Origin of the sequence: Saccharothrix coeruleofusca (assembly GCF_014648515.1) — a bacterium.
Classification (GTDB): Bacteria; Actinomycetota; Actinomycetes; order Mycobacteriales; family Pseudonocardiaceae; genus Actinosynnema; species Actinosynnema coeruleofuscum.
Genome location: NZ_BMRG01000025.1, coordinates 36,370 through 78,324, shown reverse-complemented (window position 1 = coordinate 78,324; position 41,955 = coordinate 36,370). Strand labels below are relative to the sequence as shown.

Sequence of the window (41,955 nt, the reverse complement as noted above, 5' to 3'; positions counted from 1 at the left end):
CACTACCACGGCCGCGCCGACCACCAAGTCAAAATCCGCGGCTTCCGCATCGAACCCGGCGAAATCGAAGCCGTGCTCAAGGCCCACGCCGAGGTGCGGCAGGTGGCGGTCGTCGTCCGCGAGGACGAGCCGGAGGTCAAGCGGCTCGTCGCCTACGTCGTGGGCTCGGCGACCTCAGCGCAGCTGCGGGAGCACGCGAGCCGGTCGCTGCCCGACTACATGGTGCCCACCGCGTTCGTCACGTTGGAAGCGCTGCCGCTGAACAACAACGGCAAGCTCGACCGCGCCGCCCTCCCCGCGCCCGAGCGCGACGCCTCCGACGAGTACGTGGAGCCGCGCACCCCCGCCGAAGAGGTGGTGGCGCGGGTGTGGGCGGACGTGCTGGGCCTGGACCGCGTCGGCGCGCGGGACAACTTCTTCACCCTGGGCGGCGACTCCATCCTGAGCATCCGCGTGGTGTCGCGGCTGCGCGAGGAGTTCGGCGGCGACCTGTCGCCCCGTGCGCTGTTCGACCACCCGACGGTGGGCGCGCTGGCCACCGCCCTGTCGGGAACCGGTCCCGCCGAGGTCATCCCGAGGGTCGATGGCGACGGCCCGTTCGAGCTGTCGTTCGCCCAGCAGCGCCTGTGGTTCCTGGACCAGTTCTCCCCCGGTGGCACCGAGTACGCGACGCCGCTGGCGGTGCGGCTGCGCGGCGAGCTGGACGTGCCGAGGCTGGAGCGGGCGCTGACCGCGCTGGTGGCGCGGCACGAGTCGCTGCGCACGGTGTTCCCGGCGGTGGACGGGCTGCCGGTGCAGGTGGTCCGCCCGCCGCACGAGGTGCGGTTGCCGGTGCTGGACTCGCTGCCCCCGGTGGAGCCGTTCGACCTGACCGAGGGCCCGCTGTTCCGCCCGGCGCTGGTGCGGGTCGCCCCGGACGAGCACGTGCTCGCGCTGACGATGCACCACATCATCACCGACGGCTGGTCCGGCGGGGTGCTCATCGGCGACCTGGCCGAGCTCTACGCCGGGAACGCGCTGCCCGAGCCGCCCGTCCGGTACGTCGACTTCGCGGCGTGGCAGCGCGGGCAGCCGCTGGAGCGGCAGCTGGCGTACTGGCGCGAGCAGCTGGCCGACGTGCCCGCGCTGGAGCTGCCGACCGACCGCCCGCGACCGCCGGTGCAGACCTCGGCGGGCGCGCAGGTGGAGTTCGCGGTGCCCGCCGAGGTCGCCGACGCGCTGCGCGAGCTGGCCCGCGGTCGGGACGGCACGCTGTTCACCGCGCTGGTCGCGGCCTGCCAGGTGCTGTTCCACCGCTGGTCGGGCCAGGAGGACTTCGCGCTGGGCACGGTGGCCTCCGGGCGCGAGCGGCCCGAGGTGCAGGGCCTGGTCGGGTTCTTCGTCAACACGCTCGCCCTGCGCGCGAGGATCGACCCGCAGGCCCGCTTCCCGGAGTTGCTGGACCGGGTGCGCGCGACGGTGCTGGACGCCTTCGCCCACCAGGACGTGCCGTTCGAGCGCGTGGTGGACGCGGTGCAGCCGGATCGCGACACCAGCCGCACGCCGCTGTTCCAGGCGGTGGTGGCGCTGCAGAACGCGCCGCAGGCGGCCGGGTTCGCCGGGCTGGACGCCGAGGACGTGGCCCAGCCGGTGGTCTCCACGGCCTTCGACGTCACCGTGGAGTTCACCGAGGAGCCCGACGGCGGCCTGGCCGGGTCGATCGAGTACAACACCGACCTGTTCGACTCCTCGACCGTCGTGCGCCTGGCCGAGCACCTGTCGGTGCTGCTGCGCGGCATCGCCACCGACGCCGACCGTCCACTGTGGATGTTGCCGGTGCTGCCGGAGTCCGAGTCGGCGCTGCTGGCGTCGTGGAACGACACCGGTCGGGGGCTGCCCGCCACGCCGTTGGCCGAGCTGGTGCGGGCCCAGGTGGCCCGCACGCCCGACGCGCCCGCCCTGGTGGGTCAGCAGGAGCTCTCCTACGCGGAGCTGAACGCGCGGGCCAACCGGCTGGCGCACTGGCTGCTGGCGCGGGGCGCGGGGCCGGAGCGGATCGTGGCGCTGCGGCTGCCCCGCTCGGTGGAGCTGCTGGTGGCGGAGCTGGCCGTGCTCAAGGCGGGTGCCGCGTTCCTGCCGGTGGACCCGTCCTACCCGGCCGAGCGGATCGCGTTCATGCTCGACGACGCCAAGCCGCTGCTGGTGCTGGACGGCCCGGTGGACACCGCGTCCTGCCCGGACACCGACCCCGAGGTCGTGGTCGGAGCCGACCACCCGGCCTACGTCATCTACACCTCCGGCTCCACCGGCAGGCCCAAGGGCGTCGTGGTCACCCACCGGGGCATCGCCACCTTCGCCGCGGCCGAGGTGGCGCACCTGGACGTGCGGCCGGGCGACCGGGTGCTGGAGTTCTCCTCGCCCAGCTTCGACGCCTCGGTGCTGGAGCTGTGCATGGCGCTGCCCGCCGGCGCGGCGCTGGTCGTGCCGCCACCGGGTCCGCTGCTGGGCGACCAGCTCGCCGACGTGCTGGAGGAGTACCGGGTCACGCACGCGCTGATCCCCCCGGTGGCGCTGGCGACGCTGCCCGACGTGGCGCTGCCGCACTTCCGCTCGCTGGTGGTGGGCGGCGACGCCTGCTCGGCGGACCTGGTGGAGCGCTGGGCGCCGGGCCGCAGGATGGTCAACGCCTACGGGCCGACCGAGTCCACCGTGGTCGCCACGTGGAGCGGCGCGCTGGAACCGGGCGGCATCCCGCCGATCGGCCGCCCCATCCCCGGCACCAGGGCGCACGTGCTGGACGCCGAGCTGCAACCGGTGCCGGTGGGGGTGCCCGGCGAGCTGTACGTCTCCGGGGTCGGCCTGGCCCGCGGCTACCTCGACCGCCCCGGCCTGACCGCCTCCCGGTTCGTGGCCAACCCCTTCGGGGAGCCGGGCGAGCGCATGTACCGCACGGGCGACGTGGTGCGCTGGACCAAGGGTGGCGAGCTGGAGTTCGTCGGCCGGGCGGACGAGCAGGTCAAGATCCGCGGCTTCCGCATCGAGCTGGGCGAGGTCGAGACGGCGCTGCTGCGCCACCCGGACGTCCGCGAGGCGGTGGCGGTGGCCCGCGCCGACGCGAGGGGGCACAAGCGGCTGGTGGCCTACGTGGTGGGCGAGACGGCCAAGCTGCGGGAGTTCCTGGGCGAGACGCTGCCGGACTACCTGGTGCCGTCGGTGTTCGTGGCGCTGGACGCGCTGCCGATGAGCCCCAACGGCAAGGTGGACCGCAAGGCGCTGCCCGAGCCCGACTTCACCGCCGCGCTGACCGCGAGCCACGTCCCGCCGCGCGACCCGGTGGAAGCGGCGCTGGCCGCGGTGTGGGCCGACGTGCTGGGCCTGCCGGAGGTGGGCGTGGCGGACAGCTTCTTCGCGCTGGGCGGCGACTCCATCCTGTCCATGCAGGTGGTGGCGCGGGCCAGGCAGGCGGGCTACCGGTTCAGCACCAAGGACCTGTTCGTGCACCAGAGCATCGCCGAGCTGGCCCCGCACGTGCGGGTGGAGGCCGAGCGGACCGACGCGGACGCGCCGGTGGTCGGGCCGGTGCCGCTGACCCCCATCCAGCGCTGGTTCTTCGGCTCCCAGCGCCGCAGCCCGCACCACTTCAACCAGTCGCACCTGGTCGAGCTCGACCCGGCGGTGGACGTCGAGGCGCTGCGGCGGGCGTTGGCCGCGCTGACGGCCCACCACGACGCGCTGCGGATGCGGTTCGAGCGGGTGGACGGGCAGTGGCGGCAGCACAACGCCGACGTGGAGCCGGTCGAGGTGCTGGAGGTGCGCCGGGTGGCCGACGAGGCGGAGATGGAGGCGGTCGCGGACGAGGTCCACGCGAGCTTCGACCTGGCCACGGGGCCGCTGCTGCGGGCGGTGCTGTTCGAGCTGCCCGACCGGGGGCCGCTGCTGCTGCTGGTGGGCCACCACCTGGTGGTGGACGGTGTGTCCTGGCGCATCCTGCTCGACGACCTGGAGACCGCCTACCGGGGCGGTTCCCTGGGCGCGAAGACCACGTCGTTCCAGGAGTGGGCGCGCAGGCTGGAGGAGCACGTGAGCTCCGGCGGCCTGGACGAGGAGATCGGGCACTGGACCCGCGCCCTGGACGCCGCCGAGGTCCCCGGCGCGGCCACCCCGTCCGGGCCGACCGGTTCCGTCGCCGTGCAGCTGTCCGCCGAGGACACCGACGCGCTGCTGCGGGGCGCCCCGGCCGCGTACCGCACGCGGATCAACGACGTGCTGCTGGCCGCGCTGGCCTGGGCGCTGTCCCGCTGGACCGGCGGCGACCGGGTGGCGGTGGACCTGGAGGGGCACGGCCGCGAGGACGTGTTCGACGGGGTGGACCTGTCGCGCACCGTCGGCTGGTTCACCACGGTCTACCCGGTGGCGCTGGAGGTGCCGGAGGGCGGTTGGCGCGACCTGGTCAAGGCGGTGCGCAGGCAGCTGCGGGCGGTGCCCGGCAACGGCTTCGGCTACAGCGCGCTGCGCGAGCACGGCCGCTTGGGCGAGGTCGGCCCCTCCCCCGCCGTCTCGTTCAACTACCTGGGCCAGTTCGACTCCGGCGGCTCCGGGGGCGAGGGCCTCTACCGCGCGGTGCACCCCTCGATCGGCCAGGACCACGACCCGGCCGACGCGGGCCACCACCTGATCGACGTGGTGGGCGAAGCGGGCGGCGGACGGCTCGGGTTCCTCTGGTACTTCCACCCCGAGGTGCACGAGGAGGCCGTGATCCGGCGGGTCGCCGACGACTTCGCCGACGCGCTGCGCGCCATCGCCGAGGACTGCCGGGGCGCGCTGTGACCACTCCCCTGGCGCGCAACCGGAACTACACCCTGCTGTGGAGCGGCCAGGCGCTGGCCGAGGTCGGGTTCAGCGCCACCATGATCGCGTTCCCGCTGCTGGTGCTGGCGGTCACCGGTTCGCCGGTGGCCGCGGGCCTGGTGCTCTCCGCCGACGCCACCGCGCAGCTGCTGGCCGGGCTGCCCGCGGGGGCGCTGGTGGACCGCTGGGACCGCAGGAGGATCATGCTGGCCTGCGAGGCGGCGCAGGTGCTGGCCCTGGGCGGGCTGGTGGTGGCGATCTGGCTGGACACCGCCACCGTCGCGCACATGGTGGCGGTGGCGGCGGTGCTGGGGGTGTGCCGGGCGCTGTTCGAGCCCGCCGAGGACGCCTGCCTGCCCAAGCTGGTGCCCGACGAGCAGCTGGCCACGGCGGTGGCGATGAACTCGGCGCGCTCGTCGCTGGGCCAGATGGCGGGCACCGCGCTGGGCGGCGCGCTGTTCGCGGTCACCCGCTGGCTGCCGTTCCTGGTCGACCTGCTCACCCACTGCGCGGCGTTCCTGGCCCTGCTGTTCCTGCGGGTGCCGCCCTCGCCGCGCGGCCCGAGCGCCGAGCGCCACTTCCTCCGGGAGATCGGCGAGGGGCTGCGCTGGGTGTGGCGGCACCGGGAGGTCCGCGCCACGGCCGCGTGCGCGGTCGTGCTGAACCTGTTCTTCACGGCGTTCTACGTCGTGGTGATCGTGCTGGCCGAGCAGCGCGGCGTGGCCAAGGCCGAGATCGGCGTCATGGCCGCGATGCTGGGCGTGGGCGGTGTGCTGGGCGCGCTGGCCGCGCCCCGGCTGCACCGGGTGCTCGGCCCGCACAAGTCCATCGCGGCGGTGTTCTGGGCGGTCACCCTGCTCACCCCGCTGGCGGCCCCGGTCCACGACGGCTACCTGCTGGGCGCCCTGTTCGCGGGGATGGCGTTCCTGGCCCCCACCGCGAACACCACCATCAGCACCCACCAGCTCCTGCTCACCCCCGATCAGCTGCGCGGCAGGCTCAGCGGCGTGCTGGCCGTGGTGGTCGGCACGGCCGGGGCCGCGGGCCCGCTGGTCGGGGGCGCGCTCACCCAACTCCTGCCCGCGCACCAGGCGGTCCTGGTGTGCGCCGCGGGCATCGCACTCGTCACGGCGTTCGTCACGGTCAGCCCGACCTTGCGCCGGTACGCGGAGAGGAAGGAAGAGACGGCATGAGGGACGACATCACCTACCAGGTGCTGGTCAACGACGAGGGGCAGTACTCGCTGTGGCCCGCGCACCACGAGGTCCCGGCGGGCTGGCGGGCGGACGGCACGACCGGCACCCGCGAGGAGTGCGCCGCGCACGTGGACGAGGTGTGGACCGACATGCGCCCGCGCTCGCTGCGCGAGGCCATGTCCTGAGCCGGTGGGCGGCGGGCCGGTCGGCGGTCCGCCGCCCGCTCACCCCGACGAAGAAGCCCCCTCCGTCGGGGGCGGAGGGGGCCACGCGCCCAGTGTATCGATCAAGCCGGTGGTGCGGCTGAGCTGAACGGGTCATCCGAGGTGGAGCCGCAGGAGGCACCCCACCCGTCCGGGCTCCGCGTGGTGTTCCCGGCCACCTGATCACCCCCTCGCCGCGCGCGTCCGCGTCGATCAGCGAAACTTGACCCATGACCGACGCGCCCGACGACCGGACCAGCTTCGCCGACCTGGGGCTGCGCCCCGAACTGCTGCGGGCGCTGTCCGGACTCGGCTACGAAGAACCCACCCCCATCCAGCGCGAGGCCATCGCGCCGCTGTCGCAGGGCCGCGACCTGCTCGGCCAGGCCGCGACCGGCACCGGCAAGACCGCCGCGTTCGCGCTTCCCGTGCTGCAGCGCATGGGCTCGCGGACCGACCGCGAGCCGTACGCGCTGGTCCTGGTGCCCACCCGCGAGCTGGCCGTGCAGGTGTCCGAGGCGGTGCACCGGTACGGGCGCGAGCTGGGCGCGCGGGTGCTGCCGATCTACGGCGGCCAGCCCATCGGGCGGCAGCTGCGGGTGCTGGAGCACGGCGTGGACGTCGTGGTGGCCACCCCCGGCCGCGCCGTGGACCACCTCAACCGCGGCACGCTGAAGCTGGAGTCGCTCCAGGTCGTGGTGCTCGACGAGGCCGACGAGATGCTCGACATGGGCTTCGCCGAGGACCTGGACACCATCCTGGCCGAGACCCCGAGCCAGCGGCAGACCGTGCTGTTCTCGGCCACCATGCCGCCGCGCATCGACCGGCTGGCCCGCCAGCACCTGACCGACCCGGTGCGCATCACCATCGGCCGCGAGCGGACCGAGCCCGGCGAGGCGCCGCGGGTGCGCCAGAGCGCCTACGTGGTGCCCAGGGCGCACAAGCCCGCCGCGCTGGGGCGGGTGCTGGACGTGGAGGCGCCCACCGCCGCGATCGTGTTCTGCCGCACCCGCGACGAGGTCGACCAGCTCACCGAGACCCTCAACGGGCGCGGCTACCGGGCGGAGTCGCTGCACGGCGGCATCAGCCAGGAGCAGCGCGACCGGGTGATGGCCCGGTTGCGCAACGGCACCGCCGACCTGCTGGTGGCCACCGACGTGGCCGCGCGCGGCCTGGACGTCGAGCAGCTGACCCACGTGGTCAACTACAACGTGCCCTCCGCGCCGGAGTCGTACGTGCACCGCATCGGCCGAGTGGGCCGCGCGGGCCGCGAGGGCGTGGCGATCACGCTGGCCGAGCCGCGCGAGCACGGGATGCTCAAGACCATCGAGCGGGTCACCAAGCAGCGCATCGCCGTGGAGAAGGTGCCCACGATCGCGGACCTGCGGGCGCGCAGGCTGGAGCTGACCCGCGCGGCGCTGCACGAGAGCCTGCTGGAGGACGACCTGGAGGGCTTCCGGGTCGTGGTGGAGACGCTGGCCGACGAGTTCGACGTGATGGAGGTGGCGCTCGCGGCGGTGAAGCTGGCCCACGAGGCCACCGGCGCGGCGGCGGACGAGGAGGAGATCCCCGACGTCACCCACCGGGTGGAGCGGCGCGAGCAGCAGGGTCCGCGCCGGGAGCGCAGGCCGCGTCCGCCGTCGGCGGGGATGACCCGGCTGTTCGTGGGCGCGGGCCGCAGCGCGGGCATCCGGCCGCAGGACCTGGTCGGCGCCATCGCGGGCGAGGCGCGGCTGCCCGGCCGCGACATCGGCGCGATCGAGATCGCCGACCGGTTCTCGCTGGTGGAGGTGCCCGAGTCGGCGGCGCAGCAGGTGATCTCGGCGTTGCGCGGGGCGAGCATCAAGGGGCGCAAGGTCACCGTGCGGCGGGAGCGCGACGACCCCCGCTGACCGCGGCGGCGCGGGTCAGGGGGCCTGGACCGGCCAGTCGATCGGCCGGTCCAGGTCCACGCCGCGCCACAGCTCGCGGGTGTCCGGCACCACCGGACCCCAGTGGCGCACCCCGGTCCACCCCGGATCGCCGGTCGCGGCGAAGTCCGCCCAGGCCCGGCGCATCCGCCGGGACAGGGCGTGCTCGGCCCGCCCCGCCGGGCCGCCGATGAGGAAGTCCGCGCCGTCGAGGTTGCCGAAGGCGAACGGGACGTCCGCGGTGTGCCAGGCGGGCGGCCTGCCGAACCTGGCCAGGTGGGCGCGGCCGTGCGCGTCGGCCAGGCGGGCGGTCGGCTCGGCGAAGACGAAGTCGCCGCACAGGGCGATGTGCGCCCCGGAGGCGGTGGCGTGCCGGGCGCGGTAGCCGTCGACGACGTGCGGCGGGATGCCCATCTCACGGGCGAACCCGGCCAGGTCGGCGTCGGTGCGGGCGAAGGGGATCGTGCCCAGGCGGTCGAACAGCCGGTGCTCCTCGGTGGTGTGGCACAGCAGCAGGTCCACCGCGGGCACCGGCAGCCGGTCCAGCACCGGTCCGAACAGGACGGGGTCGTGCCGCAGCGGACCGGTGCGCTGGGCCTTGGCCAGGGCGTCCGCCGACAGCACGGCCGTTTCCGGCGTGGTGGGATCGATGTGCTCGGCGACCCGGCGGGCGAAGTCCGCGGTGTAGAAGCGGTTGGGCACGCTGTGGGCGATGACCCGGCGCACCGGGCGCGCGGCGGCCAGCAGCAGCGCGCAGGCCGCGCCCGCGGACTGGCCCGCGACGGTGATGTTGTCCGGGTCGCCGCCGAACGCGGCGATCTCCTCGCGCACCCAGTCGAACGCGGCGGCCTGGTCGAGCAGGCCGCGGTTGTCCGGGTGGCCCGGCACGTGGCCGAAGCCCTCGAACCCCAGGCGGTAGTTGCACGTGACGACGACCAGCCCGGCACGGGCCAGCGCGGTGCCGTCGTAGTCGGGTTGGGCCGAGGAGCCGAACGTGTAGGCGCCGCCGTGCAGGTAGAGCAGCACGGGCAGCGGGCCGTCCGGTGCGGACGGCGTCCACACGTTCAGGCTCAGCACGTCCTCCTGCCCCGGTGTCCACACCGGAGCGCCGGGCAGCCGCGCCGACTGCGGCGCGATCGGGCCGAAGCGCAGGCAGTCGCCGGACTCGCGCACCGGCTCCGGCGGGCCGAAGCGCCGAGGACCGAACGGCGGCGCCGCGTACCGGATGCCCAGGAACGCCAGCACGCCGTCCCCCTCCACGCCCCGGAAGCGCCCACGCCCGGTCATCGTGGAGCTCCTGTCGCCCCCCGCGCTGCCCGAGCGGGCCGCGGATCGTCACCGCTGGCCGCGCGGGCCCGCCGGGCGTAGGGCGTGGAGACGAAGTCGACCAGGCCCAGCACCCCGGAGGTCTGCCGGTCCAGCTGCTTGGCGAACGCGGTCATGTTCGCGTCGACCCGGTCCATCAGCCACGCCAGCAGCAGCACCACCACGTCGGCAAGCAAGCCCACCTGCACGGGCATCTCCTCGCGCTTGCCCGCGGTGACCGCGCTGGCGAAGTCGGTCATGCCGCGCTGGGTCAGCCGAGGGGGCCCGATCTCGATGGCCCGCTTCATCGAGTCGACCACCAGCGGCACGATCGCGGCCCACACGTCGCGCTCGGCGACCTCGCAGATCAGACCGCCGCACAGGGCCGTGGTCCACAGCGCCTCCGGGTCGTCCGCGCGCACCGCGCCCACAGCCAGGTGCGGCAGCAGCTCCGCGCCGCGGGCCAGCTCGCCCACGGCCACCGCGGTCTCCACCGCGTGCCGGTAGTGCTCCAGCGCCTCGGCGTGCTTGCCCGCGCGGGTCAGCACGTCGCCGATGAAGTCCTCGAACCGGGCCGTCTCCACCGGCAGGTCCAGCCGCGCGGCCAGCGCCAACCCCACCGTGGCGTAGTGCTGGGCGGTGTCCAGGTCGCCGCGGTCGCGGTGGCACTGGCCGAGCCTGCCGATCACCGCCAGCTCGCCGTGCTCGTCGCGGCGCTCCCGGCACAGCTCCAGCGCCTCGGTGCCCACCCGGATCGCGCCGTCGAGGTCGCCCGTGCTCTGGCGCAGGGCGAACTCGTCGAGCTTGAAGGCGATCCGCTCGTCCTCGTGTTCCAGTTCGACAGCCAACCGGTAGCCCTCCACCGCGTACCGCAGCGCGGTCTCCTGGTCGCCTGCGCGCTGCCCCACCTCGTCCAGCACCCGGCAGGCCGCCAGCATTCCCGCCCGGTCGTCACGATCGGACAGCCCTTGGTGGGCCTGCTCGGCCAGGCTCAGCGCCCGCGCCGGGTCGGGCTCCAGCTCGGCCAGGCGCAGCAGCACCTGGGGCCGGTCGCGGCGGGGGTCGCCGTAGGAGGCGCAGCGGGTGTAGTCGGCCAAGGCCGCGTCCGCGTCACCGCGCCGATCGTGCAGCGCGGCGGTCAGCTCGAACCGGGCCGCCCACCGCCGGTCGGCTTCCCCGGCGGGCAGGTCCAGCTCCGGCAGGGCGCGGTCGATCCGCTCCGCCTGCTCCCGCGCCCGGTCGGGATCGCCTGCCAGCGCCAGCTCCTCGAGCAGCACGTCGACGTAGGCCGCGGTGCGGTCCAGGCCGTGCTCCTCCGCGACGCGGCGCAGCGCCGCGATCTCCCGGCGCAGCACGCGCCGCAGCGCCTGGTCCTCCTCGACGCGCGCCACGCCCGCGAGCAGCTCGCACGCGGCCAGCGCCGTCGCGCCCTCGGTCGCGGCGCGGTCACGCCACCGGTCCAGGCACCCGTTGACGGTGCCCACGTACAGGTAGGACCGCTCGATGCCGCTGGGCAGCCCGGTGTCCACCACCGACCGCGCGGCGGGGGCCTCGTGGACGGTCAGCCGCCGCGCGAGCACGCGGGCGTAGTCGGCCGCCAGCGCCTCGGGGATGCGCCACAGCGCGCCGACGTAGCCGCGCGCGCCGACCCGCAGCAGCTCCCGGCCCACCTCGGTCCAGGGCAGGCTGGAGTTGTCCAGCACGATCGGGCCGTGGGCCAGCCGCAGCCGCTGGGCGATCAGCCGGGTCGGCAGCGGCTGCTCGCCGACCAGGATCGTCCCGTCCTGGGCGTGGGAGTTGAGGAAGACCAGCTCCACCGGCAGCCGCGAGGTCAGCGCGGTGAACGCGGGCAGCGAGGCGTCCGGCCCGGACAGGGTGATCTGGTGGGTCAGGTGCGCGGCGCCTGCAGCGGGCTCGGGAGCGGGCCCGGTGCCCACGACCAGGCTGAACGCCGCGGGCGGGCGGGCCGTGGCGGCCCGGTGCAGCTCGGTGAGCACCACCAGCGCCGGGTCGGCGACGACGTGCCCGATCGGCTTGCGCGCCCAGTTGGCCCGCCCGGTGTGCACGAACGGGTAGGGCAGCCCGGTGGTGAACGCGGTCAGCGCCCGGTCCCCCACCCGCTCGACCACCTCCGCGGGCACCTGGGCGCTCACCGCGGCCTCCACCGCCGGGAACGGGTCGTGGCCACCGGTGGACAGGTACCGCCACAGCGCCTCGCCGACCGCGATGCCCTTGACCGCGTCGCCGATGGCCCGCGCCGACTCGGTGACCCGCTCCTGCTCCTGGGTGATCACCCGGCAGACCTCGGTCAGGTCCGGTCGGGGCGTGACGACCAGACGCGCGCCGCGGTGGTGGGCGTAGACGGCGGCCACCAGCGCGTCGGCCTCGCCGGTGTCCTCCACCAGCACGGCCTCGTCGCCGTCCGGGTCGACCTCGGCGAACCGCGCGGCGACCGGCTCGGCGTGCTCGGCCACGCGCAGCGCGGACCCGGTGCGCAGCGCGGTGAACAGCGCCGCGACCAGGTCGTCGTCCGGGCGCACCGACAGCGTCCGCTCCGGGCCGCCGTCACCCCGCAGCAGCCGCCAAGCCGCGTCGGTCAGGTCCTCGCCCTCGGGCAGGCGCAGGTGCTCCAGGTCGGCGAACACCCCTTCGGGCACCACGTCGACCACGGACCCGTCCAGCACCACCGCGCGCCGCACCCCGGTGCGCGTCAACAGCTCCGACAGCCGCTCGACGCGGTTGCGCCACGACCGGCGCGCGGCCAGGGCGGCGGGCGGGGCGTCGTGCTCCGGCTCGGGCGGCGGCGCGGTCAGCGCGACCACCGGGGTGAACCGGTCCCCTGGCAGGCACGACACCACGACCGCGGCCTCGCGCACCTGCTCCGGGCGGCACAGCACCACCGTGTCACCGACCGCGAAGACCGGTTCGCTGGTCACCGCCACGACCAGCTCGGCGGGCCCGGCGGGCAGCAGCACCCGCGCGCCGTCGTCGGTCGGCTCGGTGGGCGCGGTGGAGGCCACCCGCAGCGCCACGCCGTCGGGCAGGTCGAACTCCACCGCGCCACCGCGATCACGCCCGGCGACCCCCACCCGCAGGCTCCACTCGACCGGCCTGGCCAGCTCGTAGCGCTGCCGCAGCTCGACGCGCAGCGCGCCCTCCGGCGCGTCACCGGTGTCGGTGACCACCAGGTCGCGCTCGCCGACCTCGGCGGACAGCGCTTCGGCGAGCCTGAGCGGGGGTTTGCCGTGCGCGTCGAGCAGGACCGCGCACAGCAGTCCCGTCTCGAACCGGAAGCGGATTCCGTGCGAGGCACCCAGGTCCACGGCTCACAACCCTTGCGACGACGGAGGTCGGGGATCCCCCCGACGAGTGATGGCGGGGCAGAACGTACCGCCATCGGGGGCCCGTGCGAACCACAAGGAGGGCAAAGCCGCGCCCGTGGTGTCAGGCCATGCGCCCCAGCGCGGCCAGCACGCCGTCCACCACCTCGGCGGGCGCCTTCTCCACCGCGCCCGCGTCGTGGGGAGGCTGCGGGTCGTACTCGATGAACAGCTGGGTCGCCTGCGCCCGCCGCTCCCCCCAGATCAGCTCGACCAGGGTGAGCGCCATGTCGATCCCGGCCGACACGCCCGCCGCGGTGATCACCTTCCCGTCGCGGACCACCCGGTCGGTGCTGATCACCGCCCCCCGCTGGGCGAGCGCGTCGCGGAAGGCCCAGTGCGTGGTGGCCGGGCGGCCCGCCAGCAGACCCGCGTCGGCCAGCAGGATCGAACCGGTGCACACCGAGGTGGTCCACGTCGCGGTCGGGTGGACCTCGCGCAGCCACGCCGACACCTGTCCCCCGGCCAGCGCCTGCCTCACGTCCCCGCCGGGCACCACGACCACGTCGGCCCGCGCCAGCTCGTCGAAGGTCGTGCTCGGCGTGACGGTCAGGCCCACGTCGGAGCGCACCGGCTCGCGCGTGGCGGCGACGAAGTGCACCCGCACCTCCTCCTGCCCCACCAGCCCCTGGTGCCCCAGCACGTCCAACGGCCCGACCAGGTCCAACGCGGTGAACTCCGGGTACAGCACGAACGCCAAGTCCATGTCTCTTCCCCTCCTCATGCCGCACCGGTGGTGCGGAACCTGTGACGGTAACCGCCCGGCGTCACGCCGAGCACCCGCGAGAACGCCCGGCGCAGGGTCTCCGCCGTGCCGAAGCCGCAGTTCCGCGCCACCACGTCGAGCCCGTCGTCACCGGACTCCAGCGCGGTGGCCGCCGCCTCGACCCGCACCCGCTCCACGTACCGGGCGGGCGACAGGCCGACCCGGCGCGGGAAGACCCTGGCGAAGTGGCGGGTGCTCATCGCCGCGCGGCGGGCCATCCGCTCCACCGTCCACGGCCCGGTCGGGTCCTCCACCACGGCGTCGAGCACCGCCCGCAACCCGGCCTCGCGCACCGGCGGAACCCGCGAGCGCACGCTGAACTGCGACTGGCCGCCGGGGCGCTGCAGGAACACCACCAGCCAGCGGGCCAGCAGCCTGGCCAGCGCGGCCCCGTGGTCCTGCTCCACCAGCGCCAGGGCCAGGTCGATGCCCGCGCTGACACCCGCCGAGGTGGCCGTGCGGCCGTCCTGGACGAAGATCGCGTCGGGCACCACCTCGACACCGGGGTGAGCGGCCAACTCCGCGCAGTAGGCCCAGTGCGTGGTGGCCCGGCAACCCTCCAGCAGCCCTGCGGCGGCCAGCACCAGCGCCCCGGTGCACACGCTGGCGACCCGCCGCGCGGTGGCCGCCAACCGGGTCAGGTGCGCCAGCAGCTCGGCGTCGGCCGCGGCACGGGTGAACCCCTGGCCGCCCACCACGACCAGGGTGTCCACCGGTCCGGTCACCTCGCGCAGGTCCTCGGCCCGCATCCGCAGGCCCGCGGTGACCGCGAACCCGCCGCCGAGCCCGGCCAGCCGCACCCGGTAGCCGCCGCAGACCTGCCCCGCCCCGTCGAACACGTCCACCGGCCCGGCGACGTCCAGCAGCGTCGCCCCGTCGTAGCCGACGATCAGCACCTCGCGTTCCACGTGTTCCACCCTGTTCCCCGCCCGACGCGGCGGCAACGACCCACAACCCTCGATTCCCGCCACGCTACGGTTCCCGGTCGTGCTGAGGATCGAGATCGACGGCGGCCCCGCCACACCCGAGCAGGTGGCGAGCGGCCTGCTGGCCAACTACGGCCACTTCACCGCCATGCAGGTGCGCGACCGGCGGGTGCGCGGCCTGGAACTGCACCTGCGCAGGCTGGACTCGGCGCACCGGGAGCTGTACGGGCAGGGCTTGACCGGGGTGGCCGACCTGGTCTCGCACGCACTGGCCGACGACGTCCGCGACGCCTCCGTGCGGGTCACGGTGTTCGGCCTGGACGAGCCGACGACCATGGTGACCGTGCGCCCGCCCCACCAGGGCTCGTCACACCCGCACAGCCTGCTGCCGGTGCGCTACACCCGCCCGCTGCCGCACGTGAAGCACATCGGCGGCTTCGGTCAGCTGCTGCACGGCCGACGCGCGGTGGCGGCCGGGTTCGACGACGCGCTGCTGACCACGCCGGACGACGTGGTGGTCGAGAGCGCGATCGCCAACATCGGGTTCGTGCGCGACGGCCGGGTGGTGTGGCCGCAGGCGGACTGGCTGCACGGGATCACCATGCGGCTGCTGGAGCGGGAGGTGCCGTCGCACCGGGAGGTCGTGCGGCTGGCCGACCTGCGCTCGTTCCAGGCGGCGTTCCTGAGCAACTCCAACGGGGTGGTCCCGGTGTCCCGCGTCGGCGAGGTCGACTTCGACGTCACCGAGCCCACCCTGACCCACCTGCGAACCGCCTACGACGCCATCCCCCAGGACCCCTTCGACTGACCACCGCCCGCGGTGACCACCGCCCCTCGGTGGTCACCGCGCGAGGCCGCGCCGGAGGCGCGGCGATCCTATACAGCCGGGGGCCGGTCCTCGTACGGCGTGGACAGCACGACCGTGGTCCGGGTGGACACGTGCGCCGCCTCGCGGATCTGCCGCAGCAGCTCCTCCAGGGCGGTCGGCGAGGCCACCCGGACGCGCAGGACGTAGGAGGCGTCCCCCGCGACCGAGTAGCACGCCTCGATCTGCGGCAGGTGCTCGACCCGCCTGGGGTAGTCGTCCGGAGCCGCCGGGTCGATCGGGGTCAGCGAGATGAACGCGGTCAGCGGCAGGCCGATCTCGTCACCGTCCAGCCGCGCCGCGTACCCCTTGACCACGCCGCGCTGCTCCAGCCGCCGCACCCGCTGGTGCACGGCCGAGACGCTCAGCCCCACCCGCTCGGCCAGGTCGGTGAAGCTGCACCGGCCGTCGGCGGCCAGCTCGCGCAGGATCGCCCGGTCCGTCGGCTCCAGGTTCGTCACGCGGGCAGCACCACCAGCTCGTGCGGTCGGGTGTTCACGCTCTCCGCGCCGCTGTCGGTGGCGATCACGATGTCCTCGATCCGCGCGCCCCACCGGCCGGGCAGGTAGATGCCCGGTTCGACGCTGAAGGCCATGCCCGGCTCCAGGGGCAGGTCGTTGCCCGCCACGATGTAGGGCTCCTCGTGCACGTCCAGGCCGATGCCGTGGCCGGTGCGGTGGACGAAGAACTCGCCGAAGCCCGCGTCGGCGATGACCTGGCGGGCCGCCGCGTCCACCTCCTCGCAGGTCACCCCCGGCCGCACCGCGTCCACCGCGGCCTGCTGCGCGGCCTGCAGCACCGCGTAGGTCTCCCACACGTCCTTCTCACGCGGCTCGCCCAGCACGTAGGTGCGGGTGGAGTCGGAGTTGTAGCCCTCGGCGACCGGGCCGCCGATGTCGACCACCACCACGTCACCGGCTTCGATCACCCGGTTGGACAGGCTGTGGTGCGGCGAGGCGCCGTTGGGGCCGGAGCCGACGATGACGAACTCGGCCAGCTCGTGCCCCTCGGCCACGATGGCGGCGGCGATGTCCGCGCCCACCTCGGCCTCGGTGCGACCGGGCCGCAGCCACTCGCCCACGCGCGCGTGCACCCGGTCGATCGCGGCGCCCGCCTTGCGCAGCGCCGCGACCTCGGCGGCGTCCTTGCGCATCCGCAGCTCCCGCAGCACCGGCCCGGCCAGCACCTGCTCGCCGCCGATCACCGCGCGCAGGCGCAGGTTGTGCAGCGCGGGCATCATGTCCGCCACGGCGACCCGGCCGGTGCCCTTGAGCGCCTTGCGGACCAGCTCGTAGGGGTCCTCGCCGTCGACCCAGGTGGCCACCCCGACACCCAGCGCGTCGGTGGGCACGCCCGCGTAGCCGGGCTGCTCCAGCTTGGGCACCACCAGCACCGGCTCCCGACCCACCGGCAGCACCAGGCAGGTCAACCGCTCGAACGACGAGCCACCCGCGCCGATCAGGTAGCGCAGGTCGGAACCGGGGGAGATGAGCAGGGCGTCCAGCCCGGCGGCGGCGGCCGCGGCGGTGGCCCGGTCCAACCGCGCGCGCAGCGCGTCCACGTCCAGGGGTCCAACACGGGTCGACATGTCGGGGAGCCTAGTCGAGGCGGTCTCTGGCACGCTGGTCGCCGTGAGTTCCCCGCTCGTCCTGTTGGACGCCGCCAGCCTGTACTTCCGGGCCTTCTACGCGCTGCCCGAGTCGATGACCGCCCCCGACGGCACACCGGTCAACGCGGTGCGCGGATTCGTCGACACCATCGCGAAGGTGATCACCGACCGTCGGCCGGGCAGGCTGGTCGCGTGCCTGGACGCGGACTGGCGACCGGAGTTCCGGGTGGCCGCCCTGCCCTCGTACAAGGCGCACCGGGTGGCGGCGGACGGCGCGGACGGCGAAGAGGAGGTGCCCGACGCGCTGAGCCCCCAGGTGCCGATCATCCTCGACGTGCTCGACGCGGTCGGCATCGCCACCGCCGAGGCCGTCGGCTACGAGGCCGACGACGTGATCGGCACGCTGGCCGCGCGCGAGGAGACCGACCCGGTGGAGGTCATCACCGGCGACCGCGACCTGTTCCAGGTGGTGCGCGAACGACCGACCCCGGTGCGCGTGCTGTACCTGGGGCGCGGCTGGGCCAAGGCGGAACTGGTCGGCCCGGCGGAACTGGCCGCCAAGTACGCCCTGCCCGAGGTCGACGCGGGGCGGGCGTACGCGGGCATGGCGGTGCTGCGCGGCGACCCCTCCGACGGGCTGCCCGGCGTGGCGGGCATCGGCGAGAAGACCGCGGCCAAGCTGATCAGCGAGTTCGGCTCGCTGGAAGCGGTGCTGGCCGCGGTGCACGACGGCCGCGACCGCAAGCTGACCACCCGTGCCCGCACCGCGCTGCTCAACGCCCAGGACTACCTGGCGGTCGCCCCGACGGTGGTCGACGTGGCGGTGGACGCCCCGGTGCTGCAGGACCGCGACGACGCCGTGCCCGCCGCCCCGGCCGACCCCGACCGGGTGGCGGAGCTGACCCGGCACTGGGGCCTGGGCAGCTCTCTGCCGCGCCTGCTCAACGCCCTGGAACGCCGCCGGGCCTGACCCCCACCCCGCGAGTCGAACGCTCGGGTACCGCGAGTTCGTCGTTGGGGTGCGGTGGGGGTGCGCTCGCCGCGCGGCAGGTCGCCAAGGACGGCGCTCACGGGCACCCCACTGCGCCCTGGTGCGTCGGCAAGTACCACCCGACGGGGCTGGGGAGGCCGGTAACTACTACCCGAGGCACGGGAAGCGCGCGGCGGGGCGCGTGAAAGCGCGGGTCAGGGGCACGAGAGCGCGGGTCGGGGTGCGCGAATGTTGAGTTCGGGGTGTCTGAGCGTTCGACTCGCAGGGGGCGACATGCCCGACACGCCCATAAGTGGGCGACACCGGGAGCGGGCGTGGCGGTCAGAAGTAGGTGCCGGACCAGGGGGACTGGTCAACGGCGAACAGGGCATCGGCGCGCGCCACGGCGGCAGGATCGACCACCTCCAGCCTGCCGGTAGCCGCCAACGCCCGGAACGGCACGTCCCCCAGGAACGCCGCGGCCAGCACGTCCACGTCCAGCACCAGGTCCGGCTCCCGGTCGGTGCGCGTCGCCCCGTCCGGCGCGACCAGGTACGCGCCCTCGTTGTCCGGCAGGTACCGGTCGCGCACGCCCAGCACCACCGGTTCCGCCGCCCGGTAGCCCCGCCGCGCCAGCGCCTGCGGCACGTCCAGCAGCCGCAGCCACGTCTCGTCGTCCTCGGCGACCACCTTGCACGCGCGCGGGTCGGCCAGCAGCCACCCCACCGGCTCGTCCAGCGGGCGCAGCGGGGCGCTGATCTCGCTCACCAGGTCCACGCCCACCAGGAACCGCCACAGGTCCGCCCACGCCTCGGGCGTGACCGCCCACAGGTCCAGCACGGTGAGCACCGACGACCGCTCGTCGAGCAGACCTCCGCTGCCGGGGTCGACCTTGTAGGCCACGTAGCCGTCGTCCCCACCGGGGCCGCTGCGCACCACGATCCGGAGCGCCTCCTCACCGGAGTGGCGCACGTTCATGCTCCACCAGGCGTCCCACCTCGCGATGGTGCCGGGGCGGCCCGGTGAGACGCGCTCGAACAGGGTGCGGATGATCCGCTCCCCTTCCTCCAACCCGACCAGCCGCACGTCACCGCGCACCCGCGACCGGGGCGCCGCCCGCCGCCGGTCCAGGCGCAGCGTCCGCCCCCTGGTGGCCGCGCCGTAGCCGAACCGGCCGTAGATGACCGCCTCCGAGGCGCGCAGCGTCGCGGCCACGTCCCCCAGCTCCCGCAACCCCCGCAGCTGCGCCGACTGCAACCCGCTGAGCACACCTCGCCGGGTCCGATCCGCGCGCACGCCCACGCGGCTGACCGCGCCCATCCGCACCACCTCCCCACCGGGCAGCGCCAACGCCGAGGGAAACGACTGCACCGTGCCGACCATCTCCCCACCGTCGAACGAGGCCAGCACGCGACCGGGCAGGTACGACTCCAGCGCCACCTTCCACCGGTCGTCGGGAGCGGGCGGGTGGTGCAGCGTCCCCCGGAACAGGGCGTGCGCGGCGCGGTAGTCGGCTTCGTCGTCCAGCACGCGGATGTCGGTCACGCCCCGATCCTCCCCCGAGGTCGCTCGCAACGCTAACGACTTTCCCCTCGGCGGACAGCGACGAGGCCACCCCCGCGCGGGGGTGGCCTCGTCAGTGATCCGGGAACGCGCTCAGCCGGTGGGCTGACCGACCTCGTACTCGCCGTCGGCGGTCTTCACCGTGATCTTGACCTTCTTGTCCTTGTCCCCGACCTTGACAGTGCAGTCGAAGGTGGTGTTCGGCTTCACCTCGTGCTCACCCGTGCAGGACGCGCTCTCCACGTCGGCGATCTTGTAGTCGTCCTTGAGGACCTGCACGATGCCGTTCTGCACGGCGGTGTTGTCGAACACCTTCGTGTTGAGGAACCCCGGCGTCACGAACCCGGTGATGCCCACCGCGCCGACCACGAGCACCGCCAGCGCCACCACGACCCACAACACCGCGCTTGACTTCTTCGCGGGCGGCTGCGGCCCGTAACCCGGCTGCCCGTACGGCTGCTGACCATAGGGCTGCTGACCGTACGGACCCTGCGCGGGCTGCCCGTAGGGGTTGGACTGGGTCGGGTCGTACGCACCGGGGTACTGCTGCGTGTACGGCTGCTGAGGCGGCGGCTGCTGCCCCCACTGCGGCTGCTGCGGCGACTGCTGCGACGGGTCCGGCTGCCCGTAACCGGGCTGCTGAGCGGGGAAACCACCCGACGGCGTGCCGGGGTACCCACCACCGTAGGGCTGCTGGCCCCACTGCGGCTGCGGGTCGTTCCCTCCGGACGGTCCGTACGGACTGGTCATGCTCGGCCTCCGACGGTCGGTCTGAGAGTTGGACGTACAGGGCTTGCGGGCGCGATCAAACCACAGGCGCGGGGCGGCCACCCAGCCACCCCGCAAACCTTTGTCAGACCGTGGCCATCGCCACCACCCCGCGCCGCAGCGCCTCGACCGCCTTGCGCGCGGTGGCCCCCACCGGATCGCCACCGCCCACCACATCCCGGATCTGGTCCAGGAAGTCGATCACCTGCCTGCACCACCGCACGAAGTCACCCGCGCCCAACTCCACCCCACTGGCCTCTGCCGAGCTGAGCACCTTCTCCAACGACTCCCCGCGCGCCCACCGGAACACCGCCCAGGCGAACCCCGGATCAGGCTGCCGCGTCCGGTCCAGCCGGTGACGACGCTCGTCCTCCTCCAACTCCGCCCACAACCGCGACGTCGCCGTCAACGCGTCGTAGACCTTGCCCGGCGGCAGCCGCGTCTCCAACGGCCCGTCCCGCCGCGCCTCGTAGACCAGCGCCGAGACCACCGCCGCCAACTCCGCCGGGTCCAGCCCCCGCCACACCCCGTGCCGCAGGCACTCCGCCGCCAGCAGATCCGACTCGCTGTACAGGCGGGTCAACCGCTTGCCGTGCTCGGTGACCTCCTCACCCGGCCCGGCCTCCTCCTGCGTCAGATAACCGCGCTCCCGCAGCAACCCGCGAATCCGGTCGAACTCCCGCGCCAACGAGTGCGTCGTCGCCGCCACCTTGCGCTCCAACTGCTCGGTCTCCCCCAGCAGCCGGTGGTACCGCTCACCCCACCGCGCGTGGTCCTCGCGCTTCTCGCACCCGTGACACGGGTGCGCCCGAAGCGCCCGCCGCAACGTCGCCAACTCCGCGTCGTCATCCGCCGTGGACCGCCGCTTGCGCAGCGCGGGAGCCACGATCCCGGTGTTGCGCAACGTCGACGCCAAGTCCCGCCGCGACCTCGGCGACCGCGTGTCCACCTGCCTGGGCAACCGCACGTGCCCCAGCACCTCCACCGGCACCGGGAAGTCCGCCGACGACAACCGCCCCGACCACCGGTCCTCGGTCACCACCAGCGGCCGCGCCTCACCCAGCGGCTCCAGACCGGGGTCGATCACCACCGCCAGCCCCGACCGCCGCCCCGACGGCACCGCGATCACATCACCCTTGCGCAGCTTCTCCAACGACGCCGCCGTCTCCGCCCGCCGCGCCGTGGTGTTCTGCCGCGCCAGCGCCTTCTCCCGGTCGGCCACCCGCCGCCGCAGCGAGGCGTACTCGCTGAAATCACCCAGGTGACAGGTCATCGCCTCGGCGTACCCGCCCAACGCCTCCCGGTTGCGCTCGATGCGCCGCGCCAGCCCCACCACCGACCGGTCCGCCTGGAACTGCGCGAACGACTGCTCCAGGATCTCCCGCGCCGCCGCCGCGCCCAACTGGTGCACCAGGTTGACCGCCATGTTGTAACCCGGCCGGAACGACGAGCGCAGCGGGTAGGTCCGCGTCGAGGCCAACCCGCCCACCGCCTTCGGGTCCACCCCCGGCTGCCACACCACCACGGCGTGGCCCTCCACGTCGATGCCCCGCCGCCCGGCCCGCCCGGTCAGCTGCGTGTACTCCCCCGGCGTCAGGTCGACGTGCGCCTCGCCGTTGTACTTGACCAGCTTCTCCAGCACGACCGTGCGCGCGGGCATGTTGATGCCCAGCGCCAGCGTCTCGGTGGCGAACACGACCTTCACCAGGCCGCGCACGAACAACTCCTCCACCGTCTCCTTGAACGCGGGCAGCAGCCCCGCGTGGTGGCTGGCGATGCCCCGCTCCAACGCCTCCCGCCACTCCCAGTACCCCAGCACCATCAGGTCGCCCTGCGGCAGGTCACCGGTCTTGTCCTCGATGATGTCGCGGATCCGCGCGGTCTCCTCCGCCGAGGTCAGCCGCAGGTTCGCCCGCACGCACTGGGCCACCGCCGCGTCGCAGCCCGCCCGGCTGAACACGAAGTCGATCGCGGGCAGCAACCCGGCCGCGTCCAGCCGCTGCACCACCTCCACCCGCGACGGCGGCTTGAACCCCGTCGACCGCGGCGCCCGCCCCCGGTCCTTGTCCCGGCCACCCCGCCCGCGACTCCACGGCACGTGGAAGCGCGCCAGGTCCTCGGTGTGCCGCAGCAGCTGCGGGTTGATCCGCGCGTGCCCGTCCGGCCCCTCCCCGGCGAACAGGTCCATCATCCGGTTGCCCGCCAGCATGTGCTGCCACAGCGGCACCGGCCGGTGCTCGTCGACCACCACGGTGGTGTCGCCCCGCACCTCGACCAGCCACTCGCCGAACTCCTCGGCGTTGCTCACCGTGGCCGACAGGCTCACCAGCCGCACCGACTCCGGCAGGTGCAGGATGACCTCCTCCCACACCGGGCCGCGGAACCGGTCGGCCAGGTAGTGCACCTCGTCCATCACCACGTAGGCCAGGCTGTTCAACGTCGAGGAGCCCGCGTAGAGCATGTTGCGCAGCACCTCGGTGGTCATCACCACCACCGGCGCGTCGCCGTTGACCGACGTGTCACCGGTCAGCAGACCCACCCGCTGCGCGCCGTAGCGGGCGCACAGGTCGGCGTACTTCTGGTTGGACAGCGCCTTGATCGGCGTGGTGTAGAAGCACTTGCGCCCCTCGGACAGGGCGAGGTGGACGGCGAACTCGCCGACGACGGTCTTGCCCGCGCCGGTCGGCGCGCACACCAGCACGCCGTGCCCGTCCTCCAGCGCTTCACACGCGCGCCGCTGGAACGGGTCGAGCTCGAAGGAGATCACCGAGAGGAAGTCGGTCAGCTTGGGCCGGGTGGAGCGGCGTCGGAATTCCGCGTAGGCGTCGGCCGGGGACCGCGAAGCGCTTGACACCCCTCCAGGCTGTCACATGACCCCGACAAAAGCTGGTCGGATATCGCGCGCGGGCCGGAGCAGATATTTCGTTCTACACTGAAGTTATTGAGCTGACTACGCTCAGGGCGCCGGGAACGCAGGTCGCGCTCACCGGCACCTCGTGCATCCGCTCCCCGTCGGCGTAGCCCACCCAGGAAGGTCCGGACAGGGTGACGGATCTGGCGCGGAAGGTGCGGACCGCCGGGTGGTCGACGTGCCTGCCCGTGCGCAGGGCGGGCAGCATCCGCAGCAACGCGCGGCGCGGTGCCGCGGCGAGCACGGTCACGTCGAACAGCCCGTCGTTCACGTCGGCGTCCGGGCACACCGGGATGCCGCCGCCGTAGCTGCTCGTGTTGCCCACCGCCACCAGCAGCGCGTCCAGCTCCAGCACGCGCTCGTCGGCGTCCACCCGCAGCCGCTGCGGGCGCAGCACCGCCAGCTCGGCCAGGATCGCCAGGTCGTAGCGGCGGGGACCGGCGGGCCAGCGCAGGGCGTTGGCGCGCTCGTTGACCGCAGAGTCGAAGCCCGCGCACAGCACGGTGGCGAACCACGTCCCGGTCTCCAGCCTGCCCAGGTCGACCGACCGCCTGCCGCCCGCGCGCAGCGCGGCCACCACGTCCTCGACGGAGGAGGCGCCCAGCGCCGAGGCCAGGTCGTTGCCGGTGCCCGCGGGCACCACGGCCAGCGCCGTGCCGCTGCGCGCGCAGGCCTGCACGGCCAGGTGCGCGGCGCCGTCGCCGCCCAGGACCACCAGCACGTCGACCCCGTCGTCCACCGCGCGCCGGGCCAGCGCCAAAGTGCCCTCGGCGGAGTCGGCGACGTGCGAGTTCAGCGAGTCCACGGCGGTGCGCAGGCGCGCGGCCACCGCGTCCGCCACCCGTCCCGCCCGGCCCCTGCCCGAGGCGGGGCAGACCAGCAGCGCCGCGCGAGTCACGGCCGCATGATCGCACGAGGCCCCGCCGCGACGGGTGCGCGGCGGGGCCTGGTGGGTCGTCGATCAGGTCGCGTCGTCGTAGCGCACGCGCTCCCGGCTCGCGGACTCGGTCACCGGCTCCGGCTCGTCGATCTGCGAGGGGGTGTAGTCGAACGGCGCGGCCTCGTCGTCGGCCAGGTCGTCCCAGCCCTCGGCCTTGCGCTTGCGCGCCGCGCGCCGGTCGTGCACCCGCGCGATCTGGATGGCCAGCTCGAACAGCAGCGCCAGCGCGATGGCCAGCGCCACCATCGAGATCGGATCGGTGCCCGGCGTGGCCACGGCGGCGAAGACGAACAGCCCGAACACGATGCCCCGCCGCCACTGGCTCAGCTTCTCGTAGGTCAGCACACCGACCTGGTTGAGCATCACCACGATCAGCGGCAGCTCGAAGCTCACGCCGAAGATCAGCAGCAGGGTGAGCACGAAGTCGATGTAGTCCCCCGCCGACAGCGCGGTGAGGAACTGGCTGCCGCCGAACCCGACCAGCACCGTCAGGCCCTGCGGGACCACGTAGAACGCCAGCGCCGCGCCCAGCACGAACAGCACCGAGGCCGCCGCCACGAAGACCAGCGCGAACCGCCGCTCCTTGGCGTACAGGCCGGGCGCGATGAAGCGCCAGACCTGGTACAGCCACAGCGGGGCGGTCAGCGCCATGCCCGCCGCCGCGCCGACCTTCAGCTGGATCATGAAGGCCTCGAACGGCTTGGTCTGCAGCAGCTGGCAGCTGCCGTTCTGACTGAGCCGGTCGGTGTCCGGGATGCCGCAGTACGGCTCGGTGACGATCTGGCCCAGGCTGGGCAGGCCGAAAGGGCGCCACCCCCACCACAGGAACCCGAAGATCGCGCCGAACGCGATGAACAGCAGCGCCAAGCCCAGCCGGTGCCGCAGGTCGTACAGGTGGTCCTTGAGCGACATCGTGCCGTCGGGGTTGCTCCGACGGCTCGTCAGCCTGCGGCGCTCCCGGCGCTGGGACCACCACCGGACAGGGCTAGCCCCCACCGTGCGGACCGTCCTTCACTGCTAGTTGGACTTGTGCTGGATGTTCTGCGGCGTCTGCTCGATCGGCGGGGCCACCTGCGGCTGCTGCGCCTGGGGCTGCTGGACCGGGACCTGCTGGGCAGGCTGCTGCACGATGGGCTGCTGCGCGACGGGCGGCTGTGCGGGCGGCAGCTGCTGCTGCGCGGGCGGCTGCGCCTGCGCCTGCTGCTGGCCGTCCTCGTCGGTGCGCAGGCCCTTGGTCTCCGCCTTCAGGATCTTGGCCGAGCGGCCGATCGAGCGGGCCATGTCGGGCAGCTTCTTCGCGCCGAACAGCAAGATGATCACCACGGCGATGATGATCAGCTCGGTTGGTCCGAGGTTACCCACGGTGGTCCTCCTGTCTCCCCCGGTGCGTCGATCGTACTCGGGGCTCGCCCTGTCGGGCCCGGTCCGGACGCCGTTCGGCGAAGGCCACCCCGAGCGCGGCGAACCGCGCCCGCAGCAGACCCACGCCGTCGCCGACCCTGTCACCTACCAGAGTGCTTGCGACGCGGAATCGGCGCAACGATCCGATCACTCGGACCACCACCACGACGAGCGCGACCAGCCCGAGCAGGACCAGCGCCAGGATCGGCAAGTACGGCACGGCACAACCGTATAGGGCTCAGGTGGACGGGAGGTGATCCGCCCGCCGCAACGCGGCCTCCGCCCGGCGAACGAGCGCCTCCACCAGGTCCGGCGGCTGCTCGACGTGCACCTCGCCGCCCTGGCCGAGCAGCAGTCGGACCATCCAGGCGGTGTCGGAGTAGCGCATCCGCACCCGCGCGCGGCCCTCCCCCAGCTCCTCCAGGTCCTCGATCGGGTAGTACTCGGCGAACCAGCGCGCGTCCGGCTCCAGCACCAGCACGGCGGTGCGCTGGGACGGGTCGGGGTGGAACAACCCCTCCGAGGTGTCGGTGGGCGTGGCGTGCGGCGGCGGGCTGGCGGGCTCGTCGAGCACCTCCACGCCGTCGATGCGGTCCAGCCGGAACAGCCGCACGCCGTCCGCGGCCCGGCACCACGCCTCCAGGTAGCCGCGGCCCTCGACCAGCAGCACCCGCATCGGGTCCACCACCCGGTCGGTGATCTCGTCCCGCGACGGCGTGTAGTAGCGCAGCCGCAGCGCCCGGCCGCGCCGGACGCCGTCGGAGACCGCGTCGCGGACCCGCTCGGTCTCCGGGGCCTCGCGCACGGCCAGGCCGACCGCGACGCCCGCGGGCCGGGCCTGGCCGACCGCTGACTCGATCTTGGCCACGGCCCGCTGCACGGCGGCCTTGTCCACCACGCCGGGCGTCTCGGCCAGCGCCCGCAGCGCGACCAGCAGGGCGGTGGCCTCGGCGGCGGTAAGCCGCAGCGGCCTGCTCATGCCCGCGTCGTAGGTGACGGTGACCGTGTCTCCCTCGAACGACAGGTCGATCAGGTCGCCGGGGCCGTAGCCGGGCAGCCCGCACATCCACAGCAGCTCCAGATCGCGGCGCAGCTGCTTGGGGGTGACCTCGAAGTCGGCCGCCGCCTCCTCGATCGGGATGCCCGGCCGGGCCAGCAGGTAGGGCACCAGCGCCAGCAGCCTGGGCAGCCGGTCGTTGACCGCGTTCACACCTTCACCCCGGCTCCGCGCAGCGCGCCCACCAGCTTCTCCCGCACCGTCTTGGCCAGCGTCTCCGGCTCCAGCACCACCACGTCCTCGCCGAACCCGGCGATCCAGCCCGCCGCCGAGTCCGGGAAGCGCAGCTCGATCTCCAGCACGTCGCCGGGCACGCCGTCGTGCTCCCGCTCGCCCAGCGGCCGGGCACGGCGGCGCACCCCCTGTCCCCGGCCCTTGGCCACCCACAGCTTGGCGGTGGCCGTGGTCTGCGGGTCGCGCTGGGTGCGCGCGACGAAGCTGAGCAGGTCCACGTCGTCGGGGCGGGCCACCGCGCCGGGCCTGCCGACCGCGCGGACCTCGCCGACGATGCGGGAGAGCCGGAAGCAGCGGGGGGCGTCGCGGTCGCGGTCGTGCCCGACCAGGTACCAGCGGCCGCGCCAGGCCACCACGCCCCACGGCTCCACGGTGCGCTTGCGCACCTCCACCGGGACCGGGCGGCGGTAGTCGAACTCCACCACCCGCCCCTCCTGCACCGCGGCCAGCAGCGGCGGGAACGCCGGTTCGGTGGCCCGCACCTTGGGCTCCACCGGCACGTGCACGTCCTGGTCGACGTCCACGCCCGCCGCGCGCAGCTTGATCAGCGCGCCGTGCGCGGCGCCGGTGAGCTGCGGCGAGTCCCACAGCCGGGCGGCCAGCGCCACGGCGGCGGCCTCGTCCGGCTCCAGGTCGACGTCGCCCAGCTCGTAGTCGCGGCGCGCGATGCGGTAGCCGTCCACGGCGTCGAACGCGCCGCTGCGCCCGGTCTCCAGCGGGACGCCCAGGTCCCGCAGCTCGGTCTTGTCGCGCTCGAACATGCGGAAGAACGCCTCGTCGGTGGACGCGTCGGCGTAACCGGGGACGATGGCGCGGATGCGCTCGGCGGTCAGGTACTGGCGGGTGGAGAGCAGGCACAGCACCAGGTTGACGAGCCGTTCAGCACGTGCGGTGGCCACCAGGGAACCCTAACCCCGCGCGGCCACCCGGTGACGCCCACTCCCCCGCACTGCTCGGGTGAACGGTCCGCTCACCCGCGCTGGTCGGTCAGGATGCCGTCGGGCAGCTCGGGCACCTCCGGCGTCAGCCACATCGGCCGCCAGTCGGGCAGCTCCAGGAACCGGCGCAGCTCGGCCACCCCGGCCAGCCAGCCCAGCCAGGCCCCGAACGGCGGCCTGCCCTCGTCGAACCCGCTCTGCGTGAACGTCATCCGGGTGCGTCCCCCGGAGCCCTCCAGCTCCCAGGTCGACACCGAGTCTCCCCAGTCGACGGTCATCGCGCGGCCGGGTCGCAGGTCGACGATCGTGGCGGGCTCCGGGTTGTGCTCGAAGCCGCCCATCGCGAACCGGCCGCCGACCTCCGGTTCGATGTCGACCTTCGCGCCGAACCAGCGCTCGAACTTCACCGGGTCCACCAGCGCGTCGTAGACCTCGTCCACCGGGGCGGCGACGTCGACCACGGCGCGCATCCGCCCGCTGGTGAAGTCGGGCTTGGGGGTCAGCGGGCGGCCCTCGACGTGGTCGACCAGGTTGGCCAGCGCCAGGCACCAGTAGGTGTAGAGGTAGCCCAGCACGCTGGTCTCGGCGATGGCGGTCCGCCAGCCGGGGAAGTGGCTCTGGGTGAGCGTGACCAGCGTGCCACCCTCCTCGTCGGCGAGCAGGAACTCGACGGTGGTGTCCTCGCCGCCGAGGTGCCAGCCGAAGCTGACCGCGCGGTCGTCCACGCGCAGGGGCCGCTGGCGCGGCCGGTCGCCCTCGGGGGTGTGGCGGCCCCAGAACTGGTAGCGGTCGGGCAGGTCGACCTCGGCCCGCTCGGCCAGCCAGGTGGCCAGCTCGGCGCCGTCGGTCAGGGCGCGGTGCACGCGCTCGGCGGGGACGCGGGCGCGCACCCGCAGCGTCAGGGTCTCACTCATCGTCTCGTTCGCCCTCCGGGTAGCAGGCCACGGCCAGCCGGAAGGCGTCGCCCTCCGCGCCGCCGTAGCGGGTGAACAGGTCCTGCAGGGTGGCCTTGAGGTCGGCGAAGAAGCGCTGCCGGTCCTCCGGGCGCAGCCGGATCTCCCCGGAGACCCCCAGCGACGGCAGCTCCGGGCGGGTGCGGTCGAGCGCGGCGATGTCGAACTGCACCTGCTCGACCAGGTCGAGCAGACGAGCCAGGTTCAGCTCGTCCCGCTCCCGGCGCAGCCCCAGCCGCCCCACCAGGTGCGGCGACAGCCAGTACGACCGCGCGGCGGCCTGGTAGACGCCCTCGTGCACGCCGCGCACCCGGCGCTCCGACACCTGGGTGACCAGACCGGCCTCGACCAGGCGTTTCACGTGGTAGTAGACCCGCTGCGGGGTCTGGTCGAGCACTGCCGCCACCTCGGTGCACGAGCGGGGCTCGGCCAACTGCCGCAGCACCTCGACGCGCTGCGGCTTGAGCAGTGCCTCGGCCTGCTCGATCTGATCCAGGTACAGGACATCTCTCATCGCGAAAACAACTTTGAACGTACAAAACTATTTTGTCAATGGGGCGTGCGGAGCCCTGGACAGGCTCCACCCGAGAGGTCAGCCGCCGGTCAGCACACCGACCCGGCCCTTCTCACCGGCCGCCCAGCAGGTGCTCGGGCAGTCCACGGTGTCGAAGCTGCCCTGGTCGAACTGCCGCCAGTGGCGCCCGCCGTCGCGGCTGAGGTCGCTGCCGCCCGGCCCGACCGCGACCACCGAGCCGCCGCGCCAGGCCACGCCCGAGCGGTAGCCCACCGGGGCCTGCGACGGCGCCCGCCACGTCCGGCCGCCATCGCCGCTGAGCGCCAGGTTGGCCACCGCGCCCGCCGGGTCCGCGTAGTCGCCGCCGACCGCCACGCCCTGCCGCGGGGTGCGGAACGCCACCGCGAACACCCCCGCCGAGGGTGAGCTGAGCAGCGGCGTGTCCGAGGCGGTCCAGCGCCACCCGCCGTCGCCGGAGTGCAGCACCCGCGCCCGCGCGCCGCCGCCGGTGGCGATCCAGGCGTCGCGCGAGCCCGCCGTGGTCAGGCACTGGCCGCTGGCGGCGAAGCCGAACTCACCGTCCGAGGCGGGCGGCAGGTTCTCCTCGGGCACCCGCCGCCAGCTGCGCCCGCCGTCGCGGGTGACCAGCACGCGGAACCGCCCGCCCACCGGGTCGCCCATGGCCAGGCCGCGGAACCGGTCGAAGAAGGCCACGCAGTCGTAGAAGGCGTCCGGCTCCGGGTTGGCGAAGGTCTGCGCCCACGTCCGGCCGCCGTCGGAGGTGCGGTAGATGCGCGAGCTGTCACCCGGCCCGATGGACAGCACCACGGCGTTGCGGGCGTCGAACGCCTCGACGTCGCGGAAGTCCAGCGCCTCGGTGCCCGGCGGCGCGACGGAGGCCCAGCTGCGGCCGCCGTCGGTGGTGCGCAGGACCGTGCCCTTGCTGCCGCTGACCCACGCGACGCGGGCGTCCACCGCCGAGAGGCCGCGCAGCCGGGCGTCCACCCCGGTGGGCCGCAGCTCCCAGCGGGTCTCGGGTGCGGCCCCGGCCGGGGCCACCACCAGCAGCGATGCCGCGACCGCGGCGAGGAGGAGGATCTTCATGGGCTCAGAGCCTCACGAAGTCCCCCTCCCCCGACAACCGCTAGAGGGAGGAGATCAACCGCTCCACCCGCTCGTCCACCGCGCGGAACGGGTCCTTGCACAGCACCGTGCGCTGCGCCTGGTCGTTCAGCTTCAGGTGCACCCAGTCCACGGTGAAGTCCCGGCCCGCGGCCTGCGCGGCGGCGATGAAGTCGCCGCGCAGCTTGGCCCGCGTGGTCTGCGGCGGGGTGTCCTTGGCGGCCTCGATCTCGCCGTCGTCGGTCACCCGGTCCACCTGCCCCTTGCGCTGGAGCAGGTCGAACACGCCCCGGCCGCGCCGGATGTCGTGGTAGGCCAGGTCCAGCTGGGCGATGCGCGGGTTGGACAGGTCCATGTCGTGCTTGGCCTGGTAGCGCTCCATCAGCCGGTACTTGATGGCCCAGTCGATCTCGCGGTCGATCTTGGACAGGTCCTCGGCCTCGATCGCGTCCAGGGTGCGGCCCCACAGCTCCAGCACCCGCTCGGCCATCGGGTCGGGCGAGCGCTTGGCCACGTGCTCCACCGCGCGCTCGTAGTACTCGCGCTGGATGTCCAGCGCCGAGGCCTCCTTGCCGCCCGCCAGCCGCACCGTGCGCCTGCCGGTCAGGTCGTGGCTGATCTCGCGGATCGCCCGGATCGGGTTGTCCAGGCTGAAGTCGCGGAACTGCACGCCCTGCTCGATCATCTCCAGCACCAGGTTCGCGCTGCCCACCTTGAGCAGCGTGGTGACCTCGGACATGTTCGAGTCGCCGACGATGACGTGCAGCCTGCGGTAGCGCTCGGCGTCGGCGTGCGGCTCGTCGCGGGTGTTGATGATCGGGCGCGAGCGGGTGGTGGCGCTGGAGACGCCCTCCCAGATGTGCTCGGCCCGCTGGGACAGGCAGTACACCGCCCCGCGCGGGGTCTGCAGCACCTTGCCCGCCCCGCAGATCAGCTGGCGGGTGACCAGGAACGGCAGCAGCACGTCCGCGATGCGGGAGAACTCCCCGGCCCGTGCGACCAGGTAGTTCTCGTGGCAGCCGTAGGAGTTGCCCGCCGAGTCGGTGTTGTTCTTGAACAGGAAGATGTCGCCGCCGATGCCCTCGTCGGCCAACCTGCGCTCGGCGTCGACCAGCAGGTCCTCGAGTATCCGCTCGCCCGCCTTGTCGTGCGTCACGAGCTGGGTCAGGTCGTCGCACTCCGCGGTGGCGTACTCGGGGTGCGACCCGACGTCCAGGTAGAGCCGAGAGCCGTTGCGCAGGAAGACGTTCGACGAACGACCCCACGACACCACCCGGCGGAACAGATAACGCGCGACCTCATCCGGGGACAGCCTGCGCTGCCCGTGGAAGGTGCAGGTCACCCCGAACTCAGTCTCAATGCCGAAGATCCGCCGCTGCATCCCTCAACAGTAAGCGCATCCGGCGCTTCCTTCAGTGATCCAATCGGGCGTCAGCCGGTTTTCGACGATAACGTTCAGGTGTGCTCCGACGAGTGAACCGCCTGGACCAGGGCCTGATGCGGCGCTGCGCGGCGCTCCCGGCGACCCCCGCGGACCGGGGTCTGAAGAAGTTGTCCAGGGCGGCGAACCACAGCCTGCTGTGGTTCGCGGTGGCCGCGGTGCTGGCCGCCCGCAGGGGCCGGACCAGGCGCGCGGCGCTGCGCGGGGTGGCCGCCATCGCCGGGGCCAGCGCCGGGGCCAACCTGGTCGGCAAGACGCTGTTCCCGCGCCGCAGGCCCGCCGCCGACCTGCTGCCGGTGCCGCGCAGGCTGACCAAGCGGCCCACCTCGTCGTCCTTCCCGTCCGGCCACGCGGCCTCGGCGGCGGCGTTCACCGCGGCGGTGGCGATGGAGTCCCCGACCGCCGCGGCGGTGGTCGGGCCGGTCGCGGCGGCGGTGGCTTACTCGCGGGTGCACACCGGCGTGCACTGGCCCTCCGACGTGCTGGCGGGCGCGCTGCTGGGCACCACCGTGGGCCTGGCGACGCGGCGCTGGTGGCCGCTGGGCCGCGAAGAACCCGCGTCGGCCTACGAGCACGCCGCGCTGGAGCCGCTGACCGACGGCGAGGGCCTGGTCGTGGTGGTGAACCCGCAGGCGGGCGGCGCGGACCCGACGGAGGCCATCACCCAGGAGTGGCCCAAGGCCACCCTGGTGGGCGTGGCGGACCTGCCCACCGCGGTGGCCGACCACGCGCCGCGCGCGCTGGGCGTGGCGGGTGGCGACGGCACCGTGGCGGCGGTCGCGGCGGTGGCCGCCGAGCACCGGTTGCCGATGGTGCTGGTCCCGTCCGGGACGCTGAACCACTTCGCGCGCGACGTGGGCGTGGACGGCCTGGACGACACCGCGCGGGCCGTCTCGGCGGGCGACGGGGTGCTGATCGACCTGGCCTCGGTGTCGGTGGACGGCGCGGCGCCCCGGTGGTTCGTCAACACCGCCAGCCTCGGCGGCTACCCGGACATGGTCCGGCTGCGTGAGCGCCTGCAGGACCGGTGGGGCAAGTGGCCCGCGGCGGCCATCGCGCTGGCCGAGGTGCTGCGCACGTCCCGACCCCTGCGGGTGGAGCTCAACGGCGAGCCGCACCTGGTGTGGATGCTGTTCGTGGGCAACGGGCCGTACCGGCCCAAGGGCTTCGCCCCCACCGTGCGCCCCGCGCTGGACGCCGGGCTGCTGGACGTGCGCTACATCCGCGCCGACACCCGGTTCTCCCGCGCCCGGTTCTTCCTCGGGGCGCTGCTGGGCTCGCTGCACCACAGCCGGACCTACCGGCACCTGGAGACGCGCGCCCTGGAAGTGCGGGTCTTCGACGCGGCCGTGGCCATCGCCACCGACGGCGAGGTGGGCCCGACCGGCACGGCGTTCTCGTTCCGCTCCCAACCCGCCGCCCTGGGCATCTACCGACCGTGACACCCCAGCGCGAGTCGCGCGTTCGGGCACTGCGAACTGAGCGTTCGCGCACCTCGGGTAGTAGTTACCCGCCCTGGTGAGGGCCTCGGGTGGTACTTGCTGACGCGGCCTGGAGCACGTGTGAGGCCCGGCTCGCGGGAGCGGGCCGGGCCTCACACGTGTCGGATCAGGACTTGTTGTCGTCCGGCGGCAGGCTGGCGTCGGTGACGGGCTTGCTCTTGCCCTCGTCCTTGGCCTCCGGCTCGGCGGGCGCCGCGTCGGAGGTGGGCAGCAGCGGGGCCAGCGCGGCACCGACGATGCGGCGGAACGCCCGGCGCGGGCGGTCCCGCTCCAGCACCGCGACCTCCAGCTTGGCGGAGTCGAGCAGGTCCGGCTTGCCGTTGCCGGTGCTGGTGCTGCCGTTGCTGAGCGCCTTGACCGCCAGGCGCACCGCGTCGGCCAGTGCCAGGCCCTCGGCGTAGCTCTCCTTCAGGGCGGTGCCGGTCGCCTCGGCCTGCCCGCCCATCACCACGTACTGCGGCTCCTCCACGATCGAACCGTCGTAGGTCAGCCGGTACAGCGTGTCCTCTTCCGCGGAGTGGCCGACCTCGGCCACGCAGATCTCCACCTCCAGGGGCTTGATCTCCTGGGTGAAGATCGAGCCCAGGGTCTGGGCGTAGACGTTGGCCAGCGAGCGGCCGGTCACGTCGCGCGGGTCGTTCTGGTACCCGCGCACGTCGGCGAACCGGATGCCCGCCTGCCGCAGGTTCTCGAACTCGCTGTAGCGGCCGACCGCGGCGAAGCCGATGCGGTCGTAGATCTCGGAGACCTTGTGCAGGGTGCTGGACGGGTTCTCGGCGACGAACAGCACCCCGTCGGCGTACCTGAGCACGACGACGCTGCGGCCCCTCGCGATGCCCTTCCTGGCGTACTCCGAGCGGTCCCGCAGGATCTGCTCGGGTGAGGCGTACAACGGCAACGTCACTGGTGCGGCTCCCGTGTTCGGCGGATGGTGATCACGGTGGTCAGCCCGTCGGGCTGGTCCGACGGGCTTCCACGACGGCTTCGGCCTGGGCCGCGACCTGGTCCTCGGACAGGTACGCCGCGCCGTCGGCCGTGATCGTGACGACCACCGGGTAGATCTTGCGGACGGTGTCGGGGCCGCCGGTACCCGAGTCGTCGTCCGCGGCGTCGTAGAGCGCCTCGATCGCGCTGCGCACGGCCGCCTCGGCGTCCGCGTCGGGGTTGTAGAGCTTCTTCAGCGCCGACTTGGCGAACAGCGAGCCCGATCCCACGGCCTGGTAGCCCTGGGACTCCTCGTAACGGCCGCCGGTGACGTCGTAGGACACGATCCGGCCCGCGCGCTCGGGATCGGGCGCGTCGATGTCGAAGCCCGCGAACAGCGGCACCACGGCCAGCCCCGCCAGCGCCGCGTCGAGGTTGCCCTTGATCATGCCGGAGAGCCGGTTCGCCTTGCCGTCCAGCGACAGCGAGACGCCCTCGATCTTCTCGTAGTGCCGCAGCTCCACCGCGTACAGCCGGACGATCTCGACCGCGATGCCCGCCGTGCCCGCGATGCCCACCGCCGAGTAGTCGTCGGTGATGAAGACCTTCTTCATGTCCCGCTGGGCGATGACGTTGCCCATCGTGGCCCGCCGGTCCCCGGCGATCACCACGCCGCCGCGGAAGGTCAGTGCCACGATCGTGGTGCCGTGGGGTGCCTGGACGGTCCCCTCGGGCAGCCGCTGCGGCGAGGGCAGCAGCTCGGGCGCCTGCGCGCGCAGGAAGTCGACGAACGAAGAGGACCCCGGCCTGAGGTAGGCCGGGGGCAGCGACGCGGCCGGGTAGTGCCCGGTCGAGCTGAGGTCCATGTGTGGGTTCTTCTCCTGTCCCGCCAGCGGCCTACTGGCCGCCCTTTTGCACGTACGCGCGGACGAAGTCCTCGGCGTTCTCCTCCAGGACGTCGTCGATCTCGTCGAGGATCGCGTCCACGTCCTCGCCGAGTTTCTCGCGGCGTTCCTGGCCCGCCGCCGCTGCGGCGTCGCCGCCGTCGTCGCCGTCACCGCCGCCTTGGCGCTGAACCTGTTCCTGGGCCATGTCGACCTCCCGGTCCTCGGGTCGTGCACGTCAACCCTACCCATCGAGTGTGACAATTTTCGTCTACCACTCGGGTAAGTTGATCAGCCCCTGGTCAGCGCCTCCACCAGCTGCTCGGCCGTCTCGGCGGCCTCCAGCAGCGCGCCGACGTGCGCCTTGGTGCCGCGCAGGGGCTCCAGAGTGGGGATGCGCACCAGCGACTCGCGGCCCAGGTCGAAGATCACCGAGTCCCACGACGCGGCGGCCACCGAGGTCGGGTAGCGCTCCAGGCAGCGGCCGCGGAAGTAGGCCCTGGTGTCCTCCGGCGGCGCGAGCACGGCCGCGCGCACCTCCTCCTCGCTGACCAGGCGCTTCATCGAGCCGCGGGCCACCAGCCGGTTGTACAGGCCCTTGTCCAGCCGCACGTCGGCGTACTGCAGGTCGACCAGGTGCAGCCGGGGCGAGCCCCAGGCCAGCCCGTCGCGCGCCCGGTAGCCCTCCAGCAGCCGCAGCTTGGCGGGCCAGTCCAGCCGGTCGGCGCACTCCTGCGGGTCGCGGGCCAGCGCGTCGAGCACCTCGCCCCACACCCGCAGCACGTCGCGGTCGCCGACGCCCTCCTGCTCGACGAACTGCGAGGCCCGCTCGAAGTAGGCGAACTGCAGGTCCAGGCCGGTGAACTTGCGCCCGCCCGCCAGCTCCACGCGGGTCTTGAGCGTCGGGTCGTGGCTGATCTGGTGCACCGCGCGGACCGGGTCCAGCAGGCGCAGGTCGTCGAACCGCCTGCCCGCCTCGATCATGTCCAGCACCAGCGAGGTGGTGCCCACCTTCAGGTAGGTGGAGTACTCGGCGAGGTTGGCGTCGCCGATGATCACGTGCAGCCTGCGGTACTTGTCCGCGTCGGCGTGCGGCTCGTCGCGGGTGTTGATGATGCCGCGCTTGAGCGTGGTCTCCAGGCCGACCTCGACCTCGATGTAGTCCGAGCGCTGGGACAGCTGGAACCCGGCCTCCTCGCCCGCCGGGCCGATGCCGACGCGGCCGGAGCCGACCACGACCTGCCGGGAGGCGAAGAACGGGGTCAGGCCCGCGATCACCGCCGTGAACGGGGTGCTGCGCGCCATCAGGTAGTTCTCGTGGGTGCCGTAGCTGGCGCCCTTGCCGTCGACGTTGTTCTTGTACAGCTGCAGGCGCGGCTGGCCGGGGACGGTGGCGGCGCGCATGGCCGCCTCCTCCATCACCCGCTCGCCCGCCTTGTCCCAGATCACCGCGTCGCGGGCGTTGGTGACCTCGGGCGCGGAGTACTCCGGGTGCGCGTGGTCGACGTAGAGCCGCGCGCCGTTGGTGAGGATGACGTTGGCCGCGCCGAGGTCTTCCACGTCGCTGTCGCCGGGGTGGCCGCCGGGGGCGCCGAGGTCGAACCCCCGCGCGTCGCGCAGCGGGGACTCGACCTCGTAGTCCCACCGCGCGCGCCGGGCGCGCGGTATGTCGGCGGCGGCCGCGTAGGCCAGCACCACCTGCGTGGAGGTCAGCACCGGGTTGGCGGTCGCGTCACCCGGCACCGCGATGCCGTACTCGACCTCGGTTCCCATGATCCGCCGCATAGCTGCAGCCTACGACCTACGGCGGGCACCGCGCGGCACCCACGCGCGTTTTCAGCCTGCCGCCAACCCCGCGGCGGGTCGGACGCGGGCCGCGCCGCGGGCGGGTCCGGCCGCGGCCAGCACCGCCAGGACCACCACGCCCAGCCCGCCCAGCAGCAGCGGAGGCACCGCCGCGGTCGGCCAGGTGAACACCCCGAGCGCGGCCATCGCCAGCTCCGCGTACACCAGCCCGAACACCCCGCCGCCGAGCAAGCCGACCAGCGACAGCAGCACCGCCTCGGCGACCACGCCGCCCTGGATGCCGCCCCTGGTCACGCCCAGCGCGCGGCGCAGCGCCAGCTCCTTGCGGCGCTCCTGCACCGAGATCGCCAGCGCGGTGCCGATGCCGGTGACCGCGACCGCCGCGGACAGGCCCAGCAGCACCATCAGCAGCGTGGTGCCCATGTCCAGGTAGCGCTGGCTGCGCGCGGCGATGTCGGCCCTGGTCGTCACCAGCACGGTGGGCGCGCCCGCCAGCACCTCGCGCACGCCGTCGCGGTAGGCGGCCGGGTCGGCGGCGGGTTCCAGCGCCACCAGGACGCGGGAGGCGGGCGCGATGGACGGGTCGGCCAGCACCGCGGAGGCCTCGACCAGCTCGCCGGGGTAGGTGCCCGCGAACGTGGCGGTGCGCGCCCCGCCGGGCATCCCGTAGAGCGTCACGGCGTGCCCGAGCCGCGCGTCGAGCCGCTGCGCGGTCCCCTCCGACAGCAGCACCTGGCCCGTCGCGAAGTCGGGGGCGTCCGCCTGCTGGGCGGCCAGCCAGTCCCGCATCCGCCGCGGATCGGCGCCCGCGACCGTCATGGTCCTGCTCTCGCCCTGGGCGTCGACCTCCGCGCTCTCGGCCTCGTGCAGGACGACGGAGGCTTCCGCTCCTGGCCGCCGCACGGCGGCCTCCGCCCCGGCGGGCAGGGGGCGGTCGCCCACGTCGGCGACCATGACGTCCGGGCGCGACGCGCCGCTGAACTCGTCCTCTACGCGCTGCGCGGTGCCGACCGCGACCGCGAAGAAGGTCACCATGGCCGCGGCCAGCACCAGCGGCATGGCCACCGACGCGGCGCGCCGCGGCACCCGGCGCACCTCGGCGGCGGCCAGCTTCCACTGCGCGCCGCCGAGGCGCCCCGCCACGTGCCCGAAGAGCAGGCCCAGCGCGGGCACCACGACGGGGCCGAGCACGCCGAACAGCCCGGCCATCGCGGCGATGCCGGAGAACAGCACGAGGAAGACCGCGCCGATCGAGCCCTTCGCGAGCACCCCCAGCGCGGCCAGCGCGACCGCGGTGCCCACCAGCAGCAGGCCGAGGACCAGCCGCCTGCGCGCCACGGCCGCGTCCGGGGTCCCCCCTTCGGAGGACCGCAACGCCGACAGCGGGGCCACCCGCGCGGCGGCCAGCGACGGCCGCACCGCGGCGAACGCGCTGAGCGCGGCGGCGACGAACCCGCCGAGCAGCAGGTGGTCGGCCGAGGGCAGCAGCCGAGGGCTCAGCTCGACCGCGCCCAGCACCGCCGACAGGCCGGTCGCGTCGAACAGGCGGGCCAGCAGCAGGGCGACCGGGCCGCCCAGCAGCGCGCCCAGCACGCCCGCCACCGCGCCCGTGAACAGCGCTTCGAGCAGGTTGGCGCGCAGCAGCGGGGCCCGGTGGGCGCCCAGGCAGCGCAGCAGCGCGGTGGTGCGCTGCCGCTGCGCGTAGACCGCGCGGAAGGTCGCCGAGGAGACGAACACGGAGGTGGCCAGCGCCAGGACGCTGAACGGCAGCAGCATCACCCGCAGGTCGTCGGCGTCGTCCGCCGCGGCGGCGACGACCTGCGCGGCGGACCGCACCGCGAAGCCCTCGCCCAGCGCCCGCTCGACGGCCGCCACGTGGCCGCCCCGCACGTGCGCCTCCACCACCCGCGGCGTCCCCAGTTTCGCGGCCAGGTCCTCGCCGACCACGACCAGCGGCTCCTCGCTCAGCGACCCGCGCTCGGTGACGCCTCGGACGACCACGTCCAGCGGCCTGCCCCGCGCGTCGGCGACCCGCATCGCCGAGCCGGGGCCCAGGCCGTGCTGGTGGGCGGTGACCCGGTCGAGCGCGATCTCCCCGTCGCGCGCGGGGGTGCGGCCGTCCCGGATCGGGATGCGGTGCAGCTCCGCCCGGTCGGGCTCGACGTCGGCGTCGGCCCGCTGGCTCCCCGCGCGGCCCCCGTCGAGCAGCAGGTCGACGCGCACCTGCCGGACCGGCACGACCTCCGCGACGCCGGGCAGCGCGGCGACCCGGTCCAGCGCGGCTTGGTCCAGCACGGCCCCGCCGGACGTGCCGGGCCGCACGACGTGGTCGACCCCGGCGGGCACCGCGGGCGCGGTCTGCTCGACGGCTTGGACCATGGCCTGGCTGAGCACCAGCGAGGCCAGCAGGCAGGCGACGCCGACGACCAGGGCGACACCGGGCAGCACCGCTCGGCCCGGCCGGGAGCGGAACTCGGCCACCGCGAGCCGCAGGGATGTGGGCACGATTCCTCCTCGTGACGTGGACGTCACGAAGGTAGGAACGGGGTTCGTCGGCGGGCGTCGGCCCGCGGTAGCACGATCGGGTACGACCGGAGGAGGACGATCGTGGAGCTGGTGGCGCTGGTGGACCCCGACGGCACGCCGGTCGGGTCGGCGACGCGGGCGCGGGTGCGGGCCGAAGGGCTGTGGCACGCGTGCGCGGCCATCGTGGTGACCTCGCTGGACGGGCGGCGGCTGTACGTGCACCGCCGCACCGACACCAAGGACGTCTACCCCGGCCTGTACGACCCGACGTGCGGCGGCGTGGTCGCGGCCGGGGAGACGCCCGACGAGTGCGCGCGCCGCGAGCTGGCCGAGGAGCTGGGCGTCACCGCGCCGCTGACGCCGCTGTTCCGGTCGCGGTTCGTCGACGGGACCATCCGCTACGTCGCGCACGTCTACCTGGCGCGCAGCGACGGTCCGTTCCACCACCAGCCCGAGGAGGTCGCCTGGGGCGGGTGGGTGGACGTGGCGGAGGTCCGGCGGCTGGTCGCCGACCCCGACTGGCCGGTGGTGCCGGATGGCCGGGAGCTGGTTCGGATGTGGTTCGACGGCGGTGGTCCGCGCTTTCGCGACGGCGGGTGGTAGTCAGCGGCCCGCGCGGGCGCCTCGGGTAGTACTCGCGGGTGGCTCAGCGGGATTCGAGGCGGCCCAGTGGTCGGGGGCTGTCGGCCAGCTCCTTCCGCGCCGCCGCCCAGCTGTCGTCCTCGACGCCGAGGGCGTGGCGCAGGTAGGCCCAGGTGATCCGCTGCAGCAGGGCGACCCGTTCGGGGTTGTCGTCCGTGGTCTCCTTGGCCTCGTAGCCGGGGATGCCGCCGAGCGAGTGCTCCGCCCCGAACAGGGTGAGCAGGCTCTTGCCGCCGGGGCTGAGGAAGTACGGGTCGGTCATCCAGTCCGGTCCCCGAACGGTCAGCGGGGAGTCGTCCCGGTCCCCGGCGACCACGAGCGCGGGCGTGGTCATGGTCGTGAAGTCGGGGTTGAGGAACGGGAAGTTCTCGGCCGCGAACGGCGTCAGGTCGGCTCCGCCCCGTCCGGCCGTGGCCAGCAGCACGCCGGCCGCGACCCTGGGGTCGGACAGGTCCTGCCCTCCCCCGCCCGCCGGGTCGAGGACCCGCAGGCCCAGCAGGTTGCCCGCCGTCTGGCCGCCGAAGGAGTGCCCGGCCACGGCGATCCGGTCGCGGTCCAGGCGGCCCGCGAGGCCGGGGACGGCGGCTTCCAGCACGTCGAGCCGGTCGAGGACGAGCTTGACGTCCTCGACGCGGAAGCGCCAGATCCGCGGGGTGCGGGGGTCGTCCGGGGGGATGCCCAGCGTGCGCGAGTCGAGGTGGGTGGGTTGGACCACGGCGAAGCCGTGGGCGGCCCAGAAGTCGGTCAGGGGGCCGTAGCCGTCCATCGACGAGCCGAAGCCGTGCGAGAAGACGACGATCGGCAGTCCGTCGCCGGTCACCGGCGCGGACACCCGCACTCGCAGGTCCTCGCCGCGGCCGGGGGCGGGCAGCGCGACCGGTTTGACCGAGATGACGGGCAGGGCTGTTCCAGTCATGGGGAGTCTTCCTCGTAGTGACCCGTGGTGGGGCCGGCGGCGCCGACCTGGCACCATGTAAGCGGGACAGCGTCCCGTTTTAAGCATACGGGACAGTGTCCCGCTTAGCCGGGGCGATGGGAGGCAACGCGCGGTGGACGACGGCGATCGGGGGACGGCCCGTCCCAAGCGGGCGGACGCGCGGCGCAACCAGGAGGCCCTGCTCGACGCGGCCGCCTCGGTCTTCGTGACCTCCGGCGTGGAAGCGCCGATACGCGACATCGCCGCCGCGGCGGGCGTCGGGACGGCGACCATCTACCGCCACTTCCCGACGCGGGCGGACCTGATCGTCGCCGTCTACCGGCACCAGGTCGAATCCCTCGCCCAGGCCGGTCCCGTCCTGCTGGCGACCAGCCCCACCCCGTACGCCGCGCTGCGGCGGTGGATGGACGCGTTCGTCGACTTCGTGATCACCAAGCAGGGGCTCGCCGCCGTGCTGCAGTCCGACGACCCCTGCTTCGACCCCCTGCACACCTACTTCCTCGACCACCTCGTGCCGGTGTGCGCCCGACTGCTGGACGCCGCCGCAGCTTCCGGCGAGATCCGGGACGACCTGGCGGCCTACGAGCTGATGCGCGGCGTCGGGGGCATCTGCGCGGGCGCGGGCAAGAACCGCCGCTACGACGCGCGCCGACTGGTGGCGGTCCTCGTCGCGGGGCTGGCGGTGAAGGACTAGTTCCAGGGCAGGGAGGCTCGGGTGGCCCAGTAGCGCTCGGCGGGCTCGGCCAGCTCGGCCATGGCGTCGGGGGCCAGCTCGACCTCGCGCGCGGCCAGGTTGGCGCGCAGCTGGTCCGGGCTGGCCGCGCCGGAGAGCACCACGTCGACCCACGGCTGGGCGCGCACCGCGGCCAGCGCGATCGCGTCGGGCCCCACCCCGTGCTCGGCGGCCAGCTCGCGGACGCGGCGCGGCGGGTCCA

The 41,955-nt window shown here is 74.0% G+C and carries 35 protein-coding genes; 9 read left to right on the top strand and 26 right to left on the bottom strand.

Going from position 1 to position 41,955, the window contains the following annotated elements; translation table 11 throughout:
- The 4 genes from IEZ00_RS33655 to IEZ00_RS33640 form a co-directional block, all read left to right on the top strand.
- A partial coding sequence (locus IEZ00_RS33655) for a non-ribosomal peptide synthetase (protein ID WP_189227426.1) occupies positions 1-4,806 on the top strand: 4,806 nt, incomplete at its 5' end.
- Positions 4,803-6,020, top strand: coding sequence for an MFS transporter (locus IEZ00_RS33650; RefSeq protein WP_189227425.1), 1,218 nt, complete (start codon positions 4,803-4,805; stop codon positions 6,018-6,020). The genes IEZ00_RS33655 and IEZ00_RS33650, both read left to right, overlap by 4 nt.
- A complete protein-coding gene (locus IEZ00_RS33645) occupies positions 6,017-6,208 on the top strand; it encodes an MbtH family protein (RefSeq protein WP_189227424.1) in 192 nt (63 codons plus the stop codon). The genes IEZ00_RS33650 and IEZ00_RS33645 overlap by 4 nt, the downstream gene beginning before the upstream one ends.
- A gap of 248 nt (positions 6,209-6,456) precedes the next feature.
- Positions 6,457-8,118, top strand: coding sequence for a DEAD/DEAH box helicase (locus tag IEZ00_RS33640; RefSeq protein ID WP_189227423.1), 1,662 nt, complete (start codon positions 6,457-6,459; stop codon positions 8,116-8,118).
- A 15-nt stretch (positions 8,119-8,133) separates the two neighbouring features.
- Here the strand turns inward: IEZ00_RS33640 and IEZ00_RS33635 are convergent, their stop codons facing one another.
- From IEZ00_RS33635 to IEZ00_RS33620, 4 genes are all read right to left on the bottom strand, one after another.
- Positions 8,134-9,423 (bottom strand): carboxylesterase family protein, encoded by a 1,290-nt coding sequence (locus IEZ00_RS33635; RefSeq protein ID WP_189227422.1) that lies wholly within the window; start codon positions 9,421-9,423, stop codon positions 8,134-8,136.
- Complete coding sequence (locus IEZ00_RS33630) at positions 9,420-12,764, bottom strand: tetratricopeptide repeat protein (protein ID WP_189227421.1); 3,345 nt, start codon at positions 12,762-12,764, stop codon at positions 9,420-9,422. Before IEZ00_RS33630 ends, IEZ00_RS33635 begins: the two co-directional genes overlap by 4 nt.
- A gap of 121 nt (positions 12,765-12,885) precedes the next feature.
- Complete coding sequence (locus IEZ00_RS33625; protein WP_189227420.1) at positions 12,886-13,527, bottom strand: DJ-1/PfpI family protein; 642 nt, start codon at positions 13,525-13,527, stop codon at positions 12,886-12,888.
- A 14-nt stretch (positions 13,528-13,541) separates the two neighbouring features.
- Positions 13,542-14,495, bottom strand: coding sequence for a GlxA family transcriptional regulator (locus IEZ00_RS33620; protein ID WP_189227419.1), 954 nt, complete (start codon positions 14,493-14,495; stop codon positions 13,542-13,544).
- Positions 14,496-14,574: 79 nt separating this feature from the next.
- Here IEZ00_RS33620 and IEZ00_RS33615 point away from each other — a divergent pair, with 79 nt between their 5' ends.
- Positions 14,575-15,321 (top strand): aminotransferase class IV, encoded by a 747-nt coding sequence (locus IEZ00_RS33615; protein ID WP_189227418.1) that lies wholly within the window; start codon positions 14,575-14,577, stop codon positions 15,319-15,321.
- 68 nt (positions 15,322-15,389) lie between these two features.
- On the opposite strand, the gene IEZ00_RS33610 is transcribed toward IEZ00_RS33615, so the two are convergent.
- Together IEZ00_RS33610 and IEZ00_RS33605 are read right to left on the bottom strand one after the other, a co-directional pair.
- On the bottom strand, positions 15,390-15,839 hold the full coding sequence (locus tag IEZ00_RS33610; RefSeq protein WP_189227417.1) for an Lrp/AsnC family transcriptional regulator: 450 nt from the start codon (positions 15,837-15,839) through the stop codon (positions 15,390-15,392).
- The gene (locus IEZ00_RS33605) at positions 15,836-16,966 is read right to left on the bottom strand and encodes a M24 family metallopeptidase (RefSeq protein ID WP_189227416.1); all 1,131 of its coding nucleotides are present in this window, start codon (positions 16,964-16,966) and stop codon (positions 15,836-15,838) included. The genes IEZ00_RS33610 and IEZ00_RS33605 overlap by 4 nt, the downstream gene beginning before the upstream one ends.
- Here IEZ00_RS33605 and IEZ00_RS33600 point away from each other — a divergent pair.
- A complete protein-coding gene (locus tag IEZ00_RS33600; RefSeq protein ID WP_189227415.1) occupies positions 16,965-17,957 on the top strand; it encodes a 5'-3' exonuclease in 993 nt (330 codons plus the stop codon). The genes IEZ00_RS33605 and IEZ00_RS33600 overlap by 2 nt on opposite strands.
- Positions 17,958-18,299: 342 nt before the next feature.
- Here the strand turns inward: IEZ00_RS33600 and IEZ00_RS33595 are convergent, their stop codons facing one another.
- The 13 genes from IEZ00_RS33595 to pafA form a co-directional block, all read right to left on the bottom strand.
- On the bottom strand, positions 18,300-19,502 hold the full coding sequence (locus tag IEZ00_RS33595) for a GNAT family N-acetyltransferase (RefSeq protein ID WP_189227414.1): 1,203 nt from the start codon (positions 19,500-19,502) through the stop codon (positions 18,300-18,302).
- Between the two features lie 111 nt (positions 19,503-19,613).
- Positions 19,614-20,270, bottom strand: coding sequence for a DUF4333 domain-containing protein (locus IEZ00_RS33590; RefSeq protein ID WP_189227413.1), 657 nt, complete (start codon positions 20,268-20,270; stop codon positions 19,614-19,616).
- A gap of 103 nt (positions 20,271-20,373) precedes the next feature.
- Positions 20,374-23,142 (bottom strand): DEAD/DEAH box helicase, encoded by a 2,769-nt coding sequence (locus IEZ00_RS33585; RefSeq protein WP_189227412.1) that lies wholly within the window; start codon positions 23,140-23,142, stop codon positions 20,374-20,376.
- A 73-nt stretch (positions 23,143-23,215) separates the two neighbouring features.
- Entirely contained in the window at positions 23,216-24,097 is an 882-nt protein-coding gene (locus IEZ00_RS33580) for a diacylglycerol/lipid kinase family protein (RefSeq protein ID WP_189227411.1), read from the bottom strand.
- A 63-nt stretch (positions 24,098-24,160) separates the two neighbouring features.
- Positions 24,161-25,051: a twin-arginine translocase subunit TatC gene (gene tatC / locus IEZ00_RS33575; RefSeq protein WP_189227429.1), complete on the bottom strand. Its 891-nt coding sequence runs from the start codon at positions 25,049-25,051 to the stop codon at positions 24,161-24,163.
- A 105-nt stretch (positions 25,052-25,156) separates the two neighbouring features.
- A complete protein-coding gene (gene tatA, locus IEZ00_RS33570) occupies positions 25,157-25,459 on the bottom strand; it encodes a Sec-independent protein translocase subunit TatA (RefSeq protein ID WP_229796359.1) in 303 nt (100 codons plus the stop codon).
- A gap of 34 nt (positions 25,460-25,493) precedes the next feature.
- Positions 25,494-25,760 carry a bacteriophage holin gene (locus IEZ00_RS33565; protein WP_189227409.1) on the bottom strand — a complete coding sequence of 89 codons (267 nt, stop codon included), beginning with the start codon at positions 25,758-25,760 and terminating at the stop codon, positions 25,494-25,496.
- An 18-nt stretch (positions 25,761-25,778) separates the two neighbouring features.
- The gene (locus IEZ00_RS33560) at positions 25,779-26,750 is read right to left on the bottom strand and encodes a helix-turn-helix transcriptional regulator (protein ID WP_189227408.1); all 972 of its coding nucleotides are present in this window, start codon (positions 26,748-26,750) and stop codon (positions 25,779-25,781) included.
- On the bottom strand, positions 26,747-27,730 hold the full coding sequence (locus IEZ00_RS33555; protein WP_189227407.1) for a helix-turn-helix transcriptional regulator: 984 nt from the start codon (positions 27,728-27,730) through the stop codon (positions 26,747-26,749). Before IEZ00_RS33555 ends, IEZ00_RS33560 begins: the two co-directional genes overlap by 4 nt.
- 71 nt (positions 27,731-27,801) lie before the next feature.
- Positions 27,802-28,683: an SRPBCC family protein gene (locus IEZ00_RS33550; RefSeq protein ID WP_189227406.1), complete on the bottom strand. Its 882-nt coding sequence runs from the start codon at positions 28,681-28,683 to the stop codon at positions 27,802-27,804.
- Entirely contained in the window at positions 28,676-29,236 is a 561-nt protein-coding gene (locus IEZ00_RS33545; protein ID WP_189227405.1) for an ArsR/SmtB family transcription factor, read from the bottom strand. The genes IEZ00_RS33550 and IEZ00_RS33545 overlap by 8 nt, the downstream gene beginning before the upstream one ends.
- Positions 29,237-29,314: 78 nt before the next feature.
- The gene (locus tag IEZ00_RS33540; RefSeq protein WP_189227404.1) at positions 29,315-30,340 is read right to left on the bottom strand and encodes a WD40/YVTN/BNR-like repeat-containing protein; all 1,026 of its coding nucleotides are present in this window, start codon (positions 30,338-30,340) and stop codon (positions 29,315-29,317) included.
- A gap of 40 nt (positions 30,341-30,380) precedes the next feature.
- The gene (gene pafA, locus IEZ00_RS33535; RefSeq protein WP_189227403.1) at positions 30,381-31,739 is read right to left on the bottom strand and encodes a Pup--protein ligase; all 1,359 of its coding nucleotides are present in this window, start codon (positions 31,737-31,739) and stop codon (positions 30,381-30,383) included.
- An 80-nt stretch (positions 31,740-31,819) separates the two neighbouring features.
- On the opposite strand from pafA, the gene IEZ00_RS33530 reads away from it, so the two are divergent.
- Positions 31,820-33,241, top strand: a complete 1,422-nt coding sequence (locus tag IEZ00_RS33530) for a bifunctional phosphatase PAP2/diacylglycerol kinase family protein (protein WP_372448481.1) — start codon at positions 31,820-31,822, stop codon at positions 33,239-33,241.
- A gap of 166 nt (positions 33,242-33,407) precedes the next feature.
- Here the strand turns inward: IEZ00_RS33530 and prcA are convergent, their stop codons facing one another.
- The 5 genes from prcA to IEZ00_RS33505 all read right to left on the bottom strand — a co-directional run bounded on the left by prcA (position 33,408) and on the right by IEZ00_RS33505 (position 39,420).
- A complete protein-coding gene (gene prcA, locus IEZ00_RS33525) occupies positions 33,408-34,205 on the bottom strand; it encodes a proteasome subunit alpha (RefSeq protein ID WP_189227402.1) in 798 nt (265 codons plus the stop codon).
- Between the two features lie 40 nt (positions 34,206-34,245).
- Positions 34,246-35,091: a proteasome subunit beta gene (gene prcB / locus IEZ00_RS33520; protein WP_189227401.1), complete on the bottom strand. Its 846-nt coding sequence runs from the start codon at positions 35,089-35,091 to the stop codon at positions 34,246-34,248.
- A gap of 31 nt (positions 35,092-35,122) precedes the next feature.
- Entirely contained in the window at positions 35,123-35,317 is a 195-nt protein-coding gene (locus IEZ00_RS33515) for a ubiquitin-like protein Pup (RefSeq protein WP_189227400.1), read from the bottom strand.
- Between the two features lie 83 nt (positions 35,318-35,400).
- Positions 35,401-36,894: a depupylase/deamidase Dop gene (dop, locus tag IEZ00_RS33510; RefSeq protein ID WP_189227399.1), complete on the bottom strand. Its 1,494-nt coding sequence runs from the start codon at positions 36,892-36,894 to the stop codon at positions 35,401-35,403.
- 51 nt (positions 36,895-36,945) lie between these two features.
- Positions 36,946-39,420, bottom strand: a complete 2,475-nt coding sequence (locus tag IEZ00_RS33505) for an FtsX-like permease family protein (RefSeq protein ID WP_189227398.1) — start codon at positions 39,418-39,420, stop codon at positions 36,946-36,948.
- Between the two features lie 102 nt (positions 39,421-39,522).
- Between IEZ00_RS33505 and IEZ00_RS33500 the strand changes: the two genes are divergently transcribed.
- On the top strand, positions 39,523-40,044 hold the full coding sequence (locus IEZ00_RS33500; protein WP_189227397.1) for an NUDIX hydrolase: 522 nt from the start codon (positions 39,523-39,525) through the stop codon (positions 40,042-40,044).
- Between the two features lie 43 nt (positions 40,045-40,087).
- Here the strand turns inward: IEZ00_RS33500 and IEZ00_RS33495 are convergent, their stop codons facing one another.
- Positions 40,088-40,999, bottom strand: a complete 912-nt coding sequence (locus IEZ00_RS33495) for an alpha/beta hydrolase family protein (protein ID WP_189227396.1) — start codon at positions 40,997-40,999, stop codon at positions 40,088-40,090.
- Positions 41,000-41,132: 133 nt separating this feature from the next.
- Between IEZ00_RS33495 and IEZ00_RS33490 the strand changes: the two genes are divergently transcribed.
- The gene (locus IEZ00_RS33490) at positions 41,133-41,714 is read left to right on the top strand and encodes a TetR/AcrR family transcriptional regulator (RefSeq protein WP_189227395.1); all 582 of its coding nucleotides are present in this window, start codon (positions 41,133-41,135) and stop codon (positions 41,712-41,714) included.
- On the opposite strand, the gene IEZ00_RS37550 is transcribed toward IEZ00_RS33490, so the two are convergent.
- On the bottom strand, positions 41,711-41,955 hold a 245-nt coding region (locus tag IEZ00_RS37550; RefSeq protein WP_229796358.1), incomplete at its 5' end, for an aldo/keto reductase. The two genes, IEZ00_RS33490 and IEZ00_RS37550, sit on opposite strands and share 4 nt — an antisense overlap.

Excerpts from the sequence above, each read along its gene's own strand:
- IEZ00_RS33645 (WP_189227424.1), top strand. The coding sequence starts at position 6,017 with ATGAGGGACGACATCACCTACCAGGTGCTGGTCAACGACGAGGGGCAG.
- IEZ00_RS33640 (WP_189227423.1), top strand. The coding sequence starts at position 6,457 with ATGACCGACGCGCCCGACGACCGGACCAGCTTCGCCGACCTGGGGCTG.
- IEZ00_RS33635 (WP_189227422.1), bottom strand. The coding sequence starts at position 9,423 with ATGACCGGGCGTGGGCGCTTCCGGGGCGTGGAGGGGGACGGCGTGCTG.
- IEZ00_RS33625 (WP_189227420.1), bottom strand. The coding sequence starts at position 13,527 with ATGGACTTGGCGTTCGTGCTGTACCCGGAGTTCACCGCGTTGGACCTG.
- IEZ00_RS33600 (WP_189227415.1), top strand. The coding sequence starts at position 16,965 with ATGTCGGGGAGCCTAGTCGAGGCGGTCTCTGGCACGCTGGTCGCCGTG.
- IEZ00_RS33605 (WP_189227416.1), bottom strand. The coding sequence starts at position 16,966 with ATGTCGACCCGTGTTGGACCCCTGGACGTGGACGCGCTGCGCGCGCGG.
- IEZ00_RS33590 (WP_189227413.1), bottom strand. The coding sequence starts at position 20,270 with ATGACCAGTCCGTACGGACCGTCCGGAGGGAACGACCCGCAGCCGCAG.
- tatC (WP_189227429.1), bottom strand. The coding sequence starts at position 25,051 with ATGTCGCTCAAGGACCACCTGTACGACCTGCGGCACCGGCTGGGCTTG.
- IEZ00_RS33550 (WP_189227406.1), bottom strand. The coding sequence starts at position 28,683 with ATGAGTGAGACCCTGACGCTGCGGGTGCGCGCCCGCGTCCCCGCCGAG.
- IEZ00_RS33545 (WP_189227405.1), bottom strand. The coding sequence starts at position 29,236 with ATGAGAGATGTCCTGTACCTGGATCAGATCGAGCAGGCCGAGGCACTG.
- IEZ00_RS33540 (WP_189227404.1), bottom strand. The coding sequence starts at position 30,340 with ATGAAGATCCTCCTCCTCGCCGCGGTCGCGGCATCGCTGCTGGTGGTG.
- pafA (WP_189227403.1), bottom strand. The coding sequence starts at position 31,739 with ATGCAGCGGCGGATCTTCGGCATTGAGACTGAGTTCGGGGTGACCTGC.
- prcB (WP_189227401.1), bottom strand. The coding sequence starts at position 35,091 with ATGGACCTCAGCTCGACCGGGCACTACCCGGCCGCGTCGCTGCCCCCG.
- IEZ00_RS33515 (WP_189227400.1), bottom strand. The coding sequence starts at position 35,317 with ATGGCCCAGGAACAGGTTCAGCGCCAAGGCGGCGGTGACGGCGACGAC.
- dop (WP_189227399.1), bottom strand. The coding sequence starts at position 36,894 with ATGCGGCGGATCATGGGAACCGAGGTCGAGTACGGCATCGCGGTGCCG.
- IEZ00_RS33495 (WP_189227396.1), bottom strand. The coding sequence starts at position 40,999 with ATGACTGGAACAGCCCTGCCCGTCATCTCGGTCAAACCGGTCGCGCTG.